Annotated in this window: 41 protein-coding genes; 19 read left to right on the top strand and 22 right to left on the bottom strand. The window is 40.5% G+C overall.

The genetic code is table 11. From position 1 onward, the window contains the following. Window positions 1–260: 260 nt before the first annotated feature. The 7 genes from B5X70_RS01895 to B5X70_RS01865 form a co-directional block, all read right to left on the bottom strand. The gene (locus B5X70_RS01895) at window positions 261–1,547 is read right to left on the bottom strand and encodes a DUF6089 family protein (RefSeq protein WP_079556153.1); all 1,287 of its coding nucleotides are present in this window, start codon (window positions 1,545–1,547) and stop codon (window positions 261–263) included. 12 nt (window positions 1,548–1,559) lie between these two features. Next, on the bottom strand, window positions 1,560–2,870 hold the full coding sequence (locus tag B5X70_RS01890) for an OmpA family protein (RefSeq protein WP_079556152.1): 1,311 nt from the start codon (window positions 2,868–2,870) through the stop codon (window positions 1,560–1,562). Window positions 2,871–3,169: 299 nt separating this feature from the next. Continuing rightward, window positions 3,170–5,203 (bottom strand): protein-disulfide reductase DsbD family protein, encoded by a 2,034-nt coding sequence (locus B5X70_RS01885; protein WP_079556151.1) that lies wholly within the window; start codon window positions 5,201–5,203, stop codon window positions 3,170–3,172. Window positions 5,204–5,435: 232 nt separating this feature from the next. Further along, window positions 5,436–8,063 carry a valine--tRNA ligase gene (locus tag B5X70_RS01880; RefSeq protein WP_079556150.1) on the bottom strand — a complete coding sequence of 876 codons (2,628 nt, stop codon included), beginning with the start codon at window positions 8,061–8,063 and terminating at the stop codon, window positions 5,436–5,438. A gap of 190 nt (window positions 8,064–8,253) precedes the next feature. Then, window positions 8,254–9,576, bottom strand: coding sequence for a purple acid phosphatase family protein (locus B5X70_RS01875; protein WP_079556149.1), 1,323 nt, complete (start codon window positions 9,574–9,576; stop codon window positions 8,254–8,256). Between the two features lie 18 nt (window positions 9,577–9,594). Beyond that, window positions 9,595–10,746 carry a hypothetical protein gene (locus B5X70_RS01870; protein ID WP_079556148.1) on the bottom strand — a complete coding sequence of 384 codons (1,152 nt, stop codon included), beginning with the start codon at window positions 10,744–10,746 and terminating at the stop codon, window positions 9,595–9,597. Window positions 10,747–10,813: 67 nt separating this feature from the next. Beyond that, window positions 10,814–13,648 (bottom strand): TonB-dependent receptor, encoded by a 2,835-nt coding sequence (locus B5X70_RS01865; RefSeq protein ID WP_079556147.1) that lies wholly within the window; start codon window positions 13,646–13,648, stop codon window positions 10,814–10,816. A gap of 265 nt (window positions 13,649–13,913) precedes the next feature. Here B5X70_RS01865 and B5X70_RS01860 point away from each other — a divergent pair, with 265 nt between their 5' ends. Together B5X70_RS01860 and B5X70_RS01855 are read left to right on the top strand one after the other, a co-directional pair. Further along, window positions 13,914–14,552 (top strand): response regulator, encoded by a 639-nt coding sequence (locus B5X70_RS01860; protein WP_079556146.1) that lies wholly within the window; start codon window positions 13,914–13,916, stop codon window positions 14,550–14,552. An 11-nt stretch (window positions 14,553–14,563) separates the two neighbouring features. Further along, window positions 14,564–16,855 (top strand): tetratricopeptide repeat protein, encoded by a 2,292-nt coding sequence (locus B5X70_RS01855; RefSeq protein ID WP_079556145.1) that lies wholly within the window; start codon window positions 14,564–14,566, stop codon window positions 16,853–16,855. 1 nt (window position 16,856) lies between these two features. On the opposite strand, the gene B5X70_RS01850 is transcribed toward B5X70_RS01855, so the two are convergent. Further along, the gene (locus B5X70_RS01850; RefSeq protein WP_079556144.1) at window positions 16,857–19,496 is read right to left on the bottom strand and encodes a DUF5686 and carboxypeptidase regulatory-like domain-containing protein; all 2,640 of its coding nucleotides are present in this window, start codon (window positions 19,494–19,496) and stop codon (window positions 16,857–16,859) included. A gap of 176 nt (window positions 19,497–19,672) precedes the next feature. Between B5X70_RS01850 and B5X70_RS01845 the strand changes: the two genes are divergently transcribed. Together B5X70_RS01845 and B5X70_RS01840 are read left to right on the top strand one after the other, a co-directional pair. Then, entirely contained in the window at window positions 19,673–20,869 is a 1,197-nt protein-coding gene (locus B5X70_RS01845) for a pyridoxal phosphate-dependent aminotransferase (RefSeq protein WP_079556229.1), read from the top strand. 131 nt (window positions 20,870–21,000) lie between these two features. Further along, window positions 21,001–22,569 (top strand): alkaline phosphatase family protein, encoded by a 1,569-nt coding sequence (locus B5X70_RS01840; protein WP_079556143.1) that lies wholly within the window; start codon window positions 21,001–21,003, stop codon window positions 22,567–22,569. Window positions 22,570–22,745: 176 nt separating this feature from the next. Here the strand turns inward: B5X70_RS01840 and B5X70_RS01835 are convergent, their stop codons facing one another. The 6 genes from B5X70_RS01835 to mutY all read right to left on the bottom strand — a co-directional run bounded on the left by B5X70_RS01835 (window position 22,746) and on the right by mutY (window position 27,767). Further along, complete coding sequence (locus tag B5X70_RS01835) at window positions 22,746–23,474, bottom strand: phosphoglycerol geranylgeranyltransferase (protein WP_079556142.1); 729 nt, start codon at window positions 23,472–23,474, stop codon at window positions 22,746–22,748. A 42-nt stretch (window positions 23,475–23,516) separates the two neighbouring features. After that, window positions 23,517–24,146 carry a 4'-phosphopantetheinyl transferase family protein gene (locus B5X70_RS01830; protein WP_079556141.1) on the bottom strand — a complete coding sequence of 210 codons (630 nt, stop codon included), beginning with the start codon at window positions 24,144–24,146 and terminating at the stop codon, window positions 23,517–23,519. A 9-nt stretch (window positions 24,147–24,155) separates the two neighbouring features. Next, entirely contained in the window at window positions 24,156–24,740 is a 585-nt protein-coding gene (gene gldD / locus B5X70_RS01825; RefSeq protein WP_232468401.1) for a gliding motility lipoprotein GldD, read from the bottom strand. 2 nt (window positions 24,741–24,742) lie between these two features. After that, a complete protein-coding gene (gldE, locus tag B5X70_RS01820) occupies window positions 24,743–26,068 on the bottom strand; it encodes a gliding motility-associated protein GldE (RefSeq protein ID WP_232468402.1) in 1,326 nt (441 codons plus the stop codon). A gap of 16 nt (window positions 26,069–26,084) precedes the next feature. Further along, entirely contained in the window at window positions 26,085–26,573 is a 489-nt protein-coding gene (locus B5X70_RS01815) for a single-stranded DNA-binding protein (protein ID WP_079556139.1), read from the bottom strand. Between the two features lie 135 nt (window positions 26,574–26,708). Beyond that, window positions 26,709–27,767 (bottom strand): A/G-specific adenine glycosylase, encoded by a 1,059-nt coding sequence (gene mutY, locus B5X70_RS01810; RefSeq protein WP_079556138.1) that lies wholly within the window; start codon window positions 27,765–27,767, stop codon window positions 26,709–26,711. Window positions 27,768–27,891: 124 nt separating this feature from the next. Here mutY and B5X70_RS01805 point away from each other — a divergent pair, with 124 nt between their 5' ends. From B5X70_RS01805 to B5X70_RS01795, 3 genes are all read left to right on the top strand, one after another. Further along, complete coding sequence (locus B5X70_RS01805; RefSeq protein ID WP_079556137.1) at window positions 27,892–28,176, top strand: HU family DNA-binding protein; 285 nt, start codon at window positions 27,892–27,894, stop codon at window positions 28,174–28,176. A gap of 228 nt (window positions 28,177–28,404) precedes the next feature. Continuing rightward, on the top strand, window positions 28,405–29,955 hold the full coding sequence (locus B5X70_RS01800; RefSeq protein ID WP_079556136.1) for an Rne/Rng family ribonuclease: 1,551 nt from the start codon (window positions 28,405–28,407) through the stop codon (window positions 29,953–29,955). A 201-nt stretch (window positions 29,956–30,156) separates the two neighbouring features. Next, window positions 30,157–32,331 (top strand): cation:proton antiporter, encoded by a 2,175-nt coding sequence (locus tag B5X70_RS01795; RefSeq protein WP_079556135.1) that lies wholly within the window; start codon window positions 30,157–30,159, stop codon window positions 32,329–32,331. A 96-nt stretch (window positions 32,332–32,427) separates the two neighbouring features. Here B5X70_RS01795 and B5X70_RS01790 read toward each other — a convergent pair whose 3' ends face one another. Next, window positions 32,428–32,964, bottom strand: coding sequence for an HD domain-containing protein (locus tag B5X70_RS01790; RefSeq protein WP_262481296.1), 537 nt, complete (start codon window positions 32,962–32,964; stop codon window positions 32,428–32,430). Between the two features lie 153 nt (window positions 32,965–33,117). Here B5X70_RS01790 and ric point away from each other — a divergent pair, with 153 nt between their 5' ends. From ric to B5X70_RS01760, 6 genes are all read left to right on the top strand, one after another. Next, window positions 33,118–33,840: an iron-sulfur cluster repair di-iron protein gene (gene ric, locus B5X70_RS01785; protein ID WP_079556133.1), complete on the top strand. Its 723-nt coding sequence runs from the start codon at window positions 33,118–33,120 to the stop codon at window positions 33,838–33,840. A 16-nt stretch (window positions 33,841–33,856) separates the two neighbouring features. Then, window positions 33,857–34,297, top strand: a complete 441-nt coding sequence (locus B5X70_RS01780; protein WP_079556132.1) for an RrF2 family transcriptional regulator — start codon at window positions 33,857–33,859, stop codon at window positions 34,295–34,297. Window positions 34,298–34,412: 115 nt separating this feature from the next. Then, window positions 34,413–35,330: an ABC transporter ATP-binding protein gene (locus tag B5X70_RS01775; protein ID WP_079556131.1), complete on the top strand. Its 918-nt coding sequence runs from the start codon at window positions 34,413–34,415 to the stop codon at window positions 35,328–35,330. Window positions 35,331–35,343: 13 nt separating this feature from the next. Then, window positions 35,344–36,690: an ABC transporter permease gene (locus B5X70_RS01770; RefSeq protein WP_079556130.1), complete on the top strand. Its 1,347-nt coding sequence runs from the start codon at window positions 35,344–35,346 to the stop codon at window positions 36,688–36,690. Between the two features lie 107 nt (window positions 36,691–36,797). Then, a complete protein-coding gene (locus B5X70_RS01765) occupies window positions 36,798–37,736 on the top strand; it encodes a Ppx/GppA phosphatase family protein (RefSeq protein WP_079556129.1) in 939 nt (312 codons plus the stop codon). Window positions 37,737–37,842: 106 nt separating this feature from the next. Further along, on the top strand, window positions 37,843–39,006 hold the full coding sequence (locus B5X70_RS01760; protein WP_079556128.1) for a sigma-54-dependent transcriptional regulator: 1,164 nt from the start codon (window positions 37,843–37,845) through the stop codon (window positions 39,004–39,006). A gap of 122 nt (window positions 39,007–39,128) precedes the next feature. On the opposite strand, the gene B5X70_RS01755 is transcribed toward B5X70_RS01760, so the two are convergent. Beyond that, the gene (locus B5X70_RS01755) at window positions 39,129–40,193 is read right to left on the bottom strand and encodes a TolB family protein (RefSeq protein ID WP_079556127.1); all 1,065 of its coding nucleotides are present in this window, start codon (window positions 40,191–40,193) and stop codon (window positions 39,129–39,131) included. Window positions 40,194–40,506: 313 nt separating this feature from the next. Here B5X70_RS01755 and B5X70_RS01750 point away from each other — a divergent pair, with 313 nt between their 5' ends. The 3 genes from B5X70_RS01750 (at window position 40,507) to B5X70_RS01740 (ending at window position 43,294) form a co-directional block, all read left to right on the top strand. Beyond that, entirely contained in the window at window positions 40,507–41,055 is a 549-nt protein-coding gene (locus B5X70_RS01750; RefSeq protein ID WP_079556126.1) for a hypothetical protein, read from the top strand. A 10-nt stretch (window positions 41,056–41,065) separates the two neighbouring features. After that, complete coding sequence (gene hydF, locus B5X70_RS01745) at window positions 41,066–42,256, top strand: [FeFe] hydrogenase H-cluster maturation GTPase HydF (protein WP_079556125.1); 1,191 nt, start codon at window positions 41,066–41,068, stop codon at window positions 42,254–42,256. Between the two features lie 234 nt (window positions 42,257–42,490). Continuing rightward, window positions 42,491–43,294 (top strand): hypothetical protein, encoded by an 804-nt coding sequence (locus B5X70_RS01740; RefSeq protein WP_079556124.1) that lies wholly within the window; start codon window positions 42,491–42,493, stop codon window positions 43,292–43,294. A 323-nt stretch (window positions 43,295–43,617) separates the two neighbouring features. On the opposite strand, the gene B5X70_RS01735 is transcribed toward B5X70_RS01740, so the two are convergent. From B5X70_RS01735 to B5X70_RS01725, 3 genes are all read right to left on the bottom strand, one after another. Beyond that, complete coding sequence (locus B5X70_RS01735; protein ID WP_079556123.1) at window positions 43,618–44,793, bottom strand: PepSY-associated TM helix domain-containing protein; 1,176 nt, start codon at window positions 44,791–44,793, stop codon at window positions 43,618–43,620. Window positions 44,794–44,925: 132 nt separating this feature from the next. Continuing rightward, the gene (locus B5X70_RS01730) at window positions 44,926–46,191 is read right to left on the bottom strand and encodes a hypothetical protein (RefSeq protein ID WP_079556122.1); all 1,266 of its coding nucleotides are present in this window, start codon (window positions 46,189–46,191) and stop codon (window positions 44,926–44,928) included. Between the two features lie 53 nt (window positions 46,192–46,244). Further along, window positions 46,245–48,707 carry a TonB-dependent receptor gene (locus B5X70_RS01725; protein WP_079556121.1) on the bottom strand — a complete coding sequence of 821 codons (2,463 nt, stop codon included), beginning with the start codon at window positions 48,705–48,707 and terminating at the stop codon, window positions 46,245–46,247. Between the two features lie 824 nt (window positions 48,708–49,531). Between B5X70_RS01725 and B5X70_RS01720 the strand changes: the two genes are divergently transcribed. Together B5X70_RS01720 and B5X70_RS01715 are read left to right on the top strand one after the other, a co-directional pair. After that, complete coding sequence (locus tag B5X70_RS01720; protein ID WP_143255009.1) at window positions 49,532–50,848, top strand: ferredoxin reductase family protein; 1,317 nt, start codon at window positions 49,532–49,534, stop codon at window positions 50,846–50,848. A gap of 450 nt (window positions 50,849–51,298) precedes the next feature. After that, complete coding sequence (locus B5X70_RS01715) at window positions 51,299–52,672, top strand: MFS transporter (RefSeq protein ID WP_079556120.1); 1,374 nt, start codon at window positions 51,299–51,301, stop codon at window positions 52,670–52,672. Between the two features lie 5 nt (window positions 52,673–52,677). Here B5X70_RS01715 and B5X70_RS01710 read toward each other — a convergent pair whose 3' ends face one another. Further along, window positions 52,678–53,097 carry a DUF6146 family protein gene (locus B5X70_RS01710; protein ID WP_079556119.1) on the bottom strand — a complete coding sequence of 140 codons (420 nt, stop codon included), beginning with the start codon at window positions 53,095–53,097 and terminating at the stop codon, window positions 52,678–52,680. Window positions 53,098–53,165: 68 nt separating this feature from the next. After that, window positions 53,166–54,215: an acyloxyacyl hydrolase gene (locus tag B5X70_RS01705; RefSeq protein WP_157666476.1), complete on the bottom strand. Its 1,050-nt coding sequence runs from the start codon at window positions 54,213–54,215 to the stop codon at window positions 53,166–53,168. Between the two features lie 324 nt (window positions 54,216–54,539). Between B5X70_RS01705 and lpxA the strand changes: the two genes are divergently transcribed. After that, window positions 54,540–55,352, top strand: coding sequence for an acyl-ACP--UDP-N-acetylglucosamine O-acyltransferase (lpxA, locus tag B5X70_RS01700; RefSeq protein WP_079556117.1), 813 nt, complete (start codon window positions 54,540–54,542; stop codon window positions 55,350–55,352). Between the two features lie 91 nt (window positions 55,353–55,443). On the opposite strand, the gene B5X70_RS01695 is transcribed toward lpxA, so the two are convergent. Then, window positions 55,444–57,072, bottom strand: coding sequence for a family 43 glycosylhydrolase (locus B5X70_RS01695; protein ID WP_079556116.1), 1,629 nt, complete (start codon window positions 57,070–57,072; stop codon window positions 55,444–55,446). Between the last annotated feature and the right edge of the window lie 599 nt (window positions 57,073–57,671).

Raw genomic sequence — 57,671 nt, 5'->3', positions numbered from 1 at the left:
ATTGATATATTGAACATCCATGAATAATTATTCCCTTTCGTGTCAAAGTTTCCTTGACATGGATATTTCAAGTTTCCAACTGTTAGTAAAGCATCAACAACCACGCCAAAAAAAGTTAACACGCTCGGAATTCATTAAACAGGATGGTAAAATTATAAAAGCAATTGATAATCGTGAAAGAACTTTATAAAAAATTATAAAAAATCCCGCCAAACGTTTCACGTATGGCGGGATGGTACTATGGCGATAAGAAACTTTATTCACCTCATTCTGAATACAATATCAACCCTTCTGTTTGCCATTTTCCGAATTTCAGGAGAAGAAATCCCCCTCTCGGACAGGTTATCACTGCTTCCGCGAGGGATTAACTGAATGGTTTCAGCATCAGCGCCTAATTGAGTCACCATGAACTCTTTTATTGTTTCGCACTTTTTAAGCGATAATTCTTTATGGTCGCCCCTGTCTGAAGGATCAACATATCCGTAAAGTTGCACAAAACTTCCTTCGTTCTGCTTTAAAAGAACAACAGTTTCTGCCATAAGAACCAGATCCTCTTCATCAAATTGGATTTCGCCGCCTGCCTCAAAGAATATACTTCTAACCTCAACAGTTTCATAAATCCGGGTTAGTGTCTCCATGATGGTAATAGAATCCCGTTTTACAGGTCGGTTTTCAGCATATCTTGCAATATCCTCCTCCAGTCGGCTCAGTTCATCACTGACGGGATCACGAACTGGTCGGCCAAACAGATCAAAGCCATGTCCGCGGTAAGTCCAACGCATATGTCTTTTATCTTTCCTTCCAATTTTGTAGCTGAGTGTAACACCTGTAAACCAATAACGGTCGTTGGTTGATCCGGTTAAGATGTTGTCCAGATTATCGGAGTTGGTAAACCGCATAGAGGTTTCCATACCCACATCAAAATTTCGGTTTAATCGGTATTGAAAACCAGCAGAAACTGGTATGATTACTTCCATCTGACGGTCTGTTTTCTCTTCGGGTTCGTAGGGATCGTAACCATGAACCATATATCTGGTAGAACTAACTCCCAAATCAGCCTCCATAACAATCTCATCGTCTTCACGGAAATGAAGTCTGCTGCGGAAAAAGTTAAGTCCGGCACCAGCCTTCAGGTAGAAGTTCCACCTGTCGTTTATAGGTCCCGGGTTTGATCCTAACTGATTAATAAACAAAACTCCGTTTAGGCTAACGTCATGTACGTTTCCCGTGAAATAAAACTCTTCATTCTGTCCATACATCTTCCCAGTATAAAACTGTAAATCCAAAGCCACAACCGGAGCCAGTTGTTTACTGAGAATAATCGATGATCCAAAATCAACCCTGTCGGTTGGTAAAAAGGAGTAATCGATGATATCGGTGTACATGATTACAGGACCATAGGCCAGAGTTAACGCCCATGTATTAAATGGCTTTTCAAAGGAATACCGCATATGTTCTTCGATAACCCTTTGGTCCGTTTGGCGAAACTGACCAAATAAATTACCTAAAGAGAGCAGGCATACTATCGTTGTTATAATAATTCTCATTTAGTCGCTGTTTTATTCAAAAATCTGAATAATATCCACTCTTCTATTTACCAGATGAACCCCTCTAGGAGCCAGTCGCCTGGTGTCGGATAGCAGAATTTCTTTCCCTTTTGGTTCTACCTCAAATCTGGATTCATCAATGCCATAATCCCTTACCAACACGTCCACGACAGCACGGCAACGTCTTTCACTTAATCCCAGGTTGTACTCATAACTTCCTCTGTCGTCGGTATACCCTCGTATCCGAATTCTAACATCGGGATTGTCTTTCATGTATCTGGCTACCCCGGCAATGGTACGGTGGCTTCGTTGGGTAATATCACTTCGATCAAATCCAAAAAACACAGATGCTGTGAAGGTTTCCCTTCTGATAACTTTTTCAGTGTGAATGGTGGTGGTATCACTTACCACGCTATCGGATGCTGCTAAATGATCAAGCTGCTGACGTAAAGAATCAAGACGTGCAATCATTGGATCCCTTGCTCTCTGACGCTGATAATCGAGGTTAAAATCTTTATATGTCCAGGAAGAGTGGCGTCTGTTTCTTCTTCCGATTTTATAAGTTACAGAGAATGATGTATACATATAACTATCATTGTCTGCCCCTGTCATGTCAACATCAAGATTATCGGCCAGTAAATTTCTCATGGAAGTTTCCACCCCTAAATCGAAACTGTTATTCAGACGGTATCGCACTCCTATCCCGATGGGAACAACAAGCTCCCGTTGTCTGCTTGTTTTTTCAAAAGTTTGCCTGTCGTACCCTTTTACCAAAAGGTCGTTATCCCAATCCCAATCGGCATAGCTGGTAGGATACCCAGATGGAATGGTATATACATCGGAGACAAATAATGGAAGATCATCGATTTGACTGAATTGAGCAGACCGGAAAAAATTCATTCCCAGACCCAACTTTCCGTAAATATTCCATTTGTCTCTCATGGGGCCTCCCATAATCAACTGATTGAGATAAGCTTTAACATTTACAGAGGCTTCTCTAAAATCACCCTTAAAGTATCGTTGATACTTTTGGCCATACATATCGGCCATTATGAATTGCCCTTCCAATGCCCATGAACGACCAAATTGTCTTGCAACCTGCACTGTTGGTCCAAATTTCAAATTACTTTGCGGGAATATTGTGTGATCTATTACATCAGTGTAATAGATCACCGGGCCATAACCTACTGTAACCGACCATACATTATAAGTACTGTCGGGCCGGTACAACTGATATTCCTCTAAATTGCCGAAATCAATCTGAGAATATGCACCGAATTTTATTACAACAAGTGTTATGATAAATAGTAAAATTCTTTTCATGTGTCTATGATTTGTTTTAACGCAACCACATGGAACTCCTCCCAAAGCCTCGGGACTCGTTTCATATCTAATTTTCTAACTTCATTATAACAGCAAAACTATAACATATCGATAACAGATGCTACTATAATGCTGATCATTTTTACAAACTAACGGTTTTTATAGATAAATGAATCCGAATATAAGACTATTTAACCGATTGCAGAACACAGCATACCAAAAAAACTAAAAAACATAATAAAAAAAACCGGCTTACTCGTAAGACGAGTAAGCCGGTTCAAAAGTTAATCCAGTAAACTCTAATTAGAAAACTGATCCAATCCTTCTCTCAGCCAAATTATATATTCCTGTACATCTGAATTATATCCTCTTGGCTCTGTTAACGATACTTCATCATGATTCAATAACACATAATAAGGTTGACTATTAATATTGTATCTTTCTATCTGAAAATCACTCCATTTGTTACCTACCGTGCGGACTCTCCGACCAGTCACCTCCGAAACATACTGTTCGCTTTCCGGAAGTGGCTCTCGTTTATCAACATATAATGAAATGATGATGTAATCATTTGCCAACATGTTGCGAACAGTATTATCTGACCATACGAGGCTTTCCATCTTTCTACAGTTGGCACATCCCAGACCTGTAAAATCAAGAAAAACAGGTTTACCGGCATCACGGGCTGCAGCCATACCCTCTTCATAATCGGTATATTTCATTAATCCGTGAGGCCCTTCAATCACGCTCTCTCCGGCAATTTCAATTGCCGTTCCTGATTGTGCAGAACCAAACTGAGCCCTTGAAAGATCAAAATCCTGCGTTACAGGTGATGGTAAAAATGAACTAACAGCTCTTAACGGAGCTCCCCACAGACCCGGAATCAGATAAAAGACAAATGAGAATGTGGCAATGGCCAAAATAAGTCTGGGGACACTGAGATAAGGTAAGTCGCTGTCGTGAGCAAATTTGATTTTGCCTATAAGGTAGAGACCCATTAAAGTAAAAATTGAAATCCAAATGGCCAGAAATACTTCACGGTCAAGTATTCCCCACTGACCAACTGCATCGGCAACCGATAAAAATTTTAATGAAAATGCCACAACTATAAATCCAAGAACTACTTTAACGGAATTCATCCATCCCCCGCTCTTTGGAAGCGATTTCATGGCAGTTGGGAAAATGGCAAACAGCGCAAAAGGAATGGCCAAAGCCAATCCAAAACCAAACATCCCGATGGCTGGGGCATATACTCCACCTCCCAATGCGGCTTCAACTAAAAGAGTTCCTACAATTGGGCCGGTACATGAGAAAGATACCAACACAAAAACAAGTCCCATCAGGATAACACCCATCAAACCACCGGTTTGATCTGCTTTTTGATCCAATGCATTGGACCATTTTGCAGGCATGGTGAGTTCAAATGCGCCAAAAAATGATGCTGCAAAAAAGAGAAGTATTGCAAAAAACATGACATTAAATACTGGACTCGTTGCCAAAGCATTCAGTGCGTTGGCACCAAATATAATGGAGATGGCCAACCCCAAGACAACGTAGGCAAAAATGATGGTAAGGCCGTAAAAAACGCCGTCTCGTAAGGCCTTTGTTTTGTTGTTTGCATTTCTTAAAAAGAAACTAACCGTTAAAGGAATCATCGGAAATACACAGGGAGTCAGTAATGCGGCAAGTCCTCCAAGAAAGGAAATCCAAAAAATCCCCCAGGAGCTGTCCTTTTCCTCCTCTTTAGTCTGAATTATTAAGTCTTCTGCAACCTCAGCAGTTTCATCTTCAAAAGCATCTTCATCTAAAACGTCTGTGGCAATATCAGAGGCATCATCCGGAACCTCAATCGGAGCGGTTTCGGCTTTTACTGAAATTCCGGGAACAGTCAACTCAAAGTCAATCTGGGCAGGTGGTAAACAGCGGTGATCGTCACAAACCATAAACTCAACATATCCACTGATTGTAACTTCATCAGCCGATTGTAACTCCAGTCTTTGTATAATTCTTGCACGATCGGCCAGATAACCAAGCTCCATTTGAAACGCTTCGTCAAATGTTGGTACCGGTTCCGGCTCCTGACGCAATTCTCCATCCAAACGATACTGAACAGACTCATCAATATTTAAAGAGGTAGGTATAGGACCGCCCTCCGGAATTCTGATTGAATATAAATACCAATTATCATCGATGGTAGCTTCCGCAACCACCTCAACACGCTTTTCATCAATCCTGTTTGCAGAAAACTCCCACTTAACAGGTTCCAGAACCTGCGCGCTAAAATGCATTGAACCTGCAAGCAACAGAGACAATAAAAACAATATTTTTCTCATATAACTAAAATGTTTAAATTTTTATATGCAACAATGTTCATATATAGATTTTTCAAAATTATGCTTTTCAAATGAAAATACAAAATGATTTGGATAGTTAAACCAATATATGGATAAAACTAACAATTTAAATGATTGTTCATTGCATAGGCTCACAACAATCAGACCATTCATAAATGACAAAGGTCGCCCTGCGGAGCGACCTTTGTCATTTATATCAGAAACAGATAAATTATTTCAAACGGGCGATGCTCTCCTTTAGAGCGGCAATTTTCGCCTCTGCATCGGCCTGTTTTTGTTTTTCAATAGCAACCACCTTCTCAGGTGCTCCTGCAACAAACCGTTCGTTACCCAATTTTTTCATCACTCCATTTAAAAACCCTTCGGTATATTGTAGTTCCTTTTCCAGTTTTTCCAGCTCCTCTTCAATATTAATGGCCGACTCCATTGGCACAAAGAACTCCGACGATTTAACAAAAAACGAAACGGCTCCTTCCACTTTTTCTTCAACCGATGTAATCCCATCAAGATTTACAAGTTTTTGAACAACTGGATTAAAACGCTCCACATAACCATCGTCTCCTTTCAGAACTTTAAGCTCCAACGTGTCGCGCATGGCCACATTGCGTTCTTTTCGTACCGTGCGTACATTTACAATGGCCTCTTTAACCAATTCAAACTGTTTTAGAAGAGATTCATCAAAGGATTTTAGAGCTGGCATGGGGCTCACCATCAGACTCTCTCCTTCCTTCCGCTCCTTTAAATGATGCCAGACTTCTTCGGTAATAAATGGCATAAAAGGATGAATAAGATGCATCAAATCTTCGAGAAAGTCTATGGCTGCATGGTAGGTTTTTCCATCAACCGGCTTTTGATAGGCCGGTTTTATCACTTCCAGAAACCAGCTTGAAAACTCATCCCAAAACAGGGTGTAAACCGACATCAAAGCATCAGAAACACGGTATTTGTCGAAGTGATCGGCAATTACTGCCATCTCTTTTTGCAAGCGATTTCCAAACCACTCTATTGCCAGAGCTGCACTTTCGGGTTGCTCGATAGAATTGTCAACATCCCAGCTTTTAACCAAACGAAATGCATTCCACATTTTATTGGCAAAGTTTCGTCCCTGCTCAGGTAGACTTTCGTCGAAACGCAAATCACCACCCGCAGGTGAGCAGAGTAACATGCCCACTCGCACTCCATCGGCACCAAAATTCTTAATCAAATCCAAAGGTTCGGGACTGTTGCCTAATGATTTAGACATTTTTCGGCCTTGCTTATCGCGCACCATACCGGTGAAATAAACATTCTTAAATGGGTAGGTTCCCTTGAACTCGTATCCGGCCATAATCATACGCGCCACCCAGAAGAATATAATATCGTGTCCGGTTACCAAATCATTGGTAGGATAGTAATAATCGACTTCGTTTTTATCGGGATTAAAACCGTCGAAAACAGTGATTGGCCAAAGCCATGATGAAGCCCAGGTGTCCAGTACATCTTCATCCTGTTTCAGATCGTTCATGGATAGGGTCGCATTTCCGGATGCTTTACGTGCCTCGGCCAAAGCTTCAGCATCTGATTCGGCCACAACAAAAGTGCCATCGGCCAGATAATATACGGGAATTCTGTGTCCCCACCACAACTGACGTGAAATACACCAATCTTTTACATTCTCCATCCAGTGACGGTAAAGATTTTTGAATTTAGCAGGATGGAATTTCACCTCATCGTTCATTACTGCATCCAGAGCAGGTTTGGCCAGCTCACTCATACGTAAAAACCACTGGGTGCTCAGCTTTGGTTCAATCACCTCATCGGTGCGCTCTGAGAAACCAACTTTATTGGTATAATCCTCAACCTTAGCCAGGTTTCCGGCTTCGTCAAGTGATTTTTCGATTTTTTTGCGAACCTCAAAACGATCCTCGCCAATAAATATCTCAGCCTTTTCGCTCAAGGTGCCATCGTCATTTAAAATGTCGATGGACTCCAGATTATGACGCATTCCAATTTCGTAGTCGTTGATATCATGAGCCGGAGTAATTTTAAGGCAACCTGTTCCGAACTCCATGTCCACATATTCGTCCTGAATGACCGGGATAGAGCGGTTGATCAACGGAACTAAAACCCTTTTCCCTGCAAGATGTTTAAAGCGGTCGTCGTTGGGATTTACACAAACGGCAGTATCTCCTAAAATGGTTTCGGGACGTGTTGTGGCAATGGTCACATACTGACCGGGCTCTCCGTCAACCTGATAACGAATGTAATACAGCTTTGATTTAACCTCTTTGTAGATTACCTCTTCATCGGAAACAGCTGTTTTTGCTTTTGGATCCCAGTTTACCATGCGGATACCACGATAGATGTGACCTTTTTTATACAAATCCACGAATGATTTGATAACGCCCTCGCTGCGAACTTCGTCCATGGTAAAACATGTGCGATCCCAATCGCACGAAGCTCCCAGTTTTTTCAACTGCTCCAGAATGATTCCCCCATGCTTATCGGTCCACTCCCAGGCATGCTCCAAAAAGCCATCACGGGTAAGCGAATGCTTATCAATCCCCTCTTCCCGCAATTTGTTAACCACCTTTGCCTCGGTGGCAATAGAAGCATGGTCGGTACCCGGTACCCAGCAAGCATTTTTCCCAAGCATACGTGCACGCCTCACCAAAATATCCTGAATGGTATTATTGAGCATGTGCCCCATGTGCAAAACACCGGTCACATTAGGTGGGGGAATCACAATCGTGTAAGGTTCACGCTCATCGGGAACGGATTTAAAGAACCCGTTTTCCATCCAGTATGAATACCACTTTTCTTCAGTTTTTGAGGGGTCGTACTTGCTTGCTATCTCCATGATGTGTTTTTTCCGTTTTTGAATTTTCGTTAACGAACAACTGTAAAAATTTGATTCAGTTGTATATTGAAGTGCAAAAATAGAAAAATTTAAGGAAGAATCAGATACTCTGCATATCAAAGAAAGAATCCGTTCAATCTCTTTCCAAGGGAAGAGATTGAACGGATAACAAATACTCTTAACCTATGGACTAATCAATCAATATTTTTCCGATATCCGATTTTTCAATCACGAAGGCATCCATCAAATTTCCAAGTGCATCAAACGCCTCAAAGTTGATTTTTGACTCCTCAACTTCAACCACCTGAAACATTGATTGATGTTCATGAGCTAAGGTTATCCAGCCATTAGAAAAATCCACCGGACGGGACTTTCCTCCGGCAAAAGAGGTAACATACACCGGGAATAAACCTCCTCCCTGAGACTCCGGATTTATGCCACGTGCATAAACATGGTCATGTCCCTGAAGTACCAAATCTACTCCATACTTTTCAAATAACGGGAGCCAATGCTCTTGCAGTAATTCATTATCCCTATCTTCCCGGGCAGTAAATACCGGATGGTGCATGACCACAATCAGCCAAGGCTGATTGTTCGTTTTAAGAGTCTCTTCCAGCCATTTTGTTTGTTCCGCAAACAAATCATCAGTCAGTATAACATCTTGTTTTATGTAAATCTCCCTTTCGTCCTTTGTAGTGGATTCAAAATTGGTATATAATCCAATGAAACGAACCCCGGGATAGTCGTAGAAAAAAGTTACATTATCCAAACCTTTGGCTCCATTTGATGGGAAATTGAATACACCGTGCCATTGAGGAAACAGCATCCTTTGGTCAACCGGTTTTTCCTGTAATCTGAAGTGATCGCTGTTTCCGGCGATTGCAAGCGAAGGTATATGTTGGAAAAGCCATCCTCCTGCATAGAACCATTCTCCCCAGGTATCGTCGTCTCCACTGCTCAAAACCAAATCACCCGAATGAACCAAAATTTTAGCATCAGGAGCCATTTTCGTGGCCTGACGAAAAATACGAGGTGCGAATTCCCGTATATCATTCTGCACATCTCCAAACCATAGAAATTTGAAAGGTTCAAACTGCTCAGGTGCAGTTTGAACAGTAAACCACTCTGAACGATACTCCTCATTGCCAACCCTTATCATATAAGAAGTTGCAGGCTCCAGATTTTCAATAAGAACCTGATGATAGTGCGCTTCGATATTTTCAAAATTAACAGGTTTTACATTTGCCTGAAGTGTTGATGTTTCTTTAGGAAGGTTTGTTTCCGAAAAAGCCTTAACGTACTCAACATACCCTGTCGCAATATGAGCTTTAGTACGCCAGGAAACAGCAATCTGCGTGGCGGGATCCTCTGTTACGTTTTGCATGATTCGATCCGGAAAAAGACTTTCAGGATACTGCCTTTGTTGTGGGGTTTCTTTCGGTGCCGATAAGCTACAGGAAACCAATGCTGCAATCACCACAAAGTAAATAGATAACAGTTTAATAATCTTCATAATGGCTAATACTAACTACTAATTTGATAAAACGTAAAAAGGTTGTGTGTATATAGTGCCTGCCGAACCTTTAATTTCCGCTCTTACGAAACGGGCATAAGATGGTACTGCGGACATTGAGACCGAAGATCCAAAATGGATGGCTTCTGTTTCCTCGGTTCCCGGATTATGAGTAAGCCATCGGACTTCATCTACCTGATTCTCGTTATCAAATGATAACTGAATACTGGTCGCTCCAAATTCAATATCAACAATATTGAACGCTCTTTTATTGTATTGTTGGGAAGGCTTCCACAGGTATGAATATCCTTTTTGTAATGCAATTTTCACATCGGGAGCACTGCCATTTTGGATGTCGGGGTGCATTGAGCCCGGTTCGAACGACTCCAACAAAATCACATCCCGGTTCCAGCCGAGAGTTTTCTCATAGTGCATATCATCTTCACCATACAGCCAGACGGGTCTGTCAGCTCCAAGTATATGAACAATTTTGTCATAAAATGGCCGATCCTCAGGATGACGATCCTCTCTGTTAAAAACAGACTGGCCTATTAACATATCATACTTGCGATACATATCAACATACCATTCAGCAGTCAGCCCCAGACGCTCCACATATCTTCCGGGATGTGCAAAATAAGCAATACCTCCCAATTCCTGAATAATTTGAAATGTTTCATCTTCTGTTTCTGCACCCTCCGAGAGCGGGTTAAACAAACTGACGATATGATGTGGTGCCGAAACCTCACACCCCTGGATTGAAACCATATTTAATGCTACCGGGTCGCGATTCTGAAATGGTTCATTGGCCATTTCACCATAGGTTTTATTATCTTCCGTGGGGTTTTCAATATCCTTAATGGTTTCATATATTGTTGAGAGTTCTGTCCAAGGATATATCGTTTGAATATGTTCGCTGGGAATATCATAATCGTGTCCAGCCAAAGCCAGAATCCGGTATCCCTCCTCCTTGTAACGATCAATGGTTTGGTGAGGATCATATTCTTCATCGCCTAACCCGGGATGGGTATGAAACTCGGAATCGAAATGGCCAATTTTGCTCCAGTTCAAGTCCTGATAGGGAGACCAAAAAGTTCTGTTTTCCTGTTCGGAACAGGAAAAAAACATGAGTAAACCAACCAAAGTCAAGTATAATATAATACTTCGCATAATTCTTAAAGTTTAAAATATTACAAAACCCGGCAGATGAACTGCCGGGAAGAAAATAATCAGGTTTTTATAAAGAATATCTTATACCGAAATTGCTCCACCATGAATGAAATGAATTTCTGTAAGGATAAATGGGATCATTAAAATAGTGTTGGTGTGATTGATTTGTCAGGTTATTGAAGTTGGCAAAAACACGCAGGTTTGGAGTTATTTGCTGGTTTAAAGTCAAATCAAGCTGTCCGCTGTACATAAGGAATCGATCCAGGTACACATTGTGCTCACTCACAGATGGCGCACTGGATGATCCTCCCACACTATGCAACCAGGTGTCTCTATAAGAATAGGATATTTGGCCTGAGAAACCTCCACGGTCGTAAGACAATGCTACGTTAAAAATATTGGGTGCCTGTTTGGGCAAACGAATACGCCGTTCCTCGGGTACAATGATTTTGGCTTCTGAATAGATGTGACTGTAGTTGGCATAAACACCGAGCCCACTCAAAACACCGGGCAGGAAAGTTAATTGTTGCTGCCAGGCAAGCTCAATTCCGTACAGGTATGCACTTTCGCCATTTTCAGGACGATTCAGCCTGTAACCTGCGTTGTTTCCTTCGGTAATAACAGTTGATTCATTATAGATAAAGTTTCCCATGTTTTTATAGAAAACACCGGCCGAAAGGATTCCAACATTGCTTAAAAAGTGTTCAAACATCAGATCCAGGTTCATACTTGTAGAGGGTTCAAGATCGGGGTTCCCCTGAGATACTGTTTCACTGTCGCTGTTTACAAGTTCGTAAGGAACAAGATACTCAAAATCCGGCCTTGCAATAGAATTAGTATATGCAAAACGGAAATTGGTTAATGGATTAATCTGGTACTTTACATTTAACATTGGGAAGAAATTAACGTAATTCTGGTCATCAGCTTTTATAGCTTCTGTTGCCAAATAATCTCCACCATCATCAAAAATCACACGGAATCCATCATAAGTATTGCTGACCTGTTCCATTCGCACACCAGCATTTACATGAACATTTCCAAAAGTATTATCGGTAAGTGCATAGGCAGCAAATATTCTCTCATTGGCCTTATAGTTGTTTGGATCAGAATTTTCACGGAAACGATCTTCATCAAGTACAAAATCATTAATGTTATCATTAAAAAACTGCTTTCCTCTTTCCCAGTCAATGGAACCTCCCAGAGAATAACGATTGTCAATCATATTGCGGTCTTTATCTTCTGCAAACATTGCCATGGTGAGGTTCTCCGGCCCGTTATACCCTGTCCAACGCCATTCCGACATATTTCGTTCTTTGGTTTTGGTCCAAAATTTACCTCCAAATTTAAAATGTGATGAACGCCCCAACTCATAAGGAACTTCCATATTGAATGTTGCAAAGAGATCGTTATCTTTAACATCATCATTGCGTCGTTCATAATATCGGAAATTCATTTTTTCATAGTCGTTGGGATTAAAATCATTAGCAAATTCTATCATCCCAAACTCTCTGTCAGAAATATCCACACGGTAATCCGGTCTATCTGAATGACGAAAAGCATAATACTCTCTGAGCGGAATATCAAAACTTCCATATGAATAACCAATATTGTAATCCACGGTTGCTATACCTATGTCATGTTTTCCTCCTGCATTCAGAGAATACAAGTCGGTAATTCGGTTATATTCGCGAATTACCTTTTCATATCTGGCACCTGTTACGAGGTCAGGAGTTTCATAGGTTCCGTTACTGATACCATGACGTGCATCATTTCGCACCTCATACTCATCATAATTATTGAAATTCCCCATAAAGTAGATACTTGAACGGGGTGAAAAATGGTATTCAACCTGGCCGGTCATTCCCATACGCTGACGTTCAGTCTCATAGAATGAAGGACGCAACCCTGCAAGCACATCCTGATTTCCATTTCCAAAATCTTGTACGCCCCAATCGTGACGGATATCTTCGGTTGCACGATTGTCTTTTTGATAGTTGGCACTTACTACCCAGTCCAAATTTCCATCTCTCTGACCGTAGGTTGCAGAACCAATCCATTGCGGACGTCCCGACATATTATTATATCCCGATCCGGCAGTTACGTTAAACACTTTGTTGTCCCCAACAGGTCGGCGGGTAACTAAATTAATCGAACCACTCAGTGCATCAGCGTCCATATCAGGAGTAATGGTTTTACTCACCTCAATGGCAGAAACCATATCTGTATTTATAATTGCGGTATTTGTTGCCCGATTAGTTTCGTCGGTAGAAGCCACTCTTTGATTATTAATGGTGACTGTATGAAAACTGGCAGGTAATCCCCTAATCATAATTGCAGCAGCTTCACCACGCAATGGTTCAGTACTGATTCCGGGAATACGTTTCACCGCCTCTGTGATGTTATTATCAGGGAAACGCTCAATCTGTTGAGATGACACAATATTTCTTACGTTTTCGGCTTCTTTTTGCTGGTTAAAAGCTCTGGACTGTCCTCGCATCACACTGGTTACCAATACCTCACCCATGGTTAAGAAGCGTTGTTCCAGATCCGTATTCATATTGATTACTTCACCGTCTTTCACTTCAAGCTCGATTTCTCTGGTTTCATATCCCAAATATGAAACCACCAAAGTATGCCTTCCTTCGGGTAAATTTCTGAGACGATATGACCCATGAAGATCTGTTGATGTTCCAATATTTAAATCCTTTACAACAACAGTTGCTCCAACAAGACGCTCACCTGTACCTAGTTCAGAGACTCTTCCACTCACCTCATTGGAAAAATCCATTTCAGAAGAGATTTCACTAATAGTAGGATTTACTTCTGCTTTCAGAGAACTACAAAATATAACTCCTGCAATCGCAGTCATTATAATTAAAAGTTTCAGTTTAATAGTTTTCATAACACTGTAAAATTGATGTTCATTTATAAATTATGTTTATGTTTTATGCTTTCTTTCACAGTGCAAGTTTACTTCAGGAAAATGGAATAACTCATGGCAAAAGTGCCTGAAAATCACTAGTAAAAAGTACTATATGATATTAAGAAAAAGTTAAATCGACTAAGCCATAGCACATAAGAGAAACGGGTTAATTCTGTAGCAACTAAATCTTAATCACGGCTTAACAATTAATGCAGGGGGTTAGCTTTACTTTGTAACTAAAAAAGTGAGAAGAATAATTATTGCAGATGACCATGCAGTTGTTAGAACCGGATTACAGTTAATCCTGAATGAAACTGATGACCTATCGCTCTGTGCAGAAGCAACCAATGGAGAAGAACTGATTAAGCTGATAATTAATGACAAATTTGACCTCCTCATTCTGGACGCTTCAATGCCGGGCAAAGATGGACTGGATCTTTTGATTGATGTAAAAAAAATAAATCCGGAATTACCGGTTATTATTTTCACAATGAATAATGACAGTCATTATGCCGTGCGGATGATCAGAGCAGGAGCTTCGGCCTACATCAATAAAGAAACGGATACGGATTTAATCCTGAATGCAATACGTAAGGTTTTACAAGGAAAGCACTATTTCCTTCCTGAACAGTCTGACTTGCTGGAAGACATTCTCAACCTGCCGCAATCTTTGTATCAACTTCCGCATGAACAACTTTCCGACCGCGAGTTCCAAATTATGTTTTTATTATCATCAGGATTAAAAAATGGAGAAATTGCAGCCAAATTAAAAATAAGCAAGAACACGGTGGCAAACCATCGAACTTCCATTCTAAAGAAAATGAATCTGGAAAACAATGCCGAACTCACCAGATATGCCATTCAACACGGAATCATAAATTAATACATGTATTCATGAAAGTTCTATTTTTCTTCTCAACATTTTTACTAATTGGCTTTAGCTCATGTCATCAACCAACAAAGGAAAACAGTACCGACAATGAAAAGGATGCATATTTAAACATTGTAGATTCTCTTATCAATATTGATCCCTCAGAAGCTCTGAGAAGAATTAATCACTTTTTAACAGAATATCCCCAAAATGAAGATGAGTTATTTATTAAAGCAATACTTATAAAAGGTGAGATTCTTTCCTTAAGGGGGGCAAATGACAGCGCTCTTATACATTTTAATATCGCTCAAAAGAAATCATTGGATCTTGATAACGCAGAACTTTATCTTCGCTCAAAACTCGCCTTAGGAAAAATTCTATACAGCAGAGGTGAGTACAATAGTGCACTGGAGATTTTTACAACTGTACAACAATTATCTTCAGACCAAAATTTAATGTATAAAAACACCCGTGCTACGTATTACATCGGAAAGTATTATCATACAACGGGAAACTTTAACCGAGCCATGGACTTTTATATCAAGGCACTACAGCAGACAGATAAAGACAAGGCTTCTCCTTTAATAACCTACCTGAAGTTAAGCATAGGAAAGTGTTTTTTAAACAATGGTGACACTAACACATCGTTGTATTATTATCAGGAGGCCTATAAAAATGCCATAACAACCGGGAACCTTATTGCAATAAGTCATGCTTTAAATCATCTTGGTTCCATAAATAATATATTGGGACAACATGAACTATCCTTACACTATCATTATCTGGCTCTTGAATTAAGAGAGACCCTTGCCCTACCATCAGAAAAAGCCATATCCTACAACAATCTGGGGCGCACATGGTTGAAGTCCGGAAATATCGACAGTGCAGTTATTTACTTCGAGAAATCACTAAAATCAAGTTTGGCAGCCGAATATAAAAAAGGTACCGTAAAAGCCTTAACAAACCTTGCAAGAACAGGTCATCAAAACAAAACGGAGATGTATCAGAACGCCTTATCAATGGCCGAATCTTCAAATTATAATGCGGGAATTGCCAATGCGCGATTAAATATGGGCTTACTATATTTTGAAAACGGAGATTTTAATAAGGCCATCGAAAGCTTATATATAAGCTTGGACAAGGCGAAAAAATCCAAACTCAGCGAAACCATTCCACATATACACAAAGGATTGTACAAATGTTATTTAAAAATTAATGATCTTCAAAAAGCCATGTCTCATCTTGAAGAGTACTCCCGGCTAAAAGAAAGGTGGTTACTGGAAAAAAATCAACAACAACTGGCAGAAATGTTTATTCTGTTCGAAGCTGATAAAATGGAACAGAACAATCAAATACTTAAAGCAGATAACCAATTAAAAGAAATGTCCATTAAAAGAAAAAAAATGCTTATTGGTTTCATAATTGGTGCTTTAATCCTTTTTATCCTTCTTTCGCTATTGATTTATTGGCGGTTTTATAACAACCGACAAGCACATAGAAAGCAAATGGAACTAAACCATCAGCTGGAAATAGCCAATCGCGAAAAGGACAAACTGATGAGCATCATCAGCCATGAACTGAGAAATCCTCTATATTGGTTCCAAAACCTCACAAAATCGCTCTCAATAAAACATCGTGTTCTGCCCCCTGAAACAACCGAAAAAAGCTTATTGGCTTTGGATGAATCAGCAAGTCAAACATTTCACCTAATGGATAATCTGCTATTTTGGTCACGGTCGAGACTCAACAGAATCACACCTAAAAACGATTTAACAAATATTCATCTGCTCATAAATCAGAATACCCGAATTTTTTCTTCCATTCTGGAACAGAAGGGTATCATGCTGGTGAATAATATTCCGAATGACCTTGCAATAAAAACCGACCCAAACCTCATTGGTTGTGTTTTCCGCAATCTTGTGAGCAATTCAATAAAATTCACTCCATCAAATGGCCAAATTATAATTGATGTTATTAAAAACTCAGAAAACATAGTATTCTCTGTTACTGATAATGGCAAAGGAATAGAACCTGCAATTCGGGAGAAGCTATTTAAGCAAAACAAAGAAATTTCAACATTGGGGATTATGAATGAACATGGTTCAGGACTGGGATTAAAACTCTGTTTTGAGTTTATTGAAATGTGCGGTGGTGGTATGTTTTTGGATTCTGAACATCAAAATGGAACTAAGATTTGCTTTTCGCTGCCCGTGCCAATCGCAGAGGCATTTCAAACTGTTCAAAAACCAGAAACTTTCAGCGCAAACACTTTGCGCCATAAGGTCTCTGAGTTCAATCCAATTACAATGGACTAATTTACCACCCCACAATAGCTACCCTAACTCCCCAATGTTGATATTTCCCCTCCGAAAATCCTGCAAAAGCACCAATGGTGCCTGCCATAAATATACGGCTGATGCTGTAACCAATTTGTGTGTAATGCGAAATTTGTGGTGTGTGAAGATAGTTGAAATGCAGGTTTTCATTCCACATGCGGCTGCTTAAAACCGGGAGGTTTTTAAGCAGTAACCAAGGCGATGAGTAGGTTGTGTTGGCTCTGACAAACCACTCATTGGTGGATGTACTGTAATCATCCAACAGCATAAGTGAATTGCCTGGATTACTAAAAACAGCCGGTATTTTTGACCCCTCAAAATGCTTAAACCTTGAAAAATGCATCTGTTCATTCCTCAAAAAGGTTCCTCCTGAAACTTCCCATGAAAACACAGGCATAAATGAAAACTCAGCTTCTTTTCGGATACTGCTTTCAAGTAACAGATAATCGGAATGGCTGCCTAAAATTTTAGAACCATGCTCCACCCCCAATGTGAATGTGGGATAGTCGGAATGGGACATGATTTTGCGACCATTGTTGATCCGGTAATAATACCGCGGTGTATATTCCAGCTCCAATCGTGAAACAAATGCCTTTTGAGAATCAAAATGCTCACCGGCTACTGAGCTATTCGTAATATCGTTGGCATGATAGTCTCTATCCTGATAGAAAAAGGAATAATTGGTGCTATTTTCAAGCGGGTTGTATTGATGCCATGCTAAGCCGGTGGTCAGACGCAATCCATTGGCAATATCTATTTTGTTTCGAAGAGAAACGAAATCATTCTCATAAAACCTTGAATAATTTTCTTTAAACAATAGAGAAGAAGCCATGTTTAACAATGGAGCCACTCCTCGTGTACGTTTGTAATCATATGCACCCGACCCGGCTTCGATGGTTAACAATCCACGCCTTAATGGCTGGTAGTTCTGACGGATGCCCATCTCTCCAAAAAGTGCTTTTCGGTTAAAGGCATATCCAATATTTGTATTGATTACCATGCGATGCAGAGAATCCTGTTGCCAACGAAAATCAACTGATTGCCGGTACCGCCAACCATCTACGGCATTAAATCCAATGCCTCTAAGGTTTGTCAACCCGCCGTAATGCACCTGAAAATCACCCTCACGGGGTACGTTTCCGCCCCACATTACAAATTTTCGGGCTCTGGTAAATCCGGAAACACTCTTTGTAGTATCTGTGCGAGTTGTATCTGCGACAGCCTTGAGGCTGTCGCGTACAGCAAATGAACGGGCTTCATGGCGGGTTAGCGGCACAGGTCTTAAGCGGTTCCAGTCAATAGAATCCTGTTTTAAGGAATCCTGTTTAACATGTACATGATAAGTACGTTCAATTTCCAGAGATTCCACCTGCTCGCGGCTGCGACTTTCACGTTCGACCATGGAAGCCAGTCGCATCATATCTCTGTTACTCAACTCTTCTTTTGCCATCAAGGTCTCTATGCGCTGCTGATTGCGAGTAGGCTCAACTTCTTTAGGCTTCTCCTCATCAAGCAAACCAACATCAACTGTATTTGAGGCGTTCATTTGAGAGGCCAGTATTTCGGGAACTGCCAACAGATTATTTGGTTCGACTTTTAGATATTTCACAGATCCAATGTAATTCACCGCGGCCTGAAGGCCCATGATGCTCACATCCAAATCAAAATGATGGCTGATAGGTAGCCAAATGCCATGCTGAACCGGCGAATAAACCTGACGCATACGAACTTCCCCATAAAAGGCTTCAAGTGTAAAATCCAGTGAGTGAATATTCCATAGCCCCTCTACAAGATATATGTCTCCCTCAACCAATTGCTGGCTTTTTCGTCGCGGAATTACCCGGATTCGATTGATGATGTGACCACCCTCCGATATGTACCCCTCATACCTGAATCTGTAATGTCGCATGGCTTGTGGCGACAGTGGCGAAACGAACATTTCGTTATTTGGATCGTAAAAACTTGACCCGATGTAGCCAATTGGGGTAGTCTCCTCTGCAATGGGAAATGTACTTTGCGAATGGATTACCGTATGGTGAACGGTATCCGGAGCAGCAAATTTTATAAGATTCATTGATTCCTGAGTATATGTATCCTCCGGTTGCACCTGAATATCATTAACACTTAACCTGTTTCGCAACAATCGGGGGATTTTTTTCATCTCCAGTGAACCACGCAGATACACTTCGGCCTCATATCGTTCAGCTAGTCGGAGGTAATATGGCGCCAACCCAATGGCACGCCGCATCATGGCATAGGCGGGGTCTTCGCCCCCGGAATAAATACGCACTTCCTGCAGCTGAAACTGAACCGGATAAAATTCAATGTCCAGTTCAAGCCATCGATCTTCCCGAACATTAATCTTAAATTCCTGCTTTGCAAATCCCATGGCCTGAAAAATCACAGTGTAAGAACCGATGTCCAGACGAAGTTCGTAATAGCCATCATTGTTAGAGGTCACACCCATGTGAGTCTCTTTAACAAAAACAGAAGTACCGGGAACGGCATTTCCATCAAGATCAACAACACGCCCTTTGAGGCCTGAGCCATAGGAAAAATGGTACGATAATGTTAAAACCAGAAGAAAAAGCAGACGTTTTAACCAATAGAAATTGCACATATTTTGAGTTTTTGAAAAGGTTATATGTCTAATGCGATCTATTTAACAAAAACAGTGCCTAAAAATTTAACTATAATTTTACGAAGGTGGCTGAGCTTGTCGAAGCCACCTTTTTTCTTTATTTTTGCAAAACGGGGAACAGAACAGACAAAAACAGAAAAATTAAACACACATCCATGCCAAACATTTCGAAACGAGGATTAGAGATGCCTGCATCTCCAATCCGGAGACTGGTTCCTTTTTCAGAAGATGCCAAATCCAGAGGCATTACTGTTTATCATTTAAACATTGGTCAGCCCGATATCAAAACCCCTGAAGTGGCCATTGAAGCCATGAATAAACTAAAGATAAAAACGATTGAATACAGCCACTCTGCCGGCATTGAATCCTATCGCAGGAAGCTGGTTGAATACTACAAAAATCTTGGAATCAACATCGATAAGAACCAGATACTTGTGACAACCGGAGGATCAGAAGCCATCTCACTCACTTTTTTGAGTTGCATGGATCCCGGTGATGAAGTCATCGTTCCCGAACCTTTCTACGCCAATTATTATGGATTTGCAACGGCTGCCAGCATAAAGGTAGTGCCTGTGGCATCATCCATTGATGACGGATTTGCCCTTCCAGCCATTGGAGAAATTGAAAAGATGATTACCCCGCGGACGAAAGCTATATTCATTTGTAACCCCAACAATCCAACCGGTTACTTATACTCGCGGGAGGAACTGGAACAATTGCGGGATGTTGTGAAAAAACACAAACTGTACCTGTTCTCCGACGAGGTGTACCGTGATTTTTGCTACACCGACAAGCCCCATATGTCGGTTATGCATTTGGAAGGCATTGAGCAAAATACGGTGATGATTGACTCTGTATCAAAAAAATACAGTGAATGTGGGCTTAGAATAGGAATGATGGTGTCCAAAAACCGTGACATCATTGATACGGCGCTAAAATTTGCTCAGGCCAGACTTAGCCCCCCTTCTCTGGGTCAAATTGCAGCTGAGGCCTCATTGGATACGCCGGCATCTTACTTTAAAGAAGTACACAAAGAGTATATCAAACGACGTGATTTTCTTGTTGAAGGACTCAACAAAATACCCGGTGTATATACACCGGTTCCCAAAGGAGCCTTTTACACCGTTGCAAGACTACCCGTGGACAATGCCGACAAGTTTTGCCAATGGATTTTAAGTGATTTCTCGTACAAAAACCAAACCGTGATGATGGCACCGGCCTCAGGCTTTTACACCACTCCCGGTAAAGGAATTGATGAAGTGCGAATTGCATACGTGCTGAACATCGAGAACCTTAAAAACGCTATAGAAACTCTTGAAAAAGCGCTTGAGGCATATCCCGGAAGAAAATAAATCCATATTTACATCGTTATAGCTGATGAAACGGAATGTTTATGAAATGAGCGGTAATGGCAAAAAAGCTTTGACCTATCTTCAATTAAACAACACCGGAAGCAAAATGAAATTTGATTGATAATTGGATTATGATGAGATTGTTGTGGTGGTTTTTGCTGGTAATACTTCCTTTTTTTTCATTGAAAGCTGAAAAAACAGAGGCTCCCGGGTTAATTATTTTTTTGGTTATAGACGAATTAGATAATGAGCAAATTCTCTTGCTTCAAAGAGAATTCTCCTCACAGGGAATAAATCGCATATCCCGCACGGGTATGCGATTTATGAATGCATATACTTCAGACATTTCCGGATATCCGGGAACACGTATTGCGTCCCTTTACTCGGGCACTTCGCCATCAACCCATGGACTAATTGGAGAAACCTGGGTAAATCGAAGAAACAACCAGTTCATTCAGCCGGCATCCTACGATTCTGCTCAAATACCAACAGTTTTATCGTACAATCAGTCTAAAACAATTGCCGATTATCTTAAATCAGTTTACGGTTCAGAGGCTAAAAATGCCACCATCTCTGTTAATGCTCCCTGGCTGATTCATGCCAACGGATACAGTCCCGATCACATTTTCACCTACGACCAAAATCGCGGATTTTTTTATGATGCATCAAATCCGGGGAAAAAGGATGACTGGATGAACAGTTTTAACCAGAGCATCAACAACACCAACCTTTTGAACAGACAATGGGGACCGGTGAAAGACATCACCAGCTATGTTGAATTTCGCTATTTACCTGATGAAAAGAGAAAGGATTTTCGAAGCTTTTTATATAACATGCGAACCGGAACCGAAGCACCATTCTCACGCATTGCCGGATCGCCATACATCAACACGCTTATTCGGGATTTCACCGTATCTTTTCTAGCCAACACCGGATTCGGAAAATCAAGCGTTCCCAATCTCCTGACCATACAATTCACTACGCGTCCTTTCACAAAAACCAACGGAACCATACTTCCTGCTGAAAAAGAAGACATGCTGTTAAGGTTGGATCAGGACATCGCCTCGCTGCTTACATTCCTGGATTTTGAATTTGGACGGGACAACTATCTGCTGGTGCTAACTGCAGGAGCAAACAGCATGCCGGATCAAACCACCACAGGAAAAGCTGGAATTACAACAGGAACAGTTGAGTTCAGAAGAGTTGTGTCGTTATTAAACCTTTACTTGATGGCGCAATACGGACAAGGCCAATGGGTAACAGGCATCCATGACAACTTTCTCTATCTGAATCACCAATTAATTGAGGAGAACCAACTCGAGTTGGAAGTTATACAAGAAAAAACGTGCAGATTCCTGGTGGAGTTCAGCGGAATAAAACATGCCATTTCAGTCTGGAACAAAATATTCAACAGCGAAAAGCAACCTGTTTTATCCGACAATCTGTTTTCTCGCCGACTACCTGATATCTACATAGAGCTATTGCCCGGATGGAGCACGCCTGCAACAAGCCTGGGTACCCGACAAACAGGCAAAAGCGGGAATAATTTTGTACCGCTATTTGTTTCCGGAACAGGTATTCGTGACGGAGCTTGGATAACACCATTCAACATCAACAAATTAACGCCCATCCTACTTCAGTTGTATGGGATCAATCACCCGGAATTGATTTATATGGAGCAGGTTAATTTGTTTAAGTAGAGTAATCAACTTAGAAGGTAATAATAGTCAACGACCTTGTGTTTTACCTGACGTTTATATTCACAACTTCTCGAGAATATTATTTATTGCTTAACTATCAAACAGATAGAACTCCATAGTCGCCCTAATCCATCAACTAACAGTATAAAACTTACTAACCTCTAATATCTGATAGTCTAACAATCTATTGCATCCAGGAAAGCTTTTACGAGTTCAGGATCTTTTTCCAGAGCATTACCGACTACGATAAGATCGGCGCCGGCATCGGTTGCGGATTTCATAATTGCCGGTGTGACAATTCCACCACCTACCATCAACGGAATATTCAAATGCCGTTTTACATCGGAAATCATTGAAGGAGATACAGGCCGTTTTGCTCCGCTACCTGCATCCATGTAAATCAACTTCATACCGAGCATTTCACCCGCCATGGCCGTGGCAATGGCGATGTCATTTTTCTCAGCAGGTATGGGTCGCGTCTGGCTCATGTATTCCACCGATGTATAGTTTCCACCATCAATTAACATATAACCGGTGGAGATAGGCTCTATCTTGTGCCTATGAATAAATGGCGCTGAAACAACTTGATTGCCAATTAACAGTTCAGCATTTCGTCCTGATATCATGGAAAGAAAAAGTACGGCATCTACATTGAATGTGAGATGGGTAGGACTACCGGGGTACAAAACCACAGGCATATCCAACTCGGTTTTCAGATAATCAACAAGTGGTTCAATTGGATTTGAGATCAGACTGCCTCCAACCAGAAGCAATTGCGGCGATTGTTGCTTCATTGAAGCAACAAATTGCTCCAGTTTTTCACCATGACACTTATCGGGATCTACCAAAAATGCCAATATTTTTTGCTTTCTGCGAAATCTGTCGGTAATAAAGTCAAATATCATGGTGTCTTCAAATCTTATTCAACAAATACAAATGTAACCTAATTACCAATGCCATACAAGATAATATTCATCGGTGATTTTGTAAGAAAGATCATATACCTGACAAGGAGAATCCTCAAAAAGGATTCTCCCGGAGAGCGTTCCTGATTTTTCCGGCAAAAAGGGATCAATTAACATTTGATCTTTAAAAATGATGCCCTGAATTCCTGCTGTCTTATATAAAGTCTCCTTGGCGCACCAAATTACGGCATGGTAAGTGGGTTCATCTCTTCCGGATATGAATTTCTCTTCTGTAGGATTTACAAATCGCTCACTTAATTTTGATATCCTGGGAGAGGGATACTCCATGTCAACACCACATATTTGAGTGGACACCAGCACTGTAGCAAACCCCTTGGTATGTGAAATGGTGACGTTAAGATCTGATTTGTTAAGATTTGGTTTTCCCGAAGAGGTATGACTAACGCATGGAGGCAAACCGGTCAGTCTCTGAATCAACAATCGTGAAGCCAGCCATTCCAAACGTTTTTCAGGATTGGAAATCAGTTTTAACTGATTTCGCATCAAATCGGTAAAAGAAAGCAACTCGGCGAGTTGCTTTTCTGTTTCTTTAATTTTCCAGACTGAGAGGAAAGATCTGTTTTCTTTATTCGTTTCAAATACAACCGGCATAATACAATATCAATCATTCCATTTAATGGTTTCCATCAGATGAATCACATCATCTGTAATGAAATCAATAACCGGGTTGAGGGAGTCTCTGTTTGGCCGAACCTGAAAGTAAAGCGAACCTCTTAGAAAATGCCTGGCACTGTCGGTCACAAGAAACTGAACCGGTGAGGCAGCGTCGCCTTTAATTTCAAACAGCATTCCATACACATTCTTTTCTTCGTCGAAAAAGAGCATCTCTTCAATGGCATCTGCTTTTACAACATGGTTATAAGCAAAACGAATGTTATCCTCCAGCAGGTCATACAAATTATCATCAACCTCTTTATAGCTGATGTGTACCCGTGCCTTAAACTGGGGGAAATATAGGTTAATCCAGTGAGGCTCTGCGCTTCTTGAAACATCGGTTTCTATTCTTCCATACACAGGATACTCGAATCCATATGGCATGGTGGTATCAAGAAAAACATACTCCTTTTCCGGTAAATCAATCCGGAAAAAGCCCCGTGGTTTTGGAGTTCCTCCTTGTGAACACCCTGCCACGAAAAGCGCAATCGCACCTGCAACCAAAACAAAACGCTTTACCAACTGCATCATCTTCATCCTTTATTTTCTGGTAAATATCTGATTTTCTTTATCCGACGGTTGTCGGCCGCCATAATTGTAAATTTATAGGGCGGATACTCAACTACTTCATGCTTTAACGGGATTTCACCCTTAATTTCGAGCAACAATCCTGCCAGGGTTTCAGCTTCTCCTGACACGTCACGAAAAGCATCTTCGACCAGTCCTGTGGCCTTAAAGAAATCTTTCAGCAAAGTTTTCCCTTCAAAGACATAGGACCCGTCCTGCATGATGGTGAAATTTATCTCGTCTTCATCCATCTCATCACTGATTTCGCCAACAATTTCTTCCAGAATATCTTCCAGCGTAACAATCCCCGAAGTACCACCATACTCATCAACAACGATGGCCATATGTATTTTATGGGTTTTAAATTCCTGAAGCAGATCGTTGATCCGCTTGGTATCGGGAACATAGTAGGCCTGGCGAATCAAGCCCTGCCATTTGAATGAATTGTCTTTGCCAAGATGGGGCAGTAAATCCTTAACGTACAAAATTCCTTTGACATCGTCCGGTCCGTCATCGTAAACCGGGATACGTGAGTATCCCGACTCAACAATTACAGAAATCACTTTTGAGAACTCACTCTTCAAATCCAGATCCACAACATCAACCCTGGCCGTCATAATCTCCTCCACATTTATATTCCCGAACGAGACTATTCCTTTAAGAATATCCTTCCCCTCAGTAATATTATCATCGGTCAGTTCCAGTGCATGAGATATATCGTCCAGAGAAATACCTTTTATCTTTTTTGCCAATCGCCTGTTTACCACATTGGTTGACTTGACCATTAGTATGCTTACCGGCTTAAAAAAACGCGACAGAACCAATAACGGATATGCCATGAAAGCAGAAAATTTTCGCGAATAGAGCCCTGCATAGAGTTTAGGCAATATTTCGCCAAAAAGGAGAATCATTCCAGTGATAAACACCACCTCAATAATAAACTGCCATGCCCCTGGCGTGGTGAAAACAACCAACTCACCAACAATGTAAGCAGTCAGAATGACGATGCTTACATTGACAAAATTATTACTGATGAGTATGGTGGCCAACAACAGTTCAGGGTTCTCCAAATGCTTAACTGCACGCTTGCCAGCTCTGCTTTCCCCCTCTCTCATTTCGGACAGATCGGTTGGTTTTAGAGAAAAATAAGCAACCTCAGATCCGGAAATGAGAGCCGAACTTAACAGTAACAACAGAATAATGATGATAGACAGCAATAGTCCCGGTGTAAATGCCTGAAACTGCAAAAACATCAGTGCTGATTGAATCTGAATGAGCGAATCTGCTTCCAATACTACCTATTAATATTTAAAATGGTAAATCGTCCTCAGGCCCGGATTCACCGGCATTAAAGGAGCCCTGATCTGAGCTGTTACTTAAATTGTTTTGTGCCGCAGACTGTTGGTTTGAGGAGGTATGCTGCATAGGTTGATCAGCGCTGCCTGCCTGATCATTATCACCTGAACTGCGACGCCCTAATAAATTAATGGTATCTGCATAAATCTCGGTCATATACTTTCTCACACCATTGGCATCATCATAGGAACGTGTTCGAATGCGGCCTTCAACATAAAGCTGAGTCCCCTTTTTGATATAAGATTCGGCAATTTTGGCCAATCCGCGCCATGCAACAATGTTGTGCCATTCGGTGCGATCGGGGACTTCCTGCCCATCGCGGGTTTTAAATCCACGTTCAGTGGTAGCCAACGGAAAATTAGCAACTGCCTGATCATTATCGAAATAACGGACTTCGGGATCTTTCCCGACATTTCCAACTAATATTACTTTATTTACCATATACAAATATAATAATAAGGTTAATGGATTAAGTTTAACAAAGCTAAAATACAAAACTTACTTTGCCAAAACAAATTCTACATATTCGTATAAATAAGAAAACGTCGGATGATTAATCGTTTAAGGGTTAACAACCTAAAATAAAAGATCATTAATTTTGTTTTCGATGAGTTTAGGCACCGGGTAACTGTTTAACTCGTTTAAAGCGACATTAATTGATTTGTTACCATTGAAAAGTTCAGGAAAATCCTTTGCATTTTTTGCCTTAAGCAAAAAAAATCGGGCGTGAATATTTCTGTGTGTCAAAATATGAACAGCATCTCCCACAATATTTACTTTGTATTCTGCCCCAATCCAAGATTCTGCTATTTTATTCTTAACGTCTTTGGTTGACATAAGCGAGTTGGTTTCAATCAACGGAAAATCATACAAACCCTCCCATATATCACCTTTGCCTCTTTTTTTTAATCGCATTGAACATCCATCTGTAACAATCAGATAGTTGAAGTAACGCGATTTTCGTGTCAATTTTGAAAGTTTAACCGGAAAACCATCTTGTTGCCCCAAATGAAATGCCTTACATTCTGAATTTAATGGACACGAATTACACTCTGGGTTTGATGGTTTACAAACCATAGCACCCAGATCCATCATGGCCTCATTGAAATCTCCCGGTTTTGCCTCATCAAGTAAATTAGTTGCCAGTTTTTCAATAACCTTACGCCCTTTTCCGGTATCAACAGGAACATCCATAGCAAAATAGCGCGACAACAACCGTACAACATTGCCATCTACTACAACACACTTTTCACCAAAAGCAATCGACGCGATTGCTGCAGCCGTATATGGACCTATGCCCTTAAGTTTCTGCAACTCGGATTTTGATGATGGAATGATTCCATCATATTGATCCACAACAGTTTTTGCAGCCTCATGAAAATTACGTGCACGAGAATAGTAACCCAATCCCTGCCATACCTTTAAGACTTCATCGATTGGTGCATTGGCGAGACGTTGAATATCCGGAAATTTACTTAGAAAGTTTAAATAATAATTTGTACCTTGTGATATCTGAGTCTGTTGCAGGATGATTTCTGAAACCCATACATGATATGGGTTACTGGTTTTTCTCCACGGCAAATCACGTTTACTAATATGATACCATCCAATTAAAGAGCGTTCGAAATCGGTCATTTTTAAAATTTTATCCAAAAATACCGCTTTTAGTTTTTTTTTAAAACCAAAAGGATTTATATTTGCAATCTGAAAAATTAAAACTAGTGTCTAATTTACTGATAATTAAATAATTTTAAAAGCAATGACAAAGGCTGATATTGTAAACGAAGTTTCGAAAAACACTGGAATTGAGAAGGTTACAGTACAGAAGACTGTTGAAGCCTTCATGGAAACCGTAAAAGGCAACCTGGTGAAGGGTAAAAATGTTTATCTGAGAGGTTTCGGAAGTTTCATCATCAAGAAAAGAGCAGAGAAAACTGCCCGTAACATTTCTAAAAACACAACCATTATTATCCCTGAACACTTCATCCCTTCTTTCAAGCCCTCTAAGAGCTTTGTTACCAAGGTGAAGAATAACGTGAAGTAAAGGAAGAATTTTAATTTAAAACCTATTGCGATGCCAAGTGGTAAAAAGAGAAAAAGGCATAAGATGGCCACTCATAAGAGGAAAAAAAGACTAAGAAAAAACAGACATAAGAAGAAGAAATAGTCTGTTCTGAGAAGAACTTTAAAGAACAAACAGGACAATGTCTGTTTGTTCTTTTCGTTTAAGAATTAACGTTCTTTGAAATTTTATTAATTAATTTATTTTATAGTGAGTGCAGAACTATACGTTGATGTAGCTCCTAAAGAACTAACTATTGCTCTGCTTGAGGACCGCAAATTGGCGGAACTAAGAAAAGAGCAAAGCAATGTTCAGTTTGCCGTTGGCGACATTTATCTTGGGAAAGTTAAGAAAATCATGCCAGGATTAAATGCAGCATTTGTTGATGTAGGGTACGAAAAAGATGCCTTTTTACACTATCTTGATCTTGGACCACAATTTCGAACCCTTCAAAAATATGTAAGCCAGCTAAAGACTAAAAAAGGAGCCGCTGCATTGCACAAGCTAAAGCCGGATGAGGACATAAATAAAAACGGAACGATTTCAGAAGTATTAAACCCGGGACAAGAGGTTTTAGTTCAGGTTGCCAAAGAGCCAATTTCGACAAAAGGACCCCGACTGACCTCCGAAATATCCATCGCAGGCCGTAACCTGATTTTAATACCATTCTCCGACAGGGTTTCGGTAAGCCAAAAAATTCAGCGCCCGGAAGAGCGCAATCGTTTAAAGCGATTACTTTTGAGCATCAAACCAAAGAATTATGGCGTGATAGTTCGTACCGTCGCTGAAGATAAGCGCGTTGCTGAACTTGACAAGGAGTTGCGTACCTTGGTGAAACGTTGGGAAGAGTCCGCTCTCAAACTGAAGGAAACCAAAGCACCAGGATTGGTTGTTGGAGAGATTGGAAGAACTACAGCTTTTTTAAGGGACTTGTTTAACCCGACATTTCATTCCATATATGTTAATAATCAAGATGTTTTTCGCGAAATCCGCGACTATATAGAATTAATTGCTCCCGGACGTGAAAAGATTGTTAAATTCCACAATGGCAATGTTCCAATTTTTGACCAATATGGAATTGAAAAACAGATAAAAGCGTCCTTTGGGAAAACCGTATCATTTAGAAGCGGTGCATATCTGATTATTGAACATACAGAAGCGCTTCACGTCATTGACGTTAACAGCGGAAATCGTTCCAAATCGGCATCCAACCAGGAGAGCAATGCTCTGGATGTAAACCTGGCCGCTGCCGAAGAAATAGCACGTCAACTCAGACTCCGGGACATGGGCGGAATCATCGTGGTGGATTTTATTGATATGCAGGATAACGAACACCGTCAAAAGGTGTTTGAAAAGATGAAAGAAGCCATGGCTTCTGACAGAACCAAGCATAACATACTACCTCTCAGCAAATTTGGACTGATGCAAATCACCCGCCAACGCGTCAGACCAGAAATGCTAATTGAAACCGAAGAGAAATGCCCCTCATGTTTGGGTACAGGAACCATTGGCCCCTCGGTGCTGTTTGATGACAAAATAGAGCAAAGTGTCCGGCTAGCTGTGCAACAGCAAAATTTAAAGAAATTGACCCTGTGGGTACACCCATATCTGTATGCCTATTTAAAAAGAGGTTTTCCTTCAAAAGTATTGAAGTGGAGATTAAAATATGGATTTGGATTAAAGGTGCTACCTTCTGATTCTATGGCATTTTTAGAGTTCAAGATCACTGATCATAAAAACCAAAAAGCCGGTCTCAAATGAGACCGGCTTTTTTTTTGTATCAATCTCAACTAAACACCTCATATTGCTTCATCACATCGTTCCAAAAAAGGAGCAATTAGTATTATAATATTATTTAACAAATTCTTCCCTAAAATATAAACCAGAATAATCTATATTTGAAATGAACAACTAGTGCAACAAGACAGTTTAACAAAGGCAAAACAATCGTAAAAATCGACTATGAGGTTACTCTCCATTCTCCATTCAAACGGATTAACCTTCCCACTTGAAAATCCCGTGTTGATTTTTTCAGTCATCCTGTTCATCATCTTGTTTGCTCCATTGGTTTTAAACCTACTGAAGGTTCCCCATTTAATAGGGCTGATTATTGCCGGAGCCGTTGTTGGTCCCAATGGCATTAATTTACTGATGCGCGATAGCAGTGTGGAACTTTTTGGCACTGTAGGGCTGCTTTACATCATGTTTTTGGCCGGGATGGAGATTGACATGGCAGATTTTCGGAAAAACAGTCGAAAAAGTATCATATTTGGCCTATACACTTTTATCATCCCCATGATATTGGGAATACTTTCAGGAGTCTATTTGTTAGGATTTAACCTGACAACATCCATCCTCCTGGCCAGTATGTTTGCTTCGCACACATTGGTTGCATATCCTGTAATAAGCCAGTATGGCATAAGCCGTAACAGAGTAGTTGGCATTACGCTCGGAGGTACCATGATTACAGACACGCTCGCTCTTCTTGTCTTGGCTGTTATAGTGGGTATGACCAGAGGCGAAATTGATCCTGGTTTTTGGCTGACTCTCTCTATTTCCATGGCAATTTTTATTGCAGTGGTAGCCTTTTTGGTTCCTCTTTTAGGAAGATGGTTTTTTAAACGCTATGGAGACAAAGTATCTCAATACATTTTTGTACTCGGAGTTGTATTTGTTTCGGCGTATCTGGCTGAATTAGCCGGAGTGGAAGCCATTATCGGTGCATTCCTGGCAGGACTGGCTCTTAACCGGCTGGTGCCAAACACTTCTCCACTTATGAACCGTATTGAGTTTGTGGGAAACGCTCTTTTTATACCGTTTTTTCTTATTGGAGTTGGAATGTTGATCGATTTTCGTGTGCTGATTTCAAATTTTGAGGCCATATTGGTTGCCATTGTAATGACTGTTGCCGCTACCACTTCAAAATACATTGCAGCTTACCTGACACAAAAAACTTTCAACTTTACCAAAGATGAACGCCGAGTTATTTTTGGTCTCAGCAATGCGCAGGCAGCAGCTACGCTTGCTGCCGTTCTGGTAGGATACAATGTAATCCTGGGGGAAACCGATGCCGGTGAACCAATACGCCTTTTAAACGAAAACATTTTGAACGGGACCATCCTGATGATCCTGGTTACGTGTACCATCGCGTCCTTTGTTGCGCAAAAAGGAGCTCAGAATATCGCACGACAAGTGGGTGATACTGAAGAAGAAAAGAATCAAAAAGCCAAGCCTGATAATGAGAAATTACTCGTAACCATAAGTCATCCCGACACCATTGAAGAATTGGTAAATCTGGCCATTACACTTAAAAGCAAATCCAACAGTGACTTGTATGGGTTAAATGTTGTTTCTCAGGAAAGTTTTGACCCTGTGAAAGAACGTGAAGCCAGAAATACATTACAACGTGCGGCAACGGTTGCTGCTGCAACCGATAAACACATGCAGGAACTACTCAGATATGATCTTAATGTTGTAAACGGCATCACCAATGTTGTTAAAGAACAAAAGATCACTGACATATTTATGGGTCTGCACCACAAAAGTAAAATTGCCGGATCGATTCTGGGCAGCATTACTGAAGGATTGCTTTCACAAAGCCATGCAACCATATTTATATATCGGATTATTCAACCACTGTCAACTGTAAAAAGACATCTGGTAATTGTCCCGCCCGACGCCGAAAAAGAACCGGGATTTGCTTTCTGGATTATGAGAATCTGGAAGCTCGCAGATAATACCGGGGGCAAACTCCTATTTTACGGGCAGGAATCAACCCTTAAAGTCATTGCCAAGCTGCATAAAAAACATCCTGTACCTGCTGAGTTTAAAGAGTTCGACGATTACGACGATATTCTGGTAATTCTTGCCGAAGCAGGCGAAGATGATGGAGTAGTGGTGGTCATGAGTCGAAAAAATGCAGTCTCCTATCAGGGTATCATGGCAAGAATTCCGAAATACCTGAAGAAATACCTGAAGAAAAACAACTTCATACTGGTATATCCGCGCCAACACGGATTTAAAGAAGCGGTGCTGAATGACTTTGGGAACCCCGAAAAGCTTGACTTCCTGAGCGAAAACATTGAACGCATTGACAACCTGATTGATAATATTTCGAGAATGCTGAGGAGAAATTGAATTAATTTGAAAACATTTACGCTGTATTGCTCCAATGGAACCGGTATTAGTCCTGGAGAAATCGGAATTCAATCATCTTTTGATGTGGTGCGCTTTTTATAAAAACATCTCACACATCTCATTAAACCTCTTTAGCTGGGTTTCGCCATGACGGCTCATCCCTTTTCGGACTTTATGAAGAGATTTCTCTTTTGTTAAATCTTTTCCTTTTGAATAAAATTTATCGGCAAAACAGATGATTTTTTCCTCTATAGTTTCCGGAAGCATATCAACATGAGGAAGAGGTAGCTTTTGCGTTATGATTTCATCTGCTGACAAACCTGCTCCGGTGTGACGTTCGCAAATTGCTGCTAAATGATGTAATCCATGCTCTCTTAGCATATTACCTCCAATGATTCCATGAAGAATATAAGGGTGTTCACCAAAACAATGTATTTCCGGAGCATAGGTTTCTACTATGCCGATATCGTGAAGCATACACCCCTCTCGTAGTAATATCTCATCAGCTTCCAGCTCAGGGTGCTCAGAGGCTATCTGTAGCGCCTTTTCCATAACCATCAAGCTATGGGTTTTAAGGATATTTCTTGCCTTTTTGTCCCTAGGATAATATTTGTCGATAATCTGTTCTACCATCATTCACAATAATACGAAAAAGCAATGGGTAAAGTTTGTAATGCTTTGAATTTATTTAAAGACTTTTTTGTCTTTTTATACTGTAATCTTATATCTAATATATACATTTGCAATATTAAAGACTTTTTTATCCTCAATTAAAACAGAATAGTTATGACAATTTTAAATCAAACAATTGGTAAATTGGTAGCAAAAAACTACAAAACAGCGGATGTTTTTCTGAAAAACGGTATAGACTTTTGCTGCGGAGGCAACATCTCAATAGAAGAGGCTGCCAAAAAAAACAATATAAATACTAACAAACTGGTGAGCGAACTTGAAACTGCCATGATCAGCCGCGATGTGGAATCAGATCTCATAAACAGACTGAACCCGGCTGAACTAATCGACCACATCATTGAGCATCACCACACATTTGTGCGCGAAAATCTGGAAACAATCCCTCCCTATCTTGCAAAACTCGCAGATGTGCATGGTGCAAATCACCACGAATTAATAGAGATTGAGCACCTATTTGGGGAGGCGATTACAGCATTTAAGCAGCATTTAAAAGATGAAGAAGAGATCTTATTCCCATACGTGAAAGAACTGGCAGTAGCGTTGGATACAGGTATACTTCCTGAAAAGAAAAATTTCAAATCCATTGAAGATGTCATTGAGAACATGCATGACGAACATGACGGAGAGGGTGAAAGATTTCGTACCATTTCAAAACTGACTAACAACTACACCCTTCCTCCAGAAGGTTGCAACACGTATCGTGTTGGTTTAGAAAAACTAAAGGCATTCGAAAAAGACCTGCATCGACATGTACATCTTGAAAACAACATCCTGTTTCCAAAAGCATTAGAATTGGAGAAAAAATTAATAAATTAGGGGCAAAATAATCAATATGTTGTCGAAAGCCTCTGAGTATGCCATAAGAGCATTGGTCTACATAACCATAAAAAACCGGGACGCGGTGCGTCCCGGTTATCGTGAAATATCCCGGGAAATTGAAGCTCCCGAACAGTTCACGGCAAAAATTTTACAAACCTGCGTTCGAAATAAACTACTTCAATCAGTTCGCGGGCGAGGTGGTGGCTTTTTTTTCGATCCTGAAAGTAAACCTCTCACGCTCATCGAGATCATAAATACCATTGAGGGTATGTCGCTTTTCACCCGTTGTGGCATCGGATTAAGCAAATGTTCAGACACTGCACCCTGCCCTATTCATAAAGAATACGCGGTAATAAGAGACCAATATCAACAACTCACAACCAACACCACCATCGACAATCTGGCAGATAAAATAATTTCGGGTGAAGGGGTGTTGAATAGGATGTTTAATTAACATCCAAGTCATACAAACAGCAATTATTTCACTTTGCATTTTAAATTCTAGCAACTCTTTTCGTACTTTTGCACAATGCTCTTATAATTAAAGGTAATCACCTAATCCTAGAACAATGGCATTTTTAGAAGCAAAAGACGTAGTAAAGCAATATGCCGGTCATCTGGCATTGGATCATGTTTCGGTTTCTGTTCCGGAAAACACAATATTTGGCCTTTTAGGGCCAAATGGAGCTGGCAAAACCACCCTTATCCGCATCATTAATCAAATTACGGGGCCTGACAGTGGCTCCATCCTCATCAACAACAAACCACTTAAAAGCAGTGACATAGCCAGAATTGGTTATTTACCTGAAGAGAGAGGCCTTTATAAAAAAATGAAGGTTGGAGAACAGGCTCTCTATTTAGCCCAATTAAAAGATCTGTCCCGCCGGGACGCTTTAAAGAAACTCAAATACTGGTTTGAAAAATTTGAGATTCAGGCGTGGTGGGACAAAAAAGTGGAGGAACTATCCAAAGGGATGCAGCAAAAGGTTCAGTTCATCGTAACCATCCTGCACAACCCCCAACTTCTTATATTTGATGAGCCATTCAGTGGTTTCGATCCCATCAATGCCAGTCTTTTAAAAGATGAAATTCTGAATCTGAAAAAAGAGGGAGCTACCATTATCTTTTCTACCCACAACATGAGCTCAGTGGAAGCTCTTTGCGACCACATCACGCTTATAAACAACGGAAAAGCCATTTTGAACGGTGCTGTACATGATATTCGCTACCAATATCGAGAGAATCTCATTAAACTTGAATACTCCGGAGACACAGATAAATTGAAGGAAACCATCAACAATTCCTATGAGATTATCGAAAGCGGACCCTCCAACGGTTTCAGCTCCCTGCTGGTAAAAATGGATGAAGGAAACAACATGAACCAACTGCTGAAACTGGTAATGAACGATTGTGAAATTCATAGTTGCAAGGAGGTTTTACCCGGCATGGATGACGTATTTATTAAAGTTGTGAACGAAAACAAATAACCCAACCAAAGCCATGAACAAAACAATACTAATTCTACAAAGAGAGTACCTTACCAGGGTAAGAAAAAAGAGCTTCATCATCATGACCATCCTGGGTCCTCTGCTCTTTGCTGCCATGTTTGTGATTCCGGGATGGATTGCAACCATGGAGGATCGTGATGAACGGCAAATAGCCATCATCGATTACACTGGGCTATACGAAGACCGCATTGATGATACCGAAAGGTTGAAATTCGAATATCTGCCGGTAAATAAAGAGAGTGAACTTAGAAGCAATTTTTCGACATCGGGATATTACGCCTTTCTTTTGATTGAAGACGACCTTTTAAAAAGGTCAGACGCCATCAGACTTTTCTCCGACGGACAGATAACAATGGATGTGAGAGACCATATAACACGTAACCTCCGTGAGTTTCTCAGGAATGAGAAACTGCGTACATACGAAATGGAAGGCCTTCATGAGATCATTGCGGAGGTCAATGATGTAAGAGTTAACATAACCACCTTAAAATTGGGTGAAGACGGCACCGAAAAACATACATCAACAGAAATTGCGATGATTGTGAGCATCCTTTTCGCATTCCTCACCTATTTATTTGTGTTTATATATGGAACTCAGGTTTTGCGGGGGGTAATGGAGGAAAAAAGCAACCGCATTGTTGAAGTCATCATATCATCGGTAAAACCATTTCAGTTGATGCTGGGCAAAATTGGCGGAATCGCTTTAGTGGCTCTTACCCAGTTTCTTTTATGGGTAGCATTAACGGCAATGATTCTGGTTGGTGTAAAAACTCTGTTTTTTTCAGATTCTCCTATGCCATCCAGAATGGATGGCATAGAGATGACCGGTACAGAGTATCCTGCCGGAGCAGAAATGGAAAACATTGAAGCCGCTTTTGCATTCGATCAAATAATGGAATCCATCAACACAATTAATCCTGTTAATACCCTATTGCTTTTTCTATTTTATTTTATCGGCGGATATTTGCTATACGCGGCACTTTTTGCTGCAATTGGTGCTGCCATCGATAACGAAACAGATTCACAGCAATTCATGCTGCCCATTACCATTCCCATAATCATTGCTCTGTGGGTTGCCATGGCCGGATTCAGAAATCCACACAGTGATTTGGTTTTCTGGTTTTCAATGATCCCACTCACATCACCCATTGTGATGATGTCAAGGGTGCCGTTTGATGTTCCGGGATGGGAAATTGCCTTATCGATGGTATTGCTGGTGGCAGGCTTTCTGTTTGCCACATGGTTTGCAGCACGAATTTATCGCACCGGCATATTGATGTATGGCAAAAAAGTAGATTATAAGGAACTATGGAAATGGTTTAAGTATTCGACAAAATAAACATTCATCCCTAATAAAGGTTAAACTCAAAGTTATTTTTATAACTTTGAGTTTATCAATTTATAAAAGATGTTCAAAGATCAGCCATAAGAAGGAGACAGTTAAGTATGGAAAAAACAAGAGTTGCTATAATTGACTTGGGCACCAACACCTTTAATCTTCTTATTACAGAGGTAGATAATAATTCATATCGAATTCTAACGGAATCAAAATATCCTGTAAAACTCGGAGAAGGAGGAATTCACAAAGCCACCATCACCTCCGAAGCCATGAAAAGAGGCGTTGAAGCATTGACATCACATCTGATAGCCATTTCGGAATACCAGGTGGAGAGCATTTTTTGTTTTGCAACTTCGGCCATCAGAAGTGCAACCAACGGAGCTGATTTTGTTCGACGCGTTAAGCAAGAGTTGGGGCTGACAATTCGCGTAATCCCGGGAGACGAGGAGGCGCAAACAATTTTTGACGGAGTAAAGCAAGTTGTGCCGTTAGCAAATTACTACACTCTCATCATGGACATTGGCGGCGGCAGTGTTGAGTTCATTATTGCCAACAAAAACGGGATAGCCTGGAAAGAGAGTTATAATGTCGGTGTGGCCAGGCTCTTAGAGCAATTTACTCCATCGGATCCAATCACCTCCGACCAGGTAAAAAGCATTGAAAAACATCTGTCTTCAAAACTGGAGTCGTTATTAAACGCAGTTAAACAATTTCCAATATTCAAAGTGGTTGGATCTTCAGGTTCTTTTGACACGTTGGCAGCAATAATTGCCAATCAGGAGTTCCCGCTTCTGGATTTGTCTAAAATTACCACCTTCAAAATTCATGAACCATTTTTAAAAGATATTCATCAAACCCTGATAACCAACACCGCCGACGTCCGCAGAGTGATACCGGGTATGGATAGAGACAGGGTGGATAACATTGTGCCTGCCAGCATCATTGTTCAGTGGGTACTGGGAAAAATAAAACACCAGGAAGTATGGCAATGCTCGTTTGCATTGAAAGAAGGAGCCATTCTGCAAATAATCAACAGCGAGTTATAAAAATCATAATTCAATTATACCTCATCATTTCTTAAACAGATGTATGCACGTCTGTTTTTCGAATTCCGCCAGGTAATTCGATTGTAACGATCAATAAAAGCATCTTATGTCCAAAATATTAGTAATTGATGATCAGAAGAGTATCAGAAATACGTTAAAAGAGATACTGGAATACGAAAACAACGAAGTTGATTTGGCAGAAAATGGGCCTCAGGGGCTGGAACTGTTTGACAACAATAAATACGACATCATACTATGCGATATAAAAATGCCGGAAATGGATGGCATTGAAGTGTTGCAAAAAGTCATGGAAAAAAGTCAGGAAACTCCCATGATAATGATTTCAGGACATGGGAACATTGACACGGCCGTGGATGCCATCAAAAAAGGAGCATACGATTTTATTGAGAAACCCCTCGATTTAAACCGATTGCTTGTTACCATAAGAAATGCAGTTGAAAGGAAAGACCTGGTAACAGAAACCAAAGTCTTGCGAAGGAAGGTTAGTAAAACCTTCGAAATGGTTGGTGAGTCTGAACCCATCAGACAGGTAAAGGAGATGATTGACAAAGTAGCTCCAACCGATGCAAGAGTGCTTATAACAGGAAGCAACGGAACAGGAAAAGAGCTGGTGGCAAGATGGCTTCACGAAAAAAGCAACCGGGCACAGGAACCTTTTGTTGAAGTAAATTGTGCAGCAATACCTTCTGAACTTATTGAAAGTGAGCTTTTTGGTCACGAAAAAGGAGCATTTACCTCAGCAGTAAAGCAACGTAAAGGGAAATTTGAACAGGCACATGGTGGCACCATCTTTTTGGACGAAATTGGAGACATGAGTCTGGCCGCTCAGGCAAAGGTACTTAGAGCACTTCAGGAGAATGTAATCTCAAGGGTAGGTAGCGATAAAGACATAAAGGTAGATGTAAGAGTATTGGCAGCCACCAACAAAAATCTACAGGAAGAGATCAGGCAAGGAAACTTCAGGGAAGATCTTTTTCATCGCTTAAGTGTAATTATCATCCATGTTCCGGCGCTCAACGAACGAAAAGAAGACATTCCGCTTCTTGCCGAACATTTTAACACCCTCATTTCAGAAGAGCTGGGAGTTGCCAAAAGGGAGTTTGATCAATCGGCCATAGAAGCGCTTCAGGAGATCTCGTGGACTGGAAACATCCGTGAATTCAGAAATGTGATTGAAAGACTCATTATTCTCTGCAGTAATACCATTTCAGGAAAAGAGGTGAAAGCCTACGCCACACCAGTTTGGTAGCATAACAGAGCCTTTTTGACTATCAATGCGAGGGGGCTCTTAAATATTAAGATGCGAAGAGAAACAAAACCCGGATTCCAATGGGGATACTCCCGAACCATAGGGACAGACATCTAAAGATCTCATTCATCTTCAGGCTTTTCCTTCGTCGACTCCGGATCAAATTGGTAAGTGCCAATCATATAAATATCGTTGAAGCCATTACCGGGACCAAGACCTGTGCGCTTAAAATAAGTGTAATCCATTTGCCGCGAAGTGCGAACATGAGGCACTCTGCGATTGCTTGAGAAAAACAGAAACCGTCCATCGGGCGAAATGGAAGGAAAATGTTCATTGTCGCTACCATTTATTATCTCGCCCATATTCTCAACCTTTCCCCAATTGCCTTCACCATCGCGAAATGTAATATAAAGATCTGCTCCGCCAAAACCACCGGGTCGGTTTGATGCGAATATCAAATATCTTCCATCAGGTGAAACCACCGGGGAGAAATCAGCATAGTCGCTAAGCAAATAACTGACAACCTTTGTGGGTTGGTTAAAATTACTATCCACAAAAGTTGAGACATAGATATTGGTGGCCATTAAATCATATGTAACAAGAGAACTTCCATAATCTGCATGAAAATACAGATCTCCGGCATTGGTTTTTGAAGGATGACGCTCATGGCGGTCTGGATCAAATACAACCGGTACAGGTTCTCCCCATCCACCATCATATCTTTGAACATACCAAATGTTCCAGACATCAGATCTTCCCCCCTCCTCAACCGGACGAGTTGAAGAGAAGTACAAACGGGTACCGCATTCGGTTATAAAAGGATCGGCATCATTATATAACCCTGAGAATGAAACCACCTCCGGATATCGCCAAACGCTCGACTCATACCGAATATATACAATGGCAAAAGTTTCGTTCCGATGGTTGATGGTGAAATAAAACTGATGGTAATCGGGTGAAAAAACCCCTCCGGTCTCATCCAATCCGGTAGAGATCAACCCGGAAGCAAGCAGCCTCACAGTCGCAGGCGCTTCTTCGGGCAACAAAAAGGCTGATGGATCCGCATCGTAACGAACCTGACCCTTACTTTCATATAAAAACAATGAAAGAACCACACTTCCAATCAAAAGAAAAATCCTCAACATATAAAATTCAATTCTACCCATAAGACCTGCAAACTCAAACATTCGGGTACATGCTAATTTAATAATAAAGATAATATTTTTTTTAGACACCAGATTACAGCAAAACTAAAACGATATTAGTATCAACAACAAAAAATTAGCCATAATGCTGAAAAACATTAAAAAAGAGATCGATTACAATTATTTTTTTCATACTTTCATCCTATCATTTAGAGAGTTGGATCTAAAGCATTCCCCGTAAACGGGAATGGTGTATGGATTGCAGATAGAACCTGAAATTGCTGCATCTTATATTATTTCTATACCAACCAAATATTTAATAACAAAGTAACCAATTAGAGTCGATAGATCATTAATGAAAAACACACTTACTTTCAAATACGATCTGATAGAAACAGGCAAAGCAGGAGGTTACTTCATATATAAAAAGAAGAAACTTCAGTTTGAAGCATTGAATGCCAGCAATCCATTGGGCGATTTGCTCAAATCCATGGTCGATTTAGTTCAAACTCCGGCTCATTTATGGGGTGAGGAAAACAGCGCCGGAGTTGAATGGTATTGCGATAACTGTGTTTTTACCATGGAGTTCTCATCGCTTGATGGAGAAACAATAGATTTCACTTTGATCAGAAATACTAATGCCTTTGAGGAAAACAATCAACCCGAAGAGATCATTGAAGGCTCCGTTCCATTAAAATCATTTTACTACGTCATTATAAAGGAACTCGACGGGCTGATCAAAAAGAAAGGGCTGCTAAACTACGCACAAATTTGGCAAAAGGATGAATTCCCACTCACCTTTTTTCTCATTTTGAAAAAGTATCTCATCACCTGGAAAATCTGGACAGCATCCATGGATGAATCAGATGTTCTGGAGAGTGAGTTTATGATGGTACTTAGCTAAAAAAATTATTATGGCCAGAGACAGAAAACCTCATATTGCCTTTTTCGGACGCCGGAACAACGGCAAAAGCACCCTGATTAACTGTCTCACCCAACAAGACATAGCCATTGTCTCCCCCATTGCAGGTACCACCACCGATCCGGTTAAAAAATCAATGGAAATTGCAGGAGTAGGACCTGCCGTATTAATTGATACTGCCGGAATTGATGACACCGGAGAACTGGGCGAAAAACGTGTGGCAAAAAGTCTGCGTATACTTGACCAAATAGATTTGGCCATACTGATTGTAGCAAATAACCAACTGGGAAAATGGGAGACAGACTTAGCTGAAAAATTCACACAACTGGGGGTACCGTTCATTGTGGTACATAGCAAGAGAGATCTTGAACCGGCAAACCAAAATACGAAAAAATTATATCAGGAGATTGGAGCTAAATTCTTTCTGGAATATTCGGCAGGCGAAGACACAGAAGAAATCAATAACTGCATTCGTCATGCCATTCCTGAAACGGCCTGGTCTAACCCAACCCTTTTAGGTGACATCATCGCTCCAAAAGATATTGTAATGCTCATTACCCCTATTGACACGGAAGCACCCGAAGGACGAATGATTCTTCCCCAAGTTCAGACCATCAGAGATGTTCTGGACAATCATGCCATCAATATAGTTTTAAAAGAAAGTGAAGTTGAATATTTCCTGAAAACTACCGGAATTAAGCCAAAACTGGCTGTCACAGACAGCCAGTTGTTCGGAAAAATAGATAAGATCATTCCGAAGGACATACTTCTAACGGGTTTCAGCATTTTACTGGCTCGGTTCAGAGGTGATTTTGAAGCATACAAAAAAGGGACACCTCATCTTGATAAACTTCAAGATGGCGACAAGGTTCTCATACTGGAGTCGTGCACCCATCACTCAACCTGCGATGACATTGGACGGGTGAAGATTCCCCGTTGGCTGAAAAGTCACACAAAAAGTGAAATTCATTTTGATGTGGTGGCAGGACTGGATCAAGTTCCCCAGCCCATAAATCAATACGCCATCGTCGTTCAATGCGGTGGATGCATGATAACACGCCGTCAATTGCAAAACCGTCTTCGACCGGCCATTGAAGCCGGCATCCCTGTCACCAATTACGGCATGGCCATTGCCTGGATGAAGGGAATCTATGAAAGAGCCATGCAACCATTTAATCTCTGACGCAACCTTTTTTTGCCTTTGCATCTATATCTTGTAATCCATTTTAAAAAGCCATGAAACGATTCCCTGTGTCAAGTCAAATCTGAAGTGTCTCCCTCGCTCACCCCTACCCCCCCTGAGGGAACCACCAAGCGCACCAGGTTTGCCCGAAGCTTATCGGTTGATTTGACACTAGGCTGAGGGAAGAGTTCTTCTGTATTGTCGGAAACCATTGAAAATTTAAACTATAACCATATGAAAACCCATCTAGCGATTATCTTATTGGCAGCAACATTTGCATTCATTGGATGCTCCAAAGACGAAGAAAAAGAGACTCCGTCTGGTGAAAAAACGTCTTTAACTACTGTTAAAAGCAGCAACAGCGAATTTTTCAATGTTAAAAACAACTCTTCAGGAGCCACAAGCGACCCATTTGAAATACTAGAAGTTACTTTTGAGGACGGTTTAATAAAAATCACTGTTGGTTACTCCGGCGGATGCGAAACTCATCATTTCACCCTAACCTGGGACGAAATGATGCGAAGCAGCAACCCTCCCATTATGCACCTGATACTTACCCACGATGCCAACAACGACTTCTGCGAGGCATATATAACGGAAACACTATACTTCCCCTTGGAAAACATTTTGGACTCCATAATGATCACCAATGTATCGATCAACGCATATAGTGGATATAATCCTTCCGATTCTGCAATTTGGATTGGAGACGGTTATGATTTTGATTTTGAAGAGAGCTACAACTGCAACTTTGTTGTAACGGCACAATCTGTCATTTGTGGAAACGGACTTTACGACAATTTGTGGTTTGCAGTTGAGGACAGCGTTTATGCAGGTTACGGAAACTATCATTTTCACAAATACCTACAACCTGTTGCCATTGATGATGCGATTTCAGAGTTCATTCCTGTTGAAGGAAAACAATACATCATTGGAGTAATAGTAAAGGAGGAGCATAAATATCTGTATGAACCAGTTTGTCTGGCTTATGTAGGCCCGTCTGTTCCGGTGAAAATTTTATGTATTGAAGAGTATTAAGATGAAATAATTTAGAACAATAGATCATCCCGATGCATTGAGATTTGATTATTAGCTATTAAATTCAAGCGAGTTTCTTATTATCAGCCAATTTAATAACCTTACAACAAAATCATATACCATTGACAATCAATCATATTAAAAATATCAACAAACTACTTTTAACCACAAAGTTCACAAAGAATGCACTAAGCTAACAATGGTTCCAATATTGATATTGTAACCTCCGTTAACTCTGAGAGATACTTTATGAGCTTTGTGAACTAGTTTTAATGGTTTTTGAGAAACTCATAAATCATTCAAAATATTCGGTCAAAGCTATTCTATTTCCGAGTCCGGTTCAGCCACATCACCACCCCGGTAAATGGAAGCGCAGTTGCAATAAGTGCCGACAGAAAATAAAGTATTTTAGTAAACATCCCGAATATTTCACCGGTATGCAGTGCTTTTATGGACTGTGCAATCTGTTCGTTAAGTCGTTTGTCAGAAAACCTATCTATGTCTGTTACCTCACCACTAATCAGATCCATTGAAACTCTGTCGATCCCCGAGGAAGCAAAAAAACCGGTTCGGCCTTTCATCACAGTAACAATCGAATTTTCTTCGCGCGGAGGGGTAATCCGGTAGGTTCCTTTATAGGGAAATTCTAAGTCAGTAACAGATATAACATGACTGTACGAATAGAATTGCGACACATCAATGATTTCTGTGGCTTTGTCCTCAACGGATTCTGCACGTCTATCGCGGTTATTCTGCCCCTGTGTCTGAGGAGCACCACGACGTGGTGCTTCAACGCCCAAAACATCATATATGCCTTGCCTGTACCATTGGAATGACCAATGGGGACCGGTAAGCGACATGATAAGGATAAAAAAAGCTGCATAAAACCCAAGGCTGCGATGAATGACATAATTATTGCGCTTCCACTTTCCGGAAAACTTCGCCTGCAATCCTTTGTACCAATATTTGGCATTGCGGGGCACCCAAACCACCAAACCGCTGATAATTAAAAATGTGCAAATAATGGTCGCCCATCCTACAATGGGTTTTCCAATGTTCCGGTCGAGCAACAGCCATCGATGTAAATGCAGTACAGTGCGAAAAAATGCCTGTCCCTTTAAGTTTTCCTGAAGATGAATTTCCAGGGTATAAGGATTCACAAGGTAAACACTTCCCCTTCCACGTTCGCCTTCACGGCGAACCCATGCTGTCCACACTTCATTTTCAGATGACGGAATGGAAAGCGAAAAAACTTCCCCTTCAGAGTAGTTCATTACGCCCTCAAGAATCTCTTCAACGGATCTCACCTGAGAGTTTTCCGGAACTTCAAATTTGAAAACATCCCGATTCAACAAACCTATAACTTCACTTTGAAAAACATATATGGTACCTGTGGCACAAACAATGGTTAAAACTAAAGCACTGGCAACGCCCAGCCATAAATGGATTTGTCTGAAAACATTTCGAATTGTTTTCCAAACAATGTTCTTTCCAGCCATTAAAACGCTCTTTTGAATCTATATTAGTAATATCGGATAAAATACCACTCGGTGATAAACCGAGTGGGAAAAAACACAATTTGTGTTGGAGCTAAGACCATTTGCAAGCAAACTTTTCAGGTATTGCCCTTATCAAAAAATTCCTTCGACAAAGATATTGCCCTTATCAAGCTCCAAACCTTTAGTAAACGCATTTGGATCGGTTGAGTCAATATCAAAGATGTAAACAAATGGAGCCGACTCACCTGTACTTCCAACAGGACTAACAGCCATATAGAATTTATCGTCGATTGTAACACCGTTTTGATATCCAAAAAGATCAGACATTGGAACATTCATTTTAATGGCAGTTTTGTTATTCAGATCCATCCTAACAACACCCCACTGGTTATTTTCATCTTCAGCATTGGTAAACTGCGCAGATACATAACATATTCCATTCCCGGCATGATACCAATTATTTGTATTAAATGTTTCTCCTAAAGCAGCAGTAACATTAAACTCCCAATTGTTATCATACTCTCCATCTTTTAATCTTAAAATCATGGTTGCATTTTCACCTGTAGCACGATTGGCCTGATAAACATATTCGCCAATGGCATGCATATTGCCGCCACGATAACCGTTTGTGTTTCCAGTTCCCTTTTCAGAACGGATGTATTTTGGATTAGTCAGGGAGGGATAATCAAGAACAATGGTATGCATACCCGTTAGAGGAATTGTATTGTCGATGGCTCGGCGTCCTAGACCGTAATAAATCTTGTCATCCAATACAGTTGGGGCATCCACTCTGAAAACATAGGCTTTTTCCTCCACATCCCATGCTTCGGCAGGGATGGTCCAGGTTTCCAAAATATCAGCAATTGCCACAAGAGGTATTTCCATTCGTGTAACATACATATCGGCCTCCTTATTGATGCCATTACCACTGTCTTCAATGTCGCGAGCTATGATGTTATGAATAAGAATGGTCTCTTCGTTAATTTTCCATGGTCTGACATGGGGAACACCCCCCATAACCGGAGCTACATCTAGTTCTTTAACTTTGGTGTAACTGCCATTGTTGTAGCTGAATTTTTGCAAATATCCGCCACCGTAATCAAATACATATACCCAACCCAAATTATCGGTAAAAACGCGAGCTGAACGAACAGGATTAATGGCATATCCGTTGCCTTTAAATGAGAGAGAGCCTTTCGAAAGATCTTCAACTCCGGCCATGTAAACCTCTGAATCTCGACCATCAAAACGGGCGGCAATGTGAAAAACCCGGGGCTTGCTATCGTCGGTTTCATCTGGCAACTGATTAATCGGATCATCCTTGTCGTCTGAGCATGATGCCGCAAATAGCATAAAAGCGCTTAAAAACAGATGAGATATAAATCGTACTTTTTTCATAACTAATAAGAATTTATTGTTTTAAATTGTATTAAATAACTGGCAATGAAACATTAAAAAAAGGCATAAGCAATTTTGGCTGAGAGCGTTCTGCCCGGTCGTTGAACCGCAAAATTATCGAATGCCATTTCGTTGAAAATATTCTTCCCATCTAGGCTGAGCGTTAACTTTTCTCCTGGAAATAGATATGAAATACTTACATCGTTGAGAAATTGACTTGGTACTATTGGTTTGTTTTGGTTTCCAATGATGCTCCAATCAAAATGAAACTCGTTAATGTAAGCGCTGTACCAGTTTACACTTATCCGATCACCCTGCTTAAATAAGTTCTCCTTATTGTATTCAGCACTTCCTCCAAATGTTAAATATGGCATATTGGGCTCACGCGATTTATAGTTGAGATTTACAGACCCATTTTGAGCAAATTCTTCCATGAACCTGGAGTCGAGATAATAACCCTGTAGCATAAAGTGCCATTTAACACCTATCCTATAATCCAGTTGAGCTTCAACTCCTTTAGAGACAATATGACCAATGTTATTAAAAACAGAATGACTGTCGTCGCCTCGAACAACAATCGATCGCTTAATGCGATCATAAGTGTTCCTGAAAAAGAAATTGGTATTCAGTCTCAATTGATTTCTGTTGGAATTGTGCAGGGTAAACATGCCGCCAAAATTTACGTTCAAACTCTTTTCAGGCTCAAGATTTACAGATTCAACAATTTCATCTGATACATTTCCAAAGACCTCGTTTGCTGTAACCAACCTGACTGCCTTCTCTACAGAAGCATTGAATCGGATTGCAGGAGTAACTGCAAAACTGGTTGTGGCACCATACCCCCAATTGTCGTCGGGTCTTGAGTAACGAATGGTATCCAGTACTCCGCTGTTATATTCAATTCTGTCCTGCTTCAGGTTGTTGTAGTAATGTTTGGCAAAAATTGAGTTTCTCAATTTTTCGTTGAAGAGTGTGTTTTGATAAGTAATACCTGTTATCTGCTTATTTGCAATGTTCTCACTTCCATAATTTCGCAGCTCTGCTGCTCTTAACTTATCATCGGATGAACGAATAAAATAGTTGTTGGAATAATTAACCCCTAAAAGATGATTTTCATTGAGATTATAAGACGCTGAACCTCTCGCGATGTAATTCTTGTTATTGTTAACATTTAATGATGCATTTCTTGCCTCACCGGGCAAACGTGTTACACCCCTGACATGAGGAACGAGATTTCCAAACCAGTCGTAACGGTTAGTGGTGGTATCCACTGTTGATCTTTCAGAAACGGAATATTGAAAATCCATTGACACATTCAGACCTTCAAACAGCGCATTGTTTTTCACAAAATTAACAGCCGGGGCCACTGTCCAGCCTTCGGTAAAGCGTTCTCCATAGGGTGAAATCATTCTTGGGCCATGTTGCGACTCTTTATAATCCTCAGACACATTGATGGTGAAAAACAGCTGATCAGCCCAGCTTTTACCCGTAACACCCACATCTACTTTTGCACCATAAGATTCGTAAGCGTCGTTGAAACGACGAACTTTCACTCCCTGATCAATGATGGTTAAAAAATCAGGATTTCGTGAACCATCGGGTAAAAATTCATTGTAGTCTTTTATTTTGATATCGTCTGACCAAACGTAGTAATTGTTATCTGAAGAGTTATAAAAAGTAGAAAATCTGGTAGTAATACCAGATTTGTAGTTTCTCCATGAGCCGGTTACATCGGCTCTGTGTGTATTGAAGGAGCCGTAAGAATACGATGCATTAAGTGCTCTGTTGCTCCCACTCTCATTTTTCAATTGTTTGGTTACAATATTAATGGCACCCCCCATTGCATCGTTGCCAAATTCAATGGGAACTACGCCTTTATATACATCAATGCGTTCGATGAGCGAAATTGGAATACTATTTACAGAATATGAAGAGCCATAAGATTCGGCTGGAACACCATCAATAAAAATCCGAACGGCACTTCCCGAAAGGCCGTTGATATTATACTGTGTTCTGGATCCCATTCCACCATCACGTCGCACTCTTAAACCAGGCGTTCTATCGAGCACCTCATTAATTTCTGCAGATTTTTTCTGCAAGTGCCGGGTGTCCACCGAAGTAACGGCAAACCCACTCCTTTCTATGCGTGCAGCTCTGGATTCACCTCTCACCAGAACTTCTTCAAGGTTCTCTGTGTTTTCTGTTAATACATAATGTAAACGGTGGGGTCCTCCGGAATTATTGGCATTAGCAGAAACTGTTTTTGCCATGGGTTGATAGCCAATGTAGGAAGCAACAATGGTCATATCCCCTTCAATGGATGCATGAAGTGTGAAATATCCGTTAGCATCGGTCTGAACTCCCTGTGTTGTGTTTTGAATAAACACCGTGGCACCTGGAAGAGGCTCGTTATTATCGCTAACAACTCTGCCACGAATAACATTAACTGGTCTTTCTCCAAATACAGACAGTGACAATAAAAAGAAAACAATTCCGACTATAACCCTCATGGCCATTCTCCCTCTAATATTTATTTAGAATGATTACACTTAGCAAAGTTAGATGTAACGCCAGTTCCCTACAATCGCTATATGTGGGGGTTTTTATCTAACTATAAACACCTCAGTCTTGGAATAAACACATGAAGAGTTCGTCACTTCAAAAACGTACTTATCAATCACATAAGAATACTTTCAATAGGCTTTCCCTATAACATATTGTTAAACTTTTTACAAAACCTTATCACTAATAATGATTAGTTTATTCCAATAAGCTTTACCCTCCTGTTCCGGTTTTCAATTAATATTTCACTATTGTCCGGGGCAATAATTTCATATTATTTAAGTGCTCAAGCCGCACAGGCTTTTACTTTTTTTCTACAGCAAAAAAAAGTAAACAAAAAATGCCGCCGCTGCACGAAAAAGACTAAAAATCAATGTGTTTTTCTAAAAACCGTGAACTCGCTACGCTCAAACAACACGGTTTTTTTAACGAAAAAAACATTGATTTTCTTAACGTCTTTTTCCTGAGGCGGAAAGCAAGCCCAATTTTTCAAGAAAGCCGCGCAGCTCAATAAACAAGGCATAATTCATGATTTTTAAATAATTAACCGGACACCAATGTTAATATTTGAAACTAAAAGCCATACTCCTCTTAGTGCATATTCTAAAATTTGATTATCTTTTATGCTTAAAAGAAAGAAAAGCTTAACAATCATGTTTAGCATGCGCATGCCTGCGTCATGCATATACTAAAACGGGGAGTTTATTGTCCATTTTCCATGGATTAACCACTTGCGCTTAATGACATATAATCCTTCCCGGTTTTAAATATTTCTCAAATGAAGTATTCTTCGAAAAACGGAGCCAAATGGTTAGCTATTTACACATTGCTTGTTTTAATTCCATTAATTATTGCGATATCAGGTACTCTCCCTGAACTTCGTGAAGTTGTAATAGAATACGGAGTGGCGCTGGGGTTTATCGGTATGGGAATGCTTGCAGTTCAATTTCTCTTTTCAGGCCGTATAAAAGAGATTGCACCTAAGTTCGGGATGGATAACATTCTTCAATACCACCGGGAAATGGGCATTCTTGCTCTTATTTTTTTACTTATGCATCCTTTGATGCTCATCTTAGTAAAACCTGAATTCGCGGAATATTTCAATCCAAAAGTAAATCTTCCCAGAGCCATTGCTTTAAGTTTTGCAACTTTTGGTTTAATAGCTTTGGTGTTTTCAAGCTTGTACAGGGCAATCATTGGCTTAAGCTATGAATTATGGAGATTATTTCACGGCATATTATCAGCTATAATATTGATAGTTGGTATAGCACACAGCATTCAGGTAGGACATTATCTTAACGCAACATGGCAAAAAGCAGCCATCATTTTAACTATGGGATTGGCAATCTATCTTGTAATTCATACCAGAATTATCCGCACCTGGAAAAACAGAAAAAGACCTTATACAATTCAGAAAATCATTGCCGAAAGAGATGATTGCTGGACAATTGAGCTAACTCCCCAAGGTCATCAAGGAATGAAATATGAGAGCGGCCAATTTGTGTGGATAACCATTGGTAACACCCCATTTAAACTACAACAGCATCCATTTTCCATTGCATCGGCTTGTGTTGGGTCAACGATAACGTTGACAGCAAAAAACTCCGGTGATTTCACATCTACATGGAAAGACCTTAAGCCGGGAACCACAGCTTATCTTGAAGGCCCATTTGGTTCTTTCACGCCTGAGCCGGAGAAAGATATGTTCATGGTAATGGGAGGAATAGGCATTACTCCCGGAATCGGGATATTAAGAACCCTGGAAAAACAAAACAGCTCAAAAAAAGTCATTTTACTTTATGCAAACCCCGACTGGGAAACCATCACATTCAGAGAAGAACTGGAGAAATTAAGAACAGTAATAAACCTTCAGCTTGTACATGTGCTTCAAGAGCTTCCGGAGAACCCTCAATCCAATTTAGAAAAAGGGTTGATTGATTTCGAAATAGTGAAGAAATATGCACCGGCTAATTTTAGTGATTATGCTTTTTACCTATGCGGGCCAAAGCCGATGATGGACGCGGCAGAGCTTGCAGTACGGGATTTAGGAGCAGATTGGCGTTATGTATATTCAGAACGATTCAATATTATATAGATTTATGTAATGAAACGAGTTCCGATGCTTAGGAAATCAAAAATAGACAGATGAAACGCCCATGAGTGCGCAACTCACAACAAGAATATGAAACGAAGTTCGGCCTTAGCCAAAACAACAGCTCATGGAAGTTCTCCCGATACATCGGGAACCAATAACTTAAACAAATTATTTAAGGATGAAAGAACATAAAAAGCTATTTTTCAAAACCATTCGGCGCGCCGGAGACATTGTTGCTCTTCTTCTGTTGCTAATTGCTATAATATTCGCAATTTTACGTTCCTGAATTATATTAGAGCGATAGAGTTTTAGACATTTAGATTATAAGATTTGTGTTAGTTGATAGTTTAAAGCAAGTTAACACCTGCCGCATTTGTTTACAACCAGCAAACAAACAGGTTTATAAAAAATGCTAACAGACTGTTGGAATAAAAAAAACATATCAAATATATGTCCTGGAACAGAACACAAAAAAGCGCACTGGCCATTGTTACCACAACATCCTTTCTGGGAACCTTCCTTATCTCATCTGTCAACATAGCACTCCCTGCCATTGAAGAGGTTTTTGAAATGAACGCGCTGACTTTAAGTTGGGTTATCACCGGCTTTTTGCTTTCTTCTGCAATTCTGTTACTGCCTCTTGGCCGATGGGCCGACCTGACCGGTATAAAAAGAATTTACAAAACGGGCGCCACCATTTTTGCCATATCCACTATTTTGTGTGGGTTTTCCACCTCGGGCGAGATGTTGATTTTATTAAGAGTACTTAAGGGAGTAGGAGGGGCCATGGTAATGACCACCGGAGCAGCCATTCTCGTATCTGTTTTTTCACCATCGGAAAGGGGGAAAGCTTTAGGTATTACCGTTGCTGCAGTATATATGGGTCTGGCCATGGGACCTTTCGCAGGAGGTTTTTTAACCCAACAACTGGGATGGCGTTCAATATTCCTGATTTCAGGAATATTGGGATTGATTTCGGTTACAATTACCTGGCTATATCTGGGGAAAGATGCTCCTGTTCATCAACCACGAAAAATAAATCTGAAAGGTTCTCTAATCTATGCCATATCACTATCAACTCTGGTAATTGGTTCATCGGCGATACCGACAATTAAGGGTTGGGTTTTAATTGCAGTCGGTGTAGTTCTTATGGCTCTGTTTATAATGATAGAAAAAAGGGCAGAATTCCCTGTTATTAACATCGGGATGTTTACCCGAAATCGTCTCTTTGCCTTTTCAAATCTGGCGGCACTTATCAATTACAGTGCTACATTTGCCATCGTGTTTTTATTGAGTCTCTATCTGCAAAAAATCAAGGGGCTATCACCACAGGAAGCGGGCAGCATTTTACTGGCGCAACCGCTGGTAATGGCCATATTGTCTCCCCTCACCGGACGGATGTCCGATAAGATTGAACCACGTTATCTGGCCACATTGGGAATGGGGCTATGTACCATCGGACTGGCTTTGTTCGCCTTCGTGGGAGAACAAACATCTGCTGGCTTGATTATATTTTACCTTATTATAATGGGAACTGGTTTCGCACTTTTCTCATCGCCAAACTTAAATACCATCATGAGTTCAGTGGAAAAACATCAATATGCCATCGCATCGGGGGTTTCAGCCACCATGCGTGTGGTGGGACAGATGGTGAGCATGACACTGGTCACACTGTTTTTTGCCATTTATATTGGTCAGGCCAGAATTTCAGAAGTCCCCAGCGAACAGTTTATAAATGGCATGTCGGCAGCATTTATGGCTTTTGCCATCATCTGTTTTATTGGAATGTGGTTCTCATTTAACAGAGGAAAAATGAGAAATTGACAAGGCTAATTCCCCCTTCTTCTTATCAACCTTATGCCATATTCCTGCTCAATAAACTGGAAATAATAGTATAGTCGGTAATTTAGTTCCAGTCCATAATTGTTTCTGTCGGGATGATATTCAATCCTGGTCTGATAAAAATCACCATACCGCAGAGGATTGGAGTGCCGAATGTTCCATTCGGTCACATACCGTTTGTTCCAGCCTTCGTAATAAGATTGAGTATGAAATGAGGCCGAAGGTTGCATGGCCAGAAAAGTTTCAAATCTGCCATCAAGAATGATAAGTTCATACTCAACACTGTCTTCAACAGCAGCCTCTTTCTCAAGTTTCACGGTCTGGTCAGGAGCATCAATGTTCTTTTGGACTCCGCAGGATGCCAAAAGAAGTCCAATCATGAAAATGAATAATATCAGGTAACGCATAACGTCCTCCTTTTTAACTGCAAGTTACAACATATCACACTGAATATCAATGCAAATATTATACCACATTAAAACTCCCAACCCATTCTGAAATCAATATTAGTGGCCACATGACCATGCGATTTTAAAGAAAATCCCATCCTCAAACCTGAAAATACTTTATAAGTTATAACATAACGCTGATAAAAATTATGCGAGGACAACTGCTCCGGCTGCACGGCATACCATGACATGCGCTGGCTAAAATCAAATTTTCCAAAAATAAAATGGTGAGAGATAAAAGGAGCTAACAGATGTACTCCATAATTTCCGGATTCATTGAGCATAGAAAAATCATGGTTATACTCCGCTCCAAATCCTAACCCATTGAATGCTGAAACGGCTCTGTTAACGCCTCCAACAAGTGCAACAGAGGGTTTGCGGTTGTTCTCATCGTCTACCTTACGGGTAGTAAACCCGCTTTCAATCCAAAAGAGATATTCATTCCCCGGATGTTGTCGCTCATAATCCGGAAGGACTTCATTGTTTAAGTAATAATTTACACCAATACCTACCTGAGGATAGTTCATTCCCCTGTTGGGCTGTTTTCTTCCACCGTTGGAAATATGGTTGTAATTAGCTGACAACCGACCACTCCAATTATCAGAAAAACGATACTCTATGGCCGGAGCTACATACAGGAGAAAACTTAAACGAGAACTGAAAAAATTATTCAAAGGATTGTTTTCAGGGTGATGCACTTTGGTTAACCATGTTGCTCCAATACCGGAATTCAGAGAAAGAGACCATTGATTGTATCTCCACAAAACGGGTTCAAATGTTCCTGCCAATGTATAGGCATCTCCAAGAATATCACGGTCACCAAAGTTCAACCAGGAAAACTGTGCTCCAATGTAATAGAAACAGTTACAGATTTCCCAATGATTCTGTCCCAATCCCATCCGTTGCCATGAAACGTGAAACCCGGTCGGACGGTTGTCAGAAACAGGCTTTAAATCGCTGGCATGTGAAATGATGAAACCATGCTGGATTTCAGCTCTTAAACGCTGGATACTCTGAGCTTCCAGAAAATGAGAATAAAAAACCAGAAGAATAATTACACAATATAGTTTCATCATTTGTAAGTATTTGGCGAAGTGTAACAAGCCGAATGCGCTTTTTAAAAGCAACATAATCCTTGAAAAACCGGTGGACTCTTTCCCCGGCAAAATATAAAAACAAGCGCACACATCAAAACAAAAAATAATCAATTTTAAATATCTGCATAACAGACTGTTATTAACAATGTGCTACTTTTTTATTAAAAAAAAGTGAAATAAAGTACGTGTATTGAACTTTTCACTTGTCTTACAAATGAATGACATACAAAAGATACTTTAATTTAGCCGATTTGGGTGCTTCGCACCTAAATCAGGCTATTTGTGTATAACTAAATTAAAAGAATGGAGCAATTGATTTCACCACGTGCGGAGATACATCCCGAAGCAGTTATTGGGAAGAATGTAGTAGTTGAAGCGTTCGCGAAGATTGATAAAGATGTAATAATAGGTGATGGAACCTGGATAGGAGCCAATGCCACCATTTATCCGGGAGCAAGAATTGGAAAAGAGTGCAAGATATTCCCCGGAGCAGTTATTGCAGCTGTACCGCAGGACTTAAAATTCAAAGGCGAATACTCCACCGTTGAAATAGGTGACCACACCACCATTAGGGAATATGTTACCGTTAACAGAGGAACTTCTTCCAAAGGATACACCAAAGTTGGTAGTCACACCCTGCTTATGGCATACACGCACCTTGGACACGACACTGAAGTTGGTAACCACTGCGTGATAGCCAACAGTGTTCAGATTGCCGGTGAAGTTGTTGTTGAAGATTGGGCTGTGGTTGGAGGAATGAGTGCCATTCATCAGTTTTGCAGAGTTGGGGCACATGCCATGGTTTCAGGAATGTCTGGTGTTTTATCCGATGTTCCTCCATACACCAAAGTTTTTGGTGTACCGGCCAACTACATGGGCATAAACTACGTTGGTGTGAAGCGCAGAGGCTTTGAAAAATCACAGGTTGATACCATTCATACTATTTACAGAACCATTTACCAGAGTGGAATGAATACCTCTCAAGCCATTGAACACATCAACATGTGCATGGAGAGCTCGGCTGAAAAAGACCAAATTATTGAATTCATTAAGCAATCGAAACGAGGCATTATAAAAAGTGCTACGCGTGCGGCCAATGTGACACAAGAGGCTTAGGGATTATAGTAACAGAACGTTAGAGTTTTAGACATAATAGAAAAAACGTGGTAGTTTAACTACCACGTTTTTTTATACAGTTATCCAGAATTTACTTAATAACCAATTTGTGTGATTCATATTCATTATATGATTCAACATTCAAGATATATACACCTGTTTTTAAGGGAGTATCTATTGAGTTTGAGCCTTTGTGGCCAATAGTTTCAAAAAGGGTTTGTCCTAAATAATTGGAAATTCGAATTCTTAAATTATCCTGTTCAAGAATTACATTAAAGCTCCCATTTGAAGGATTTGGTGTTACGGAACTTTTAGGTAATTGCTCTTCCTCTATATTAGTTCCTTGTAAATCAACCAATCTAAAAGTTTGTTGGGGTGCATTTCCACCAAAACATCCCCATTGCAAAATATTTGTTCCATCGGCATGTGAAGCATTCTGGACATCAAAGCACCTGTTACTGTTGCGATTGATTATTCGATACCCATTCCCATCTACCTGAAAGGCAAATTGTTGTCCGACATGCCCCAAACTCTCCCACAGGTTTATATTAGCGCCATAATCCGTTGATATTTCGAACACATCAATAGCAAAGAAGTCATTAACAGCAGGCTTTATTGTATGCCATATGCCACCTTCGCTGGTTATCTTAAATTTCTGAGAATCTCCTCCATTATATGTGTATTGAGCAATGTTTGTTCCAAAATCCGGGATTGCATCTTCCATTGTAACAGCCTTATTGCTGTGGTTAGCTACCAGAGCAAACACTCCATTTATCTCTCCCATTTCCACTCCGGTTGGTCCGGCAACCGGCCAGCCATTAATAAAATCAAGAGTTGTTGTAAGGAGTCGGGGGTATCCATTAGAAAATCCATCATAGTAATGATAAGATAACACTCCTTCTCCAAAACCAATATGCCCGGGTCCAACAATCACACCATGCTGAACCGGTAAAAACTCCCTCGTACCGGTGTAGGGTCCTGTGATGCTGGTTGACCTCGCCACTTCTACATAGTAAGTGCTTTCCAATAGCCGGCAACAACTTCCACGATTAACAAACAGGTAGTAATAAGGGCCATTCTTCAAAATGTAAGGAGCCTCAATATCCTGATGGTTCCCTCCATAAATATGAGTTAAACTGCCTATTGTTTTGCCTGTTTCAGGATTGATTTCGATCACACCAATTCCTCCAAAATATGAACCATAAGACATCCAAACCCGTCCGTCATCATCCTTAAACATGGCCGGATCGATGGCATTGATGGCATTTCGAGTACCGTCTGAAGAGACAACCAGACCGAGGTCTTCCCATGTTGGGTTTGCAAGAGAAGGTGTTCTGGTTACGCCAATTATTGAGTTTGAAGTCCCAAAATTTGAGGCTGAATAGTATAAATAATAATATCCCTCCATATAGATGATACAGGGTGCCCAGAAATGACCGTTAAACCCCGGCACATAAGTATTAATCCAGTCAGGGAAATTAATGTGATCGACCGGGGATGGTTCTTCACGCCAATTAGTGAAGTTTGAATTTGAAGAAGAGACCCCATATATCCCAACTGTTGTATTGCCATTATCACTATTTAATCCTGTTGCAAAAACATAGTAGCGATCATCATCCCCCTTTATAATATGTGACGGATCATGAATAGGCCCTTGCGCCATCACATTTACTCCCAGAAAGCAAAACAGGAAAAAAGGTAAAAAGTAGATTTTTTTCATAACACAATATTTAAATTAATTGGATCCTAGTACAAAGATGTTTGTTTCGAATTCAATTTAAGAGGATGTTCTAATACAATTGGAGGATTTAGGTGGAACATATCGTAACAGTCTGATTTTTTTAATCTGTTCAATTACTTTTTCTGGAGATAGGTCGATGTGGTGCGCAAAACAGGATATAGCCAAACAATTGTTGTTTCCTGTTATCTTGCATATAAGCCATGACCCGAAACTGTTGAAAAAGAAACCAAGCCCCAGTTGATCAGCTTTGTTACTAAATTTACAACTGAATCTTATATCACATTTCTATTTCGCCTCTCAGCTATGCAGTTTGGTCTAACATGAATCGAAGATCGACAGAGACAATGGCAGTTTTTGGTAAACTAAGCGACAGAGGGGACGGACGGGTTGGCGTGCTTTTTTGCTGATTGACGATGACTTCCTGTCCCTCAAAACGGGAAACACCGTTTTTCCTGTCTTTGTGTGGTGGGGATTATTCTTTCATTTTATCAGGGTCTTGTCTGGAGTCAAAAATATCAGTGATGTAAATATATTCCTCTTCAACCCTGTAGATTATTTTATAGTGGCTTACTATCAAG

The organism is Alkalitalea saponilacus (assembly GCF_900168165.1).
Taxonomy (GTDB): domain Bacteria; phylum Bacteroidota; class Bacteroidia; order Bacteroidales; family Marinilabiliaceae; genus Natronoflexus; species Natronoflexus saponilacus.
Note: the sequence above shows the minus strand (reverse complement) of the source record. Positions and strands in the feature narration are given on the sequence as shown.

What these genes read in the sequence shown, in the direction of transcription:
- B5X70_RS01830 (WP_079556141.1), bottom strand. Translation starts at nt 24,146, where the DNA reads ATGCCGGTTGTATTTGAAACGAATAAAGAAAACAGATCTTTCCTCTCA.
- B5X70_RS01870 (WP_079556148.1), bottom strand. Translation starts at nt 10,746, where the DNA reads ATGCGAAGTATTATATTATACTTGACTTTGGTTGGTTTACTCATGTTT.
- B5X70_RS01770 (WP_079556130.1), top strand. Translation starts at nt 35,344, where the DNA reads ATGAACAAAACAATACTAATTCTACAAAGAGAGTACCTTACCAGGGTA.
- B5X70_RS01730 (WP_079556122.1), bottom strand. Translation starts at nt 46,191, where the DNA reads ATGAAAAAAGTACGATTTATATCTCATCTGTTTTTAAGCGCTTTTATG.
- B5X70_RS01720 (WP_143255009.1), top strand. Translation starts at nt 49,532, where the DNA reads ATGAAGTATTCTTCGAAAAACGGAGCCAAATGGTTAGCTATTTACACA.
- ric (WP_079556133.1), top strand. Translation starts at nt 33,118, where the DNA reads ATGACAATTTTAAATCAAACAATTGGTAAATTGGTAGCAAAAAACTAC.
- B5X70_RS01865 (WP_079556147.1), bottom strand. Translation starts at nt 13,648, where the DNA reads ATGAAAACTATTAAACTGAAACTTTTAATTATAATGACTGCGATTGCA.
- hydF (WP_079556125.1), top strand. Translation starts at nt 41,066, where the DNA reads ATGGCCAGAGACAGAAAACCTCATATTGCCTTTTTCGGACGCCGGAAC.
- B5X70_RS01835 (WP_079556142.1), bottom strand. Translation starts at nt 23,474, where the DNA reads ATGATATTTGACTTTATTACCGACAGATTTCGCAGAAAGCAAAAAATA.
- B5X70_RS01765 (WP_079556129.1), top strand. Translation starts at nt 36,798, where the DNA reads ATGGAAAAAACAAGAGTTGCTATAATTGACTTGGGCACCAACACCTTT.
- lpxA (WP_079556117.1), top strand. Translation starts at nt 54,540, where the DNA reads ATGGAGCAATTGATTTCACCACGTGCGGAGATACATCCCGAAGCAGTT.
- B5X70_RS01840 (WP_079556143.1), top strand. Translation starts at nt 21,001, where the DNA reads ATGATGAGATTGTTGTGGTGGTTTTTGCTGGTAATACTTCCTTTTTTT.
- B5X70_RS01760 (WP_079556128.1), top strand. Translation starts at nt 37,843, where the DNA reads ATGTCCAAAATATTAGTAATTGATGATCAGAAGAGTATCAGAAATACG.
- B5X70_RS01845 (WP_079556229.1), top strand. Translation starts at nt 19,673, where the DNA reads ATGCCAAACATTTCGAAACGAGGATTAGAGATGCCTGCATCTCCAATC.
- B5X70_RS01750 (WP_079556126.1), top strand. Translation starts at nt 40,507, where the DNA reads ATGAAAAACACACTTACTTTCAAATACGATCTGATAGAAACAGGCAAA.
- B5X70_RS01695 (WP_079556116.1), bottom strand. Translation starts at nt 57,072, where the DNA reads ATGAAAAAAATCTACTTTTTACCTTTTTTCCTGTTTTGCTTTCTGGGA.
- B5X70_RS01850 (WP_079556144.1), bottom strand. Translation starts at nt 19,496, where the DNA reads ATGTGCAATTTCTATTGGTTAAAACGTCTGCTTTTTCTTCTGGTTTTA.
- B5X70_RS01715 (WP_079556120.1), top strand. Translation starts at nt 51,299, where the DNA reads ATGTCCTGGAACAGAACACAAAAAAGCGCACTGGCCATTGTTACCACA.
- B5X70_RS01740 (WP_079556124.1), top strand. Translation starts at nt 42,491, where the DNA reads ATGAAAACCCATCTAGCGATTATCTTATTGGCAGCAACATTTGCATTC.
- B5X70_RS01725 (WP_079556121.1), bottom strand. Translation starts at nt 48,707, where the DNA reads ATGGCCATGAGGGTTATAGTCGGAATTGTTTTCTTTTTATTGTCACTG.
- B5X70_RS01875 (WP_079556149.1), bottom strand. Translation starts at nt 9,576, where the DNA reads ATGAAGATTATTAAACTGTTATCTATTTACTTTGTGGTGATTGCAGCA.
- B5X70_RS01775 (WP_079556131.1), top strand. Translation starts at nt 34,413, where the DNA reads ATGGCATTTTTAGAAGCAAAAGACGTAGTAAAGCAATATGCCGGTCAT.
- B5X70_RS01885 (WP_079556151.1), bottom strand. Translation starts at nt 5,203, where the DNA reads ATGAGAAAAATATTGTTTTTATTGTCTCTGTTGCTTGCAGGTTCAATG.
- B5X70_RS01780 (WP_079556132.1), top strand. Translation starts at nt 33,857, where the DNA reads ATGTTGTCGAAAGCCTCTGAGTATGCCATAAGAGCATTGGTCTACATA.
- B5X70_RS01755 (WP_079556127.1), bottom strand. Translation starts at nt 40,193, where the DNA reads ATGTTTGAGTTTGCAGGTCTTATGGGTAGAATTGAATTTTATATGTTG.
- B5X70_RS01805 (WP_079556137.1), top strand. Translation starts at nt 27,892, where the DNA reads ATGACAAAGGCTGATATTGTAAACGAAGTTTCGAAAAACACTGGAATT.
- B5X70_RS01790 (WP_262481296.1), bottom strand. Translation starts at nt 32,964, where the DNA reads ATGGTAGAACAGATTATCGACAAATATTATCCTAGGGACAAAAAGGCA.
- B5X70_RS01815 (WP_079556139.1), bottom strand. Translation starts at nt 26,573, where the DNA reads ATGGTAAATAAAGTAATATTAGTTGGAAATGTCGGGAAAGATCCCGAA.
- B5X70_RS01795 (WP_079556135.1), top strand. Translation starts at nt 30,157, where the DNA reads ATGAGGTTACTCTCCATTCTCCATTCAAACGGATTAACCTTCCCACTT.
- B5X70_RS01710 (WP_079556119.1), bottom strand. Translation starts at nt 53,097, where the DNA reads ATGCGTTACCTGATATTATTCATTTTCATGATTGGACTTCTTTTGGCA.
- B5X70_RS01705 (WP_157666476.1), bottom strand. Translation starts at nt 54,215, where the DNA reads ATGATGAAACTATATTGTGTAATTATTCTTCTGGTTTTTTATTCTCAT.
- B5X70_RS01895 (WP_079556153.1), bottom strand. Translation starts at nt 1,547, where the DNA reads ATGAGAATTATTATAACAACGATAGTATGCCTGCTCTCTTTAGGTAAT.
- B5X70_RS01855 (WP_079556145.1), top strand. Translation starts at nt 14,564, where the DNA reads ATGAAAGTTCTATTTTTCTTCTCAACATTTTTACTAATTGGCTTTAGC.
- mutY (WP_079556138.1), bottom strand. Translation starts at nt 27,767, where the DNA reads ATGACCGATTTCGAACGCTCTTTAATTGGATGGTATCATATTAGTAAA.
- B5X70_RS01890 (WP_079556152.1), bottom strand. Translation starts at nt 2,870, where the DNA reads ATGAAAAGAATTTTACTATTTATCATAACACTTGTTGTAATAAAATTC.
- B5X70_RS01880 (WP_079556150.1), bottom strand. Translation starts at nt 8,063, where the DNA reads ATGGAGATAGCAAGCAAGTACGACCCCTCAAAAACTGAAGAAAAGTGG.
- gldD (WP_232468401.1), bottom strand. Translation starts at nt 24,740, where the DNA reads ATGATGCAGTTGGTAAAGCGTTTTGTTTTGGTTGCAGGTGCGATTGCG.
- B5X70_RS01735 (WP_079556123.1), bottom strand. Translation starts at nt 44,793, where the DNA reads ATGGCTGGAAAGAACATTGTTTGGAAAACAATTCGAAATGTTTTCAGA.